General features: G+C 40.2%; 52 protein-coding genes, 1 tRNA gene and 1 pseudogene (1 of these 54 running past the window's edge). 24 read left to right on the top strand and 30 right to left on the bottom strand.

The features are described from left to right. On the top strand, positions 1 to 1,944 hold the 3' portion of the coding sequence (polA, locus tag Q1A31_RS00265; protein ID WP_299870771.1) for a DNA polymerase I. The gene continues 870 nt to the left of window position 1, outside the view; only the last 1,944 of its 2,814 coding nucleotides appear in the window; its start codon lies beyond the left edge, outside the window; the stop codon is at positions 1,942 to 1,944. Between the two features lie 178 nt (positions 1,945 to 2,122). After that, complete coding sequence (locus tag Q1A31_RS00260) at positions 2,123 to 2,572, top strand: DUF302 domain-containing protein (RefSeq protein ID WP_299870769.1); 450 nt, start codon at positions 2,123 to 2,125, stop codon at positions 2,570 to 2,572. Positions 2,573 to 2,762: 190 nt separating this feature from the next. On the opposite strand, the gene Q1A31_RS00255 is transcribed toward Q1A31_RS00260, so the two are convergent. The 4 genes from Q1A31_RS00255 to Q1A31_RS00240 form a co-directional block, all read right to left on the bottom strand. Then, complete coding sequence (locus Q1A31_RS00255; RefSeq protein ID WP_299870768.1) at positions 2,763 to 4,073, bottom strand: citrate synthase; 1,311 nt, start codon at positions 4,071 to 4,073, stop codon at positions 2,763 to 2,765. 72 nt (positions 4,074 to 4,145) lie between these two features. After that, a complete protein-coding gene (locus tag Q1A31_RS00250; protein ID WP_299870767.1) occupies positions 4,146 to 7,589 on the bottom strand; it encodes a pyruvate carboxylase in 3,444 nt (1,147 codons plus the stop codon). 137 nt (positions 7,590 to 7,726) lie between these two features. After that, positions 7,727 to 9,454 (bottom strand): sodium:solute symporter family protein, encoded by a 1,728-nt coding sequence (locus Q1A31_RS00245; RefSeq protein ID WP_299870765.1) that lies wholly within the window; start codon positions 9,452 to 9,454, stop codon positions 7,727 to 7,729. A 3-nt stretch (positions 9,455 to 9,457) separates the two neighbouring features. Beyond that, positions 9,458 to 9,724: a DUF4212 domain-containing protein gene (locus Q1A31_RS00240; protein ID WP_299870763.1), complete on the bottom strand. Its 267-nt coding sequence runs from the start codon at positions 9,722 to 9,724 to the stop codon at positions 9,458 to 9,460. Between the two features lie 365 nt (positions 9,725 to 10,089). Here Q1A31_RS00240 and Q1A31_RS00235 point away from each other — a divergent pair, with 365 nt between their 5' ends. Genes Q1A31_RS00235 through Q1A31_RS00220 form a run of 4 tightly spaced genes read left to right on the top strand, consistent with a single transcriptional unit; the run spans position 10,090 to position 13,612 of the window. Next, on the top strand, positions 10,090 to 11,934 hold the full coding sequence (locus Q1A31_RS00235; protein ID WP_299870761.1) for a carbamoyltransferase: 1,845 nt from the start codon (positions 10,090 to 10,092) through the stop codon (positions 11,932 to 11,934). A 47-nt stretch (positions 11,935 to 11,981) separates the two neighbouring features. Then, positions 11,982 to 12,404, top strand: coding sequence for an SxtJ family membrane protein (locus tag Q1A31_RS00230; RefSeq protein WP_299870759.1), 423 nt, complete (start codon positions 11,982 to 11,984; stop codon positions 12,402 to 12,404). Between the two features lie 42 nt (positions 12,405 to 12,446). Beyond that, positions 12,447 to 12,599, top strand: coding sequence for a DUF5989 family protein (locus tag Q1A31_RS00225; RefSeq protein WP_165874622.1), 153 nt, complete (start codon positions 12,447 to 12,449; stop codon positions 12,597 to 12,599). Positions 12,600 to 12,646: 47 nt separating this feature from the next. Continuing rightward, on the top strand, positions 12,647 to 13,612 hold the full coding sequence (locus Q1A31_RS00220) for an SGNH/GDSL hydrolase family protein (protein ID WP_299870753.1): 966 nt from the start codon (positions 12,647 to 12,649) through the stop codon (positions 13,610 to 13,612). Between the two features lie 129 nt (positions 13,613 to 13,741). On the opposite strand, the gene queA is transcribed toward Q1A31_RS00220, so the two are convergent. From queA to Q1A31_RS00205, 3 genes are all read right to left on the bottom strand, one after another. After that, entirely contained in the window at positions 13,742 to 14,785 is a 1,044-nt protein-coding gene (gene queA, locus Q1A31_RS00215) for a tRNA preQ1(34) S-adenosylmethionine ribosyltransferase-isomerase QueA (protein ID WP_299870751.1), read from the bottom strand. Positions 14,786 to 14,803: 18 nt separating this feature from the next. After that, positions 14,804 to 15,244, bottom strand: coding sequence for a MaoC family dehydratase (locus tag Q1A31_RS00210; protein ID WP_299870750.1), 441 nt, complete (start codon positions 15,242 to 15,244; stop codon positions 14,804 to 14,806). Between the two features lie 22 nt (positions 15,245 to 15,266). Beyond that, a tRNA-Leu gene (locus Q1A31_RS00205) sits at positions 15,267 to 15,352 on the bottom strand. A 129-nt stretch (positions 15,353 to 15,481) separates the two neighbouring features. Between Q1A31_RS00205 and Q1A31_RS00200 the strand changes: the two genes are divergently transcribed. Then, positions 15,482 to 15,718, top strand: a complete 237-nt coding sequence (locus tag Q1A31_RS00200) for a YdcH family protein (RefSeq protein ID WP_299870749.1) — start codon at positions 15,482 to 15,484, stop codon at positions 15,716 to 15,718. Positions 15,719 to 15,815: 97 nt separating this feature from the next. Here Q1A31_RS00200 and sucD read toward each other — a convergent pair whose 3' ends face one another. Both sucD and sucC read right to left on the bottom strand, forming a co-directional pair. Further along, on the bottom strand, positions 15,816 to 16,700 hold the full coding sequence (gene sucD / locus Q1A31_RS00195; protein ID WP_299870748.1) for a succinate--CoA ligase subunit alpha: 885 nt from the start codon (positions 16,698 to 16,700) through the stop codon (positions 15,816 to 15,818). Positions 16,701 to 16,711: 11 nt separating this feature from the next. Further along, a pseudogene (gene sucC / locus Q1A31_RS00190) lies at positions 16,712 to 17,878 on the bottom strand (ADP-forming succinate--CoA ligase subunit beta); the annotation flags it as partial. Between the two features lie 283 nt (positions 17,879 to 18,161). On the opposite strand from sucC, the gene Q1A31_RS20960 reads away from it, so the two are divergent. From Q1A31_RS20960 to Q1A31_RS00170, 5 genes are all read left to right on the top strand, one after another. Continuing rightward, the gene (locus Q1A31_RS20960; protein ID WP_366942939.1) at positions 18,162 to 18,398 is read left to right on the top strand and encodes a PP0621 family protein; all 237 of its coding nucleotides are present in this window, start codon (positions 18,162 to 18,164) and stop codon (positions 18,396 to 18,398) included. Next, complete coding sequence (locus tag Q1A31_RS00185; RefSeq protein ID WP_299870747.1) at positions 18,365 to 20,023, top strand: nitrogen regulation protein NR(II); 1,659 nt, start codon at positions 18,365 to 18,367, stop codon at positions 20,021 to 20,023. The genes Q1A31_RS20960 and Q1A31_RS00185 overlap by 34 nt, the downstream gene beginning before the upstream one ends. Before the next feature lie 70 nt (positions 20,024 to 20,093). Continuing rightward, entirely contained in the window at positions 20,094 to 21,470 is a 1,377-nt protein-coding gene (locus tag Q1A31_RS00180; protein WP_299870746.1) for a sigma-54 dependent transcriptional regulator, read from the top strand. Positions 21,471 to 21,564: 94 nt separating this feature from the next. Next, positions 21,565 to 22,962 carry an OmpP1/FadL family transporter gene (locus Q1A31_RS00175; protein WP_299870745.1) on the top strand — a complete coding sequence of 466 codons (1,398 nt, stop codon included), beginning with the start codon at positions 21,565 to 21,567 and terminating at the stop codon, positions 22,960 to 22,962. 12 nt (positions 22,963 to 22,974) lie between these two features. After that, complete coding sequence (locus tag Q1A31_RS00170) at positions 22,975 to 24,987, top strand: lipase (protein ID WP_299870744.1); 2,013 nt, start codon at positions 22,975 to 22,977, stop codon at positions 24,985 to 24,987. Between the two features lie 91 nt (positions 24,988 to 25,078). Here the strand turns inward: Q1A31_RS00170 and Q1A31_RS00165 are convergent, their stop codons facing one another. Genes Q1A31_RS00165 through Q1A31_RS00155 form a run of 3 tightly spaced genes read right to left on the bottom strand, consistent with a single transcriptional unit; the run spans position 25,079 to position 28,089 of the window. Beyond that, positions 25,079 to 25,768: an exonuclease domain-containing protein gene (locus Q1A31_RS00165; RefSeq protein ID WP_299870743.1), complete on the bottom strand. Its 690-nt coding sequence runs from the start codon at positions 25,766 to 25,768 to the stop codon at positions 25,079 to 25,081. Continuing rightward, entirely contained in the window at positions 25,768 to 27,618 is a 1,851-nt protein-coding gene (locus Q1A31_RS00160) for a DUF294 nucleotidyltransferase-like domain-containing protein (protein ID WP_299870742.1), read from the bottom strand. Before Q1A31_RS00160 ends, Q1A31_RS00165 begins: the two co-directional genes overlap by 1 nt. 21 nt (positions 27,619 to 27,639) lie before the next feature. Next, complete coding sequence (locus tag Q1A31_RS00155; RefSeq protein WP_299870741.1) at positions 27,640 to 28,089, bottom strand: hypothetical protein; 450 nt, start codon at positions 28,087 to 28,089, stop codon at positions 27,640 to 27,642. 588 nt (positions 28,090 to 28,677) lie between these two features. On the opposite strand from Q1A31_RS00155, the gene rnd reads away from it, so the two are divergent. From rnd to Q1A31_RS00135, 4 genes are all read left to right on the top strand, one after another. After that, entirely contained in the window at positions 28,678 to 29,817 is a 1,140-nt protein-coding gene (gene rnd, locus Q1A31_RS00150) for a ribonuclease D (RefSeq protein WP_299870740.1), read from the top strand. Positions 29,818 to 29,923: 106 nt separating this feature from the next. After that, positions 29,924 to 31,960 carry an oligopeptidase A gene (gene prlC, locus Q1A31_RS00145; protein WP_299870739.1) on the top strand — a complete coding sequence of 679 codons (2,037 nt, stop codon included), beginning with the start codon at positions 29,924 to 29,926 and terminating at the stop codon, positions 31,958 to 31,960. Next, positions 31,957 to 32,790 (top strand): exodeoxyribonuclease III, encoded by an 834-nt coding sequence (xth, locus tag Q1A31_RS00140; RefSeq protein ID WP_299870738.1) that lies wholly within the window; start codon positions 31,957 to 31,959, stop codon positions 32,788 to 32,790. Before prlC ends, xth begins: the two co-directional genes overlap by 4 nt. Positions 32,791 to 32,885: 95 nt before the next feature. After that, positions 32,886 to 33,773, top strand: coding sequence for a DMT family transporter (locus Q1A31_RS00135; RefSeq protein ID WP_299870737.1), 888 nt, complete (start codon positions 32,886 to 32,888; stop codon positions 33,771 to 33,773). 78 nt (positions 33,774 to 33,851) lie between these two features. Here Q1A31_RS00135 and Q1A31_RS00130 read toward each other — a convergent pair whose 3' ends face one another. The 3 genes from Q1A31_RS00130 to Q1A31_RS00120 all read right to left on the bottom strand — a co-directional run bounded on the left by Q1A31_RS00130 (position 33,852) and on the right by Q1A31_RS00120 (position 37,261). Continuing rightward, complete coding sequence (locus tag Q1A31_RS00130) at positions 33,852 to 35,066, bottom strand: N-acetylmuramoyl-L-alanine amidase (RefSeq protein ID WP_299870736.1); 1,215 nt, start codon at positions 35,064 to 35,066, stop codon at positions 33,852 to 33,854. Positions 35,067 to 35,248: 182 nt separating this feature from the next. Further along, entirely contained in the window at positions 35,249 to 35,677 is a 429-nt protein-coding gene (gene tsaE, locus Q1A31_RS00125; protein ID WP_299870735.1) for a tRNA (adenosine(37)-N6)-threonylcarbamoyltransferase complex ATPase subunit type 1 TsaE, read from the bottom strand. 63 nt (positions 35,678 to 35,740) lie between these two features. Beyond that, on the bottom strand, positions 35,741 to 37,261 hold the full coding sequence (locus Q1A31_RS00120; RefSeq protein WP_299870734.1) for an NAD(P)H-hydrate dehydratase: 1,521 nt from the start codon (positions 37,259 to 37,261) through the stop codon (positions 35,741 to 35,743). 33 nt (positions 37,262 to 37,294) lie between these two features. On the opposite strand from Q1A31_RS00120, the gene queG reads away from it, so the two are divergent. The 3 genes from queG to Q1A31_RS00105 all read left to right on the top strand — a co-directional run bounded on the left by queG (position 37,295) and on the right by Q1A31_RS00105 (position 40,802). Further along, positions 37,295 to 38,350: a tRNA epoxyqueuosine(34) reductase QueG gene (queG, locus tag Q1A31_RS00115; protein ID WP_299870733.1), complete on the top strand. Its 1,056-nt coding sequence runs from the start codon at positions 37,295 to 37,297 to the stop codon at positions 38,348 to 38,350. Between the two features lie 254 nt (positions 38,351 to 38,604). After that, complete coding sequence (locus Q1A31_RS00110; protein ID WP_299870732.1) at positions 38,605 to 39,828, top strand: serine protease; 1,224 nt, start codon at positions 38,605 to 38,607, stop codon at positions 39,826 to 39,828. Continuing rightward, positions 39,816 to 40,802: an FHA domain-containing protein gene (locus Q1A31_RS00105; RefSeq protein ID WP_299870731.1), complete on the top strand. Its 987-nt coding sequence runs from the start codon at positions 39,816 to 39,818 to the stop codon at positions 40,800 to 40,802. The genes Q1A31_RS00110 and Q1A31_RS00105 overlap by 13 nt, the downstream gene beginning before the upstream one ends. A gap of 54 nt (positions 40,803 to 40,856) precedes the next feature. Here Q1A31_RS00105 and rarD read toward each other — a convergent pair whose 3' ends face one another. Both rarD and Q1A31_RS00095 read right to left on the bottom strand, forming a co-directional pair. Beyond that, positions 40,857 to 41,750 carry an EamA family transporter RarD gene (gene rarD / locus Q1A31_RS00100; RefSeq protein ID WP_299870730.1) on the bottom strand — a complete coding sequence of 298 codons (894 nt, stop codon included), beginning with the start codon at positions 41,748 to 41,750 and terminating at the stop codon, positions 40,857 to 40,859. A 425-nt stretch (positions 41,751 to 42,175) separates the two neighbouring features. Then, positions 42,176 to 43,384 (bottom strand): ankyrin repeat domain-containing protein, encoded by a 1,209-nt coding sequence (locus Q1A31_RS00095; protein ID WP_299870729.1) that lies wholly within the window; start codon positions 43,382 to 43,384, stop codon positions 42,176 to 42,178. 251 nt (positions 43,385 to 43,635) lie between these two features. Between Q1A31_RS00095 and Q1A31_RS00090 the strand changes: the two genes are divergently transcribed. Further along, complete coding sequence (locus Q1A31_RS00090) at positions 43,636 to 44,142, top strand: rhodanese-like domain-containing protein (protein ID WP_299870728.1); 507 nt, start codon at positions 43,636 to 43,638, stop codon at positions 44,140 to 44,142. Positions 44,143 to 44,225: 83 nt separating this feature from the next. Here Q1A31_RS00090 and Q1A31_RS00085 read toward each other — a convergent pair whose 3' ends face one another. The 11 genes from Q1A31_RS00085 to pip all read right to left on the bottom strand — a co-directional run bounded on the left by Q1A31_RS00085 (position 44,226) and on the right by pip (position 52,093). Further along, positions 44,226 to 45,410 carry a hypothetical protein gene (locus tag Q1A31_RS00085; protein WP_299870727.1) on the bottom strand — a complete coding sequence of 395 codons (1,185 nt, stop codon included), beginning with the start codon at positions 45,408 to 45,410 and terminating at the stop codon, positions 44,226 to 44,228. 103 nt (positions 45,411 to 45,513) lie between these two features. Beyond that, complete coding sequence (locus Q1A31_RS00080) at positions 45,514 to 46,653, bottom strand: cation diffusion facilitator family transporter (RefSeq protein WP_299870726.1); 1,140 nt, start codon at positions 46,651 to 46,653, stop codon at positions 45,514 to 45,516. A gap of 9 nt (positions 46,654 to 46,662) precedes the next feature. Then, complete coding sequence (locus Q1A31_RS00075) at positions 46,663 to 46,935, bottom strand: sulfurtransferase TusA family protein (protein ID WP_299870725.1); 273 nt, start codon at positions 46,933 to 46,935, stop codon at positions 46,663 to 46,665. Positions 46,936 to 46,943: 8 nt separating this feature from the next. After that, complete coding sequence (locus Q1A31_RS00070) at positions 46,944 to 47,177, bottom strand: BolA family protein (RefSeq protein WP_299870724.1); 234 nt, start codon at positions 47,175 to 47,177, stop codon at positions 46,944 to 46,946. Between the two features lie 182 nt (positions 47,178 to 47,359). After that, positions 47,360 to 47,851 carry a hypothetical protein gene (locus tag Q1A31_RS00065; RefSeq protein WP_299870723.1) on the bottom strand — a complete coding sequence of 164 codons (492 nt, stop codon included), beginning with the start codon at positions 47,849 to 47,851 and terminating at the stop codon, positions 47,360 to 47,362. After that, positions 47,848 to 48,507: a hypothetical protein gene (locus Q1A31_RS00060; protein WP_299870722.1), complete on the bottom strand. Its 660-nt coding sequence runs from the start codon at positions 48,505 to 48,507 to the stop codon at positions 47,848 to 47,850. The genes Q1A31_RS00065 and Q1A31_RS00060 overlap by 4 nt, the downstream gene beginning before the upstream one ends. A gap of 3 nt (positions 48,508 to 48,510) precedes the next feature. After that, entirely contained in the window at positions 48,511 to 49,158 is a 648-nt protein-coding gene (locus Q1A31_RS00055) for a MotA/TolQ/ExbB proton channel family protein (RefSeq protein ID WP_299870721.1), read from the bottom strand. Between the two features lie 207 nt (positions 49,159 to 49,365). Continuing rightward, the gene (locus Q1A31_RS00050) at positions 49,366 to 50,079 is read right to left on the bottom strand and encodes a rhodanese-like domain-containing protein (RefSeq protein ID WP_299870720.1); all 714 of its coding nucleotides are present in this window, start codon (positions 50,077 to 50,079) and stop codon (positions 49,366 to 49,368) included. Positions 50,080 to 50,191: 112 nt separating this feature from the next. Then, the gene (locus tag Q1A31_RS00045) at positions 50,192 to 50,389 is read right to left on the bottom strand and encodes a hypothetical protein (RefSeq protein WP_299870719.1); all 198 of its coding nucleotides are present in this window, start codon (positions 50,387 to 50,389) and stop codon (positions 50,192 to 50,194) included. Positions 50,390 to 50,705: 316 nt separating this feature from the next. Beyond that, positions 50,706 to 51,143 (bottom strand): D-aminoacyl-tRNA deacylase, encoded by a 438-nt coding sequence (dtd, locus tag Q1A31_RS00040; RefSeq protein ID WP_299870718.1) that lies wholly within the window; start codon positions 51,141 to 51,143, stop codon positions 50,706 to 50,708. Beyond that, a complete protein-coding gene (gene pip, locus Q1A31_RS00035) occupies positions 51,140 to 52,093 on the bottom strand; it encodes a prolyl aminopeptidase (protein ID WP_299870717.1) in 954 nt (317 codons plus the stop codon). The genes dtd and pip overlap by 4 nt, the downstream gene beginning before the upstream one ends. A gap of 36 nt (positions 52,094 to 52,129) precedes the next feature. On the opposite strand from pip, the gene Q1A31_RS00030 reads away from it, so the two are divergent. Beyond that, positions 52,130 to 52,903, top strand: coding sequence for an ATP-binding protein (locus tag Q1A31_RS00030; protein ID WP_299870716.1), 774 nt, complete (start codon positions 52,130 to 52,132; stop codon positions 52,901 to 52,903). Positions 52,904 to 52,949: 46 nt separating this feature from the next. Here the strand turns inward: Q1A31_RS00030 and Q1A31_RS00025 are convergent, their stop codons facing one another. Next, positions 52,950 to 53,558, bottom strand: a complete 609-nt coding sequence (locus Q1A31_RS00025) for a hypothetical protein (RefSeq protein WP_299870715.1) — start codon at positions 53,556 to 53,558, stop codon at positions 52,950 to 52,952. Between the two features lie 180 nt (positions 53,559 to 53,738). Here Q1A31_RS00025 and Q1A31_RS00020 point away from each other — a divergent pair, with 180 nt between their 5' ends. From Q1A31_RS00020 to Q1A31_RS00010, 3 genes are all read left to right on the top strand, one after another. Further along, positions 53,739 to 54,644: a 5'-3' exonuclease H3TH domain-containing protein gene (locus Q1A31_RS00020; protein WP_299870714.1), complete on the top strand. Its 906-nt coding sequence runs from the start codon at positions 53,739 to 53,741 to the stop codon at positions 54,642 to 54,644. 156 nt (positions 54,645 to 54,800) lie between these two features. After that, on the top strand, positions 54,801 to 55,124 hold the full coding sequence (locus tag Q1A31_RS00015; protein WP_299870713.1) for a BON domain-containing protein: 324 nt from the start codon (positions 54,801 to 54,803) through the stop codon (positions 55,122 to 55,124). 301 nt (positions 55,125 to 55,425) lie between these two features. Beyond that, a complete protein-coding gene (locus Q1A31_RS00010) occupies positions 55,426 to 55,746 on the top strand; it encodes a hypothetical protein (RefSeq protein WP_299870712.1) in 321 nt (106 codons plus the stop codon). Positions 55,747 to 55,833: 87 nt separating this feature from the next. Here the strand turns inward: Q1A31_RS00010 and Q1A31_RS00005 are convergent, their stop codons facing one another. After that, the gene (locus tag Q1A31_RS00005; protein ID WP_299870711.1) at positions 55,834 to 57,096 is read right to left on the bottom strand and encodes a 6-phosphofructokinase; all 1,263 of its coding nucleotides are present in this window, start codon (positions 57,094 to 57,096) and stop codon (positions 55,834 to 55,836) included. Positions 57,097 to 57,671 lie beyond the last annotated feature (575 nt).

The raw sequence follows: 57,671 nt of genomic DNA, 5'->3' as shown, positions 1-57,671 counted from the left end.
ATTCAGTTGAAGCCAGAAGCTGTAGGTTCCAATAGTGATAGCGAAGAAATTGGAATCCCGGAAATAGAAGAGATTAAAGAAGTTGATTACCAAACAATTCTTACCGAAGAGCAATTAGATAGTTGGATTGCTGATTTAAAAGATTCAAAACTATTCGCGTTCGATACTGAAACAACTAGTCTTGCGTATATGGATGCCAGAGTGGTTGGGATGTCATTTTGTATCAAAGCAGGCACAGCAGCTTATTTGCCGCTAGCACATGATTATGTAGGTGTTCCTCAGCAACTGAATTTTGATGCTACTTTGGCCAAGTTGAAATCACTGCTTGAAGATCCTACTGTGCTTAAAGTCGGTCAAAATCTTAAATATGATCGCTCTGTGTTGCTAAATCACGGTATAGAGTTAAAAGGTATCGCGCACGATACGATGCTGGAATCTTATGTTCTGGATTCGGTATCGAATCGCCATGATATGGATACGCTGTGTGAAAAACACCTTGGGCATATCAATATAAAATTTGAGGATGTTGCTGGTAAAGGCAAGAAGCAACTCACCTTTAATCAGGTCCAAATCGATGATGTAACTCAGGATAGTGATGATCCTGATGTTGAGGCAACAGTGACTCGTGGCGCCGCTTATTACGCAGCGGAAGATGCAGATATGACTTTACGTTTACATAATTTCTTCTGGCCGCAACTAAGACCGCGTCAGGCACAAGAAAAACTGTATCGTGAAATCGAAGTGCCGTTACTCAAAGTATTATCAGATATTGAGCGCAATGGTGTATTGGTCGATGCTGAAATGCTAGGAAAGCAGAGTGAAGAATTATCGATCAGAATGAAAGAACTGGAACGGGATATTTATGAATCAGCGGGTGGTGAGTTTAATCTAGGCTCACCTAAGCAGATTCAGGAAATTTTCTTCAACGAAGATAAGCTAAATCTTCCCGTTATCCGTAAAACACCCAAAGGTCAGCCGTCAACCGCTGAAGATGTGTTGCAGGAATTAGCGGAAGAGCATGAAGTACCGCGCTGGTTATTGGAGCATCGAGGATTGAGTAAGTTGAAGTCGACTTACACAGACAAATTGCCATTAGAAATAAACCCTCAAACAGGCAGGGTGCATACGTCTTATCACCAAGCGATTGCAGCTACTGGTCGTTTGTCATCGAGTAATCCTAATCTACAGAATATTCCAGTACGAAATGCTGAAGGCAGACGTATTCGTCAGTCGTTTGTTGCACCCGAAGGGTTTAAAATTTTAGCGGCTGATTATTCTCAAATAGAATTACGCATAATGGCGCACTTGTCAGGTGATGAAGGTCTGGTAGAAGCGTTTTCTCAAGGTAAAGATATTCATCGAGCGACTGCCGCCGAGATATTCGAAGTACCGCTTGATGATGTGCAAACAGAGCAACGTCGTGCAGCGAAAGCCGTTAACTTCGGTCTTATTTATGGCATGTCCGCGTTTGGTTTGGCGAAACAACTCAAGGTTTCACGCACTGAGGCAGCAGAATACGTAACAAAGTATTTTCAGCGCTATCCGGGTGTTAAGCATTATATGGAAGACACGCGTGAAAAAGCGAAAGAGGATGGCTATGTGGAGACGCTTTTTGGTCGTCGCCTATACCTGCCAGAAATAAATGCTAAAAACGCCATGAGACGTCAATACGCGGAACGTACGGCGATAAATGCGCCGATGCAGGGCACGGCTGCAGATATAATCAAAGTAGCAATGATTAGTGTCAACGATTGGCTCCGTGAAGGAACCAGTAAAACCACGATGATCATGCAAGTACACGATGAATTGGTATTTGAAGTTGCTGAAGATGAAATTGAAACCGTTGAGTCGATCATAGTCGATCGTATGGTTAAAGCGGCTAATCTGGATGTTCCATTAATTGTTGATACAGGCCTTGGTATTAACTGGGATGAAGCGCACTAATTAACAGCTCATAAAAACCTGCTGTAAGTAGGGGGGGTATCAATTAATACTCTTTTGCCAGTTTTCTAAACTTTTTAAAAAAAGAATGATCTAAATTAACTATTCGTTCGTACAGCTTATAGCTGTTACCAGAAATCAATCAATTTACTTCATAGCAAAAAAAGGATGGACAATTAAAATGAGAATTAATCATTACAAAAAAATGCTCGTAATCATGGGTCTTGCTTTTTCTGTATCTGCTTCTGCAGATATCATTAAGAAAGCAAGCTCGCATAGTGTCAAAGAAACCATGGATAAATTTGAGACGTTGGTGAAATCTAAAGGTATGGGTGTATTTGCGCGCGTTGATCACACTAAAAATGCGGCTGGTGTGGATATGAAAATGAATGATGCCGAAGTATTGATTTTTGGTAATCCGAAAGGCGGCACGGTTATTATGAAGAAAGACCCAGCTGTAGCTCTGGATTTACCATTGAAAGTAGCTGTTTATAAGGATGATGCTGGAAAAGTATGGTTGAGCTACCGTAATCCACAAGATCTTGCGAAAGACTATGATGTTGCTGAAGTTCCCGTATTGGGTAAAGTTGAAACTGCTTTGGATAAGTTAACGACTGCTGTCACTAAGTAATTAACAGAAAAACCTGCTTAGCCGAGGCATGGCCGAGACAATGCTGGAGCATAGCGACGGCAGCCCGAAGGGCGAGGTTTTCCTTAGAAAAATAAAAACCTCGTAAAAGTAGGGGGGTGACTTTTAAAGCTCATTATGAGCCCAAATGTCACCCCCTACTTTTAACGTGTTTTTATGAGTTGAAGATTCTCTAACGTTTATCTATCTTCACGTAATCTCTTTTGTCTTCACCCGTATAGAGTTGACGTGGTCTGCCAATTTTTGAACCTTCATCTCCCATCATTTCATTCCACTGAGAAACCCAACCAACCGTACGTCCAAGAGCGAACAATACGGTGAACATATTTAATGGAATACCCATTCCCAGGAAGATAATACCTGAGTAGAAATCAACATTTGGGTATAGGTTACGGGAAACAAAGTACTCGTCTTCTAACGCTACTTTTTCTAGTTCCATAGCAGTCTCGAGTAGTTTCTTATGCTCTGGATTGCTGAATGTGTTTTCTGCAATCATCTCATGACAGGTTTTTCTAATAATCTTAGCGCGAGGGTCGTAATTTTTGTAAACACGATGTCCGAAGCCCATTAATCTGAAGCGGTCCTCAGGATCTTTAGCTCTATTAATAAACTCTGAAATTGGTTTGCCAGATTTATTGATCTCGGTGAGCATTTGAATTACTGCTTCGTTAGCGCCACCATGCGATGGTCCCCAAAGAGAAGCAATACCGGCTGCAATAACGGCAAACGGATTAGCTTCCGAACTACCTGCCAGACGCACGGTAGAGGTGGATGCATTTTGTTCGTGATCGGCGTGTAATACCAAGATCATGTCTAGCGCTTTTTCCATCAATGGATCAACGATATATGGCTCAGATGGCATCGAGAACATCATGTGCAAAAAGTTGCCGCTATAGCTTAATGAGTTTTTAGGGTATACGAATGGCATTCCCTTAGAGTAACGATAACTCCAGGCAGCGATAGTTGGCATTTTTGCAATGAGTCGATGTGCAGCATCCATACGGTCTTCTTCGTCATGCACATCTTCATCTTCATGATAAAAAGAAGATAATGCGCCGACAACACCAACCATGGTAGCCATTGGATGTGCGTCACGTCTAAAGCCCAGGAAGAATGTTTTTAGTTGTTCCTGAAGCATCGAGCGCGTACGGATAGATTCTTCGAATTCTTCTAGTTGTTTTGTATCGGGCAGTTCACCGTTTAATAACAGGTAACAAGTTTCTAAAAAGGAGCTCTCTTCAGCTAATTGCTCGATAGGATAACCGCGATATTCGAGGATACCTTTGTCTCCATCCAGATATGTGATTTTACTCTCACAACTTGCTGTAGACATAAAGCCGGGATCATAAGTGAAGTAGCCTAGTTCTTTATAAAGGCTGCGTACATCCACCGTCATAGGGCCACTTGTAGGCTTGTATAAATCGAGCTCAATTTGCTTGCCAGTGCGGTTGTCAATTAGCGTAACGCTATCTCTTTTGGACATACTCTTGCTTCTCCACTCTCTTATTGGTAGGAAATTATTTTATTTACGGGGTATTAATTTTTATATGACATGTTATTCAAATTCGATGACTAAATCGCTCTGCTCGAGGATTTCTCCGACATCAAGATGAATCTTTTTGATCGTTCCTGCAAAAGGGGCTGTAATAGTTGATTCCATTTTCATTGCTTCAATCACAAACAATGGAACATCTTTTTCAACAGTTTGACCTTCTTTAACGTTTATTGCAGCTAAACGACCTAAAATGGGTGTGCCTACTTCGTTTTCTTCAACGGCTTTTCTATTGACCTTTTTGGTTGATACAACAGATTCATCTCGAATAGTAATACTTCGTGTCTGACCGTTTAGATCAAAAGTAACTGTTCTGATTCCACCAGCATCTGGTGGCGAGCAGTACAGCATTTTAATAATAATGACTTTGCCTTTACCAAGTTCAACTGTGACTTCTTCTCTTTGCTTCAGGCCATAGAAAAAGGCGGTTGTTGGTAGCACAGAAATGTTTCCAAATTCTTGCTCGTGCTGATAAAAGTCTTCATAAACTTTGGGATACATCATATAAGAGAGGAAATCCGTCATCTCTCTTTTTTCATCAAATTTTTCTTTGAATGCTGCGAACTCTTTATCAAAATCGATGGGTTCTAAATGAGCATTGGGACGATCTGTAAAAGGAGTATCGTTCTTTAGTACTAGCTTACTCAGATCTTCAGGGAAACCTCCGGGAGGTTGTCCTAAGTTACCTTTGAATAGGTCGTGTACGGATTCTGGAAAAGCTAAGGTACCGCCTTTTTCCATCACATCTTTTTCTGTTAGGTCGTTAGATGTCATGAATATCGCCATATCACCCACTACTTTGGATGATGGGGTAACTTTAACGATGTCGCCGAACATTTTATTTACGATGGCATAGTTTTCTTTTACTTCTTCAAACTTATGCTCAAGACCTAGTGCAATCGCTTGTGGGCGCAAATTAGAATATTGGCCACCTGGAATTTCATGGTTATAAACTTCTGCGGTTCCCGCTTTCAAGCCGGATTCGAAAGGGTAATAAACTTCGCGAACATCTTCCCAGTAGTTTGCATACTGGTTGAGTGATTCAAGATTAAATTCCTGTTCGCGAGGTTGGCCCTGCATAGCCGCGATCATTGAATTCAAATTTGGTTGAGAAGTTAAACCAGACACTGAACTTAGACAGGCATCAACAATATCCACATCTTTTTCTATGGCCTTAAGCAACGTTGCAGACTGTATGGAAGAGGTGTCATGTGTATGCAGATGAATTGGTAAGTCTGTAGCGTCTTTAAGTGCAGGTATAAGCTCTTCCGCCGCGTATGGCTTAAGAAGACCGGCCATGTCTTTTAGAGCTAGCGTGTGTGCGCCAGCATCTTCGAGTCTTCGTGCTAAATCAAGGTAGTACTGTAGATTAAATTTATTGCTCTTATCGGTGTTTAGCACGTCGCCTGTGTAACAAATGGTAGCTTCGGCAATACCGCCTGTTTTTTCACGTACTACCTGTATAGATTTCTCCATTCCTTCGATCCAGTTAAGTGAATCAAAGATACGGAATACATCGATACCATTTTCCCAGGACTCGATGATGAACTTTTCAATCAAGTTATCTGGATATGCTTTATAACCAACCGCATTTGAACCACGGAAAAGCATTTGGAATAAAATATTAGGAACAGCTTCGCGAAGTTGTCTCAGGCGTTGCCAAGGACATTCATGCAAGAAACGCATAGCAACATCAAAGGTAGCTCCACCCCACATTTCCAAAGAAAAAAGCTGCGAGTGGTTTTTAGCTAAACCTTCTGCAACTTTGAGCATGTCTTTGGTTCTAACACGTGTAGCTAGTAAAGATTGGTGTGCGTCACGCAGTGTTGTATCCGTATAAAGAATATTATCTTGATCTTTTATCCATTGCACAAAACCATCGGCACCCAGTGAATCAAGTATGTTCTTGGTTCCTTCAGGATACTCGGCTAATTTATTAAAAGCGGGGATGACCGGTTTTCTAAAAGTGCGATCCGGATCGAACGATTTAATATCTGGATTGCCGTTAACTATAACTTTAGACAGATAACTAAGTGTCTTTGTTCCACGGTCTAAATGCGATGAAACATCAAAAAGTTCGGGATGATTTTCGAGGAAAGTTACCTTAACTTCGCCGGCTTTGAACGTTGGGTGTTCTAAAACATTTAATAAAAAATGAATATTGGTTTTAACACCGCGAATTCTGAATTCTCTTAGGGCCCTATGTGCTCGTTGGATTGCACCTTCTAATGTTCTACCTGAGGCTGATACTTTAACCAACATAGAATCGTAGAATGGAGATACTTTAGCACCAACATAGGCCGCGCCTACATCAAGACGAATACCAAAACCAGCAGCACTACGATAGGCAATGATGGTTCCGAAGTCTGGTTTGAATCCCTGAGACGGGTCTTCCGTTGTGATTCGACACTGAACAGCAAATCCACGTATGAAAATATCATCTTGAGACTGGATGTTTATCTGCGGATCTGAAAGTTTTGCGCCGTCAGCTATATGGATCTGGCTGCGAACAATATCTATACCGGTGATTTCTTCGGTAATGGTATGTTCAACCTGTACCCTAGGGTTAACTTCTATAAAGTAGATTTGTTCGTCACTATCAACCAGAAATTCTACTGTTCCTGCGTTGCTATAGTTTACATGGCGAGTAATCTTTAGCGCGTAGTCGAAGAGTTTTTGACGTGTTTCTTCTTTAAGTGTTGAACTTGGTGCAACCTCAATAACTTTCTGGAAACGTCGTTGTACTGAACAGTCGCGTTCGTACAAGTGAACTAGGTTACCAAAGGTATCGCCTAGAATTTGAACTTCAATGTGTTTAGGTGAATCGATGTATTTCTCTAAAAATACAGTGTCGTCGCCAAATGCTTTTGCAGCTTCGTTACGAGCTTCATTAAAGGCGTTGGGTAGCTCATCAGCAGAGCGCAAGATACGCATTCCGCGTCCACCACCACCAGATGCTGCTTTGAGCATCATAGGATAACCTATTCTTGTTGCTTCTTTTTCTGCAATTTCTAATGAAGTAAGTGCTTCCTTGCTATCTTGGATAACAGGAATACCTGCATCAATGGCATTTTGCTTAGCTTGGACTTTATCGCCAAGTTGTTCCATGACTTCAGGCGCCGGACCAATAAAGATGATCCCTTCTTCTCTGCAGCGCTTTGCGAACTGTACATTTTCAGAAAGGAATCCATAACCCGGGTGAATAGCATCAACATGATTTACTTTCGCCGTTTCAATTAAGCCTTCGATATCAAGGTAAGGCATTAAAGGATCTTCATCTGCTCCAATTTGGTAAGCCTCATCGGCTTTGTATCGGTGCGGAGAGAAACGATCTTCGTGGGTGTAAACTGATACCGTCGTTACATTAAGCTCAGCAGCAGCTCGTAAAATACGGATGGCAATTTCACCACGGTTGGCGACAAGTAACTTTTTGATGTTATTAGTCATCCATTAAGGGTAGGAAATAAATTACTATTAGGGAAATGAATAGCTTCAATCGTAAGCATTAAATACAGCTGAAGTAGGGCATAAAAAAAGGCTCCAAAAGGAGCCTTTTTATTAAGTTATGTAATTATCTACATATCTTAGTCGTCATGAGCAGCGCCAGCACCTTGAGGTACACGGATGTGTTCAATCAGTTCTTGTACATCTTTTGGAACTTCAGCAGTCATTCTAGAAACAATGTGTGCAACTGCGAAGTTAGCTAATGCGCCAACAGCACCAAATGCATTTGGAGATATTCCAAAGAACCAGTTTTGACTCATGCCACCCATGAAAGATGTGCCAGGGATAAACATGATTCCTTTGTGTTGGAATACATATAGCATTGTTACAATGATACCTGTAAGCATACCCAGGATCGCGCCTGTTCTATTTACTCGCTTAGAGAAAATACCCATCATAAGAGCTGGGAATAGAGACGAAGCTGCAAGTCCAAAGGCTATCGCAACCGTACCAGCCGCAAAATCGGGCGGATGTAATCCGAGATAACCGGCTCCTAGGACGGCGAAGGCCATCGCTATTCGACTGGCGAGTAGCTCGCTTTTCTCAGAGATATTGGGGGTCAAAATACCTTTCAATAAATCATGAGAGATGGAGGAAGCAATCGCAAGTAACAATCCGGCAGCAGTTGATAGTGCGGCAGCTAGACCACCAGCAGCAACTAATGCTATTACCCAGTTTGGTAACTTAGCGATTTCTGGATTAGCAAGTACCATGATGTCACGGTCAACTTTAACCATTTCATTGGTAGCTTTGTCAGCAGTATATTGAATCTTGCCATCACCATTCTTATCTTCAAATGCTAGTAGACCAGTCTTTTCCCAGTTCTTGAACCACTGAGGACGTTCTGCATAAACTAGGTAATCACCTTTAGTAGGTTCAATAGTTTGCATCAAGTTAAGACGAGCCATTGCGCCAACTGCAGGAGCTACTGTGTATAGTAATGAGATAAATACTAATGCCCAAGCCGCAGATCTTCTTGCGCCTGCAACGTTAGGTACAGTGAAGAAACGTGTAATAACGTGGGGAAGACCAGCAGTACCGAACATCAATGTTAGCGTGTAAACAAACATATTCAGTCTATTGTCCATGCCAGCAGTTGTGTATTCTTTAAAGCCTGTCTCCGTCAAAACCATATCCAGTTTATCTAGTAGATAGGTTCCATCTGCCATCGTGCCGCCCAAACCAAGCTGCGGTAGTGGGTTGCCCGTTAACTGCATAGAGATAAATACTGCAGGAACTGTATAAGCAAAGATAAGAACTACGTACTGAGCTATCTGTGTGTAAGTGATACCTTTCATTCCACCTAGCGTAGCGTAGAAGAATACGATCGCCATACCTACGTATAGACCCGTGTCATAATCAAGCTCTAAGAAGCGAGAGAAAGCTACTCCGATACCTTTCATCTGTCCGATTACATAAGTAACAGAAGCAAGAATCAAACAAATGATAGCTACAAGACGTGCTGTTCTTGAATAGAAACGATCACCGATGAACTCAGGTACTGTAAATTTACCATACTTACGTAGGTAAGGTGCTAGAAGCATTGCTAATAGTACATAACCACCTGTCCAACCCATTAAGAATACAGAAGCGCCGTACCCGTTAAAGGCGATAAGACCTGCCATACCAATGAAAGATGCCGCTGACATCCAATCGGCAGCAGTAGCCATACCATTCAGGATTGGGTGAATACCTTTACCTGCTACGTAAAACTCACCAGTTGATGCAGCGCGTGCCCAAACCGCAATACCGAGGTATAACGCAAACGTTAAGCCTACTACGATATATGTTAGTGTTTGTAATTCCATTTATTAATCCTCTTCCACGCCAAATTTGCGATCTAAAGCATTCATACGCCAAGCGTAGAAAAAGACTAAAGCTACAAATGTGTATATTGAACCTTGTTGTGCGAACCAGAAACCTAACTTATATCCACCAACGCGGATTTCATTAAGGGGTTCAACAAGCATGATGCCAAATAAATATGAAACAACGAACCAGATAACTAGACAGATCATCACTAGTCTTAAATTGGCCTTCCAATAGGCCTTCGCATTATTTTCACTTTCTTGCGACATAAACTTCTCCTTATAGTCTACTTAAAATCTTATTAAAGCAGCAACCAACGCTTTAAAGATTCCGGCGAAGATAGCATAACGGTCTGTAAAGATCTTTTTTTGCAGATAGAATTATTTTAATGATTAAGATTAGTACTACTTGGTTTATTAATACTATCCCTTAGTCTTTTCATTTCAGCCATTGATCATTAGTTGGTTATTTTCTATACAATTTCCACTATTATCATGCCTTCTATCTATACCAAAAATATTAAAAATATATAGGTATAAAAATAACCAAAACTAAAAATAGTTTTAAAAATGATTAAATCAATTCGTGTTTTTCTAAAATTGAATAACTAAAAAAGAAATATAGAACGGTAAATATGAAAACATATATTTTAGGATTATCTGCATATTATCACGACAGTGCTGCTGCGCTTGTATGCGATGGTGAAGTTGTAGCTGCGGCCCAGGAAGAACGCTTCACACGAAAAAAACACGATCCCGCCTTTCCCGCTCATGCGATTAAATATTGTTTAAAAGAGGCTGGTATAAGTCATAAGGATATCAGTTCAGTAGTTTTCTACGATAAACCATTGTTGAAGTTTGAAAGACTTTTAGAGACCTATTTATCTTATGCACCAAGTGGTTTTCGTTCGTTTTTAACGGCGATGCCAATCTGGCTTAAAGACAAATTATTTTTAAAGAAAACCCTTAAGAGAGAGCTGTCAGCTGTATTTTCAATTGGTGAAAAAGAAATACCTGAGTTGCTATTTAATGAGCATCACCAATCTCATGCCGCATCTGCTTTTTTTCCTTCACCTTATGAAAAAGCCGCAGTTATGTGTCTTGATGGTGTTGGTGAGTGGGCGACAACATCAATGTGGATTGGTGATGGAAATCAGTTAACACCACAATGGGAAATCGATTTCCCTCATTCTTTAGGATTATTATATTCTGCTTTTACGTATTATACAGGGTTCCGAGTAAACTCTGGTGAGTATAAATTAATGGGTTTAGCGCCCTATGGCGAGCCAAAATATGTCGATTTGATTTTAGATAATCTGATAGATCTAAAAGATGACGGTACGTTTCGATTGAATATGAAGTATTTCAATTACGCAACTGGTCTGACAATGACTAATAAGAAGTTTGCCGAACTGTTTGGTGCTCCAGCACGAGAGCCTGAAGGTGAGCTTACTCAAAAAGAAATGGATATCGCACGTTCTATTCAATGGGTAACAGAAGAAGTTGTGCTGCGACTGGGTAGGAGTGTGCATAAAGAGACAGGATTGGATTATTTATGTCTTGCCGGTGGTGTAGCACTCAACTGTGTATCTAACGGACGACTGCTTCGTGAGGGTCCGTTCAAAGGCATCTGGATACAACCAGCCGCGGGTGATGCGGGTGGTGCAGTGGGTGCAGCTCTATCGGCTTATCATGAATATATGGATAAACCACGTACTGTACAGCTTCCAGATGCCACTAAAGGTTCCTACCTAGGGCCAAAGTTCAGTAATGAGCAGATCACAAAGTATTTAGACAAGATTGGAGCAGATTACATTCAGGTGGAAGATGACCAATTGATGCCTAAGCTTGCCGAAGTCATGGAAGGTGAAAAGGTCATTGGTTGGTTTCAGGGGCGAATGGAATTCGGTCCGCGTTCTTTAGGTGCGCGCTCCATCATTGGTGATGCAAGAAGTACCAAGATGCAAACGGTGATGAATTTAAAAATCAAATACCGTGAATCTTTTAGACCTTTTGCTCCGGTTGTAAAATTCGATAAAGTCTCAGAATGGTTTGAGCATGAAGGGCCAAGTCCATACATGTTAATCGTCGCTCCTGTGAAAGAAGATAAGCGGAATTTAATGAGCGCAGAACAAGATAAGCTGTTTGGTATCGATAAACTCAATATTCCACGATCTCAAATACCTGCGGTTACCCATGTTGATTACTCGGCACGTGTGCAAACAGTGCACCCCGAAACCAATCCAAGGTTTTATCATTTGCTTGATGCATTTGAAGAAAAAACGGGTTGTCCGGTATTGGTAAATACATCATTTAATGTGCGCGGTGAGCCTATCGTGAATACGCCCGAAGATGCCTATAGATGTTTTATGCGAACAGAAATGGATTATTTGGTAATGGAAAATATTTTGATCGATAAAACCAGACAACCAGAATGGCAAGAAGAGGGTGACTGGCGTAATGAATTTGCTCTGGATTAGAGTTAGATCTGCATTAAATAGTAGAAACTAAGAAATAGACTAGAAATATGAATACAGATACACAAACAGTGGAAGTGACGAAATCAGATTTAAGAAAATTTGGTTTCATTATGGGTGGAATGATTGCCTTGATGTTCGGCTTAATCTTCCCCTGGATTTTTGACAAAACCAGTGAAAATTGGCCAATATGGCCATTCATAGTGATGGCTATTTTCTTTGTATTGGCTATAGCGATTCCAGAAATACTAAGACCCGTTAATCATTATTGGTTAAAGATTGGTAACGTTTTAGGTTTTATAAATAGTCGTATCATTCTTGGTGCAATGTTTTATTTGATGATTTTTCCGATTGGTATGATCCTGAAAGTTCTAGGTAAGGATAGTATGCATCGTAAGCTAGAAGATAATGCAAAGACATATAGAATTATCACTAAGGTGCGTGAAAAGGATCATTTAAAAAAGCCATTTTAGTTAATTTGAAATTAATAAATGAGATAGAGATAGGAAATAGACATGTTAGATTTACTGGGTGACTTGTGGTCATTTATGCGTGAGCGAAAAAAGTTTTGGTTAGCGCCAATTATTTTAGTAATGGTTTTATTGGGAGCGCTTTTAGTTCTTGCTCAAGGCTCAGCAATAGCTCCATTTATCTATACACTTTTTTAATAAAAAGTTTAATTGACGTTTTTTTGGAGTAATAACGAAATACGAGAATGAAGAATTTATTCGGAAATTTGATACTGCTGTTTGTTAGCCTCGCTATTATGTTTGTAATAAGCGAGGTCGCAAGTCGTTATGTAAGCCCAATATCACCCGGGCCAAGCATTCTGGACATGGAGGGAAACAAACAGCGCATCAGTTATGTGTCGCCGAATAAACAGTTTCGAATAATTACGCCAGACTATGATGCAGTAACAACAATTACGCCCGATGGATACCGGGCTCCCCAAAGTAATGGCAATCCGGACGTTATTTTTATAGGGGATTCTTTTACTTATGCGCAAGGCGTTACTGATGAGGAAGCATTTCCTGCTATTTATTGTAAAGCACAAAAACTAAATTGCGCTAATTTAGCTGTACCTGGCTCCAGTACCTTGTATGAAGTTGATCGACTTGAGTCTTATATAAAGAATAAGAACTGGAGTCCTCAAAAAGTAAACTTCTTCTTTTTTACTGGCAATGATTTCGGTGATAACTTAAGTGCTGATGAACTTCGCTCTCAAGGACAGGGTTATGAGCCGGGAGAGTTGAACTTAAACCCTAATGCTGAAGACGATAAAGGATCAGTTGAGAAGATTATCGATTTTGGCTTGAAGCACTCAAATTTATTACGAGTGGCTTATTTCAAGGTATTGCCCATTATTCGAAGTGATTCTGAAGAGGCAGAAGCTCAATTAAACAAAGCCTTGAAAATTACTGGGGCTGAATTTCAGCGACTGGATAAGATCAGTAAGACTTACGGGTTTGAATACGAGATTTTCATTATCTATCCAGAGCCAGAAATCATTCATAATAAATATCAGGAACTAGGTAAGAAACTACAGAGCATTTCACCGAAACCTCTGGTTATGTTAGGTGATGTATTTAAAGAAAACACTAAGGCTTTCTTCTTTCCAAGTGATGGTCATTTTAGTGTTGAAGGTAATAAGAAGCTTGCGGATTATCTAATAGCTAGATAGTTGGTTTTCAAAAAAGCGCCTCCGCGAAGCATAAATTCTATTTACGTTTTAACAAAACTAAAACGTAATATCATTCAAAGTAGGGGGGGGACTAATGGATAATCCCAAATAAGCTGAGATCGAAAGTATTCAGGTTTGACGTGCTTTCTCTAAAAACATCGCATCACCGTAACTAAAGAAACGATATTTCTCGGCTACTGCATGTTTATAGGCAGACATGATATTTTCATAACCGCTGAATGCAGAAACTAGCATGAGTAAAGTAGATTCAGGGACATGGAAGTTTGTCACCATGGCATCTACCACATTAAAGTTAAAGCCCGGTGTGATAAATAAACGAGTGTCACTTGAAAAAGGCTCAAGTTTTCCTGTTTCTTTGGCGGCAGATTCCAAACTGCGGACACTGGTAGTCCCAACGGCAACTACCTTGCCACCTCTAGCTTTACATGCCGCAACTGCATCGCAGGCCTCTTGGGTCACTTCTACCCACTCGGCATGCATGACATGATCTTCCAGATTATCGACTCGTACTGGTAAGAATGTGCCAGCGCCGACATGAAGTGTGATCTGCGCTGTTTCTACACCTTTGTCCTTTAAGGTTTGTAAAAGGCTATCAGTAAAGTGTAATCCTGCAGTGGGTGCTGCAACTGCTCCGGCTTTTTCAGCAAAAACTGTTTGATAGCGTTCTCTGTCGGCTTCTGTATCTTCTCTTTCTATATAAGGAGGAAGTGGAATATGTCCATGCTGATCAAGTAGTTTGAAGATGGGCTCTTCATTAGTGAATTTGATTTCATAAAGCGCGTCTTGTCTTGCAAGCACTTCTGCATTAATAACTTCTTCTAATAAAAGACACCCCCCTACTTTAGGGGACTTATTTGCGCGGATATGTACAAGGGCTCGATGATCATCGAGTGCCCGTTCAATCAATACTTCTACTTTACCGCCGCTTTTTTTGAAACCATTAAGGCGCGCAGGAATGACTCGAGTGTCATTGAAGATGAGTAAATCGTTGGGCTGAATAAGGTCAACGATATCTGAAAAGTGTTTGTCATTTATTTCAGCTGGCGAGATGCCCGCATTTAAATGAAGTAAACGGCTAGCCGTTCTGTCTTTTAAAGCTTCTTGAGCGATGAGCTCTGGTGGAAGCGAATAACTAAAGTCACTCAGCTGCATAAGAACGAGCCGGGCTGCTTATTCTTGAGGGCGTTTTTTTACTACAACACCGGCATCGCCGCGGATGATTGCTTTGCCATCGACTAGGCAAGAGACTTTCATTTTAACACGGCCAGTTTTTTCATTGATTTCAGCAATTTCAGCACGAGCTGTCACTTCTTCGTCAATAAATGCAGGTTTGCGGAAGCGCATATTCAATTCAACAAAAATAGCACCAGGTCCTGGTAGGTCATTACCTAGAACTGCAGAAATCAAAGAAGCTGATAATGCTCCATGCGCAATTCTTTTTCCAAACATGGTAGTTGCTGCATATTCAGCATCCATATGTACCGGGTTGAAATCGCCAGAAAGTTCTGCAAAGGCATTAATTTTCTCAGCAGAAACGACCATAGTCTTTTCCGCTGCCATCCCGATAGTTAAATCTTCGAGAAAGTAGCCTTGATGATTAGTTGTTGTCATAAAAATTCACTTCTATATAAAGTGGTGCCAGTGGTCGGAATCGAACCGACACTCCCAGAGGGAACAGGATTTTGAATCCAGCGCGTCTACCAATTCCGCCACACTGGCACAGATTCAAGCGCGGAAGTATATCACTTGTTTTCAAAAACAAAAGGGGGAAGTTGAGTTAAATCAACCTGTTTTCTCTTTTTGAGGGATATGATTGAGTTATAATATTTAAAAAATAGGAGTTAGAATATGTTTGGAGAAAATCACGACCTGCACCACGAATTTCCTGAGTTCAAAGACAAGATTCATGATTTAAAGATGAATAATGGACATTTCCAGCGGTTATTTAAGGAGTACGATGAAATTGTTCATCAAATAACACGGGTAGAACAGGAAATTGAAACACCGTCTGATGACGTTGTAGAAGAAATGAAGAAACAGCGTTTATATCTAAAAGATCAACTATTTGAAATGCTTAAAGCGTAATAATAGTAGCGTATTTGTAAAAATACAACGCACAAAAAAGCCGAGATATTGTTAAGTGCCTCGGCTTTTTATATTACTTTAATTTCTTAGTATAAAATTAAGAAATAGCTTTAAGTAATGTAGAACCCATTTCAGAAGGGTTAAGTGTCACATGAACACCTGCTTCTTCAAGAGCATCTATTTTTGACTGAGCTGTTCCTTGGCCACCAGAAATGATAGCGCCAGCATGGCCCATACGTTTTCCTGGAGGAGCAGTAACACCTGCGATGAAACCTACAACAGGCTTGGTCATATTTTCTTTGATCCATGCTGCACATTCTTCTTCGTCTGTGCCGCCGATCTCACCACACATTACAACCGCGTGTGTTTCTGGATCATCATTGAACATTTTCATGACATCAAGGTGTTTCATTCCATTAACTGGATCTCCACCAATGCCAACACATGAAGATTGACCAAGGCCAAGTTGAGTTACTTGATGTACCGCTTCATAAGTCAATGTACCAGAACGAGAAACGATTCCGATATTACCTTTCTTATGAATGTAACCAGGCATGATTCCGATCTTAACTTCTTCAGGAGTGATAACACCCGGGCAGTTAGGACCAACAAGAATGGTCTTGCTGTTCATTTTGCGCATACGATCACGAGTTTTGATCATATCCGCCACTGGAATACCTTCAGTGATACAGATTACCAAATCAAGTTCAGCATCTACAGCTTCGTCGATTGCAGCAGCTGCAAATCTAGGTGGTACATAAATTACAGAAGCATTAACACCGTGTTCTGCTTTTGCGTCAGCTACATTGTTGTATACAGGTACGCCTTGAACTTCCTGGCCTTCTTTGCCTGGTGTAACACCAGCAACGAAGCAGTCTCTACCAAATGCATAGTCTAAGCATTGTTTAGTATGGAACTCACCTGTTTTACCTGTGATACCTTGAGTAACAATACGTGTATCTTTATTAATTAAAATAGACATGTGTGAACTCCTTAAGCTTTAACTGCAGCAACGATCTTTTCTGCTGCATCAGCCATAGTGGTAGCTGTTTGTAATTTAACATCAGACTCATCAAGAATCTGGCGACCTTTTTCTACGTTGGTGCCTTCGAGACGAACTACCAATGGAACAGTCATGTCTACCTGCTTTGCTGCAGCAACAATGCCTTCTGCAATTACGTCACACTGCATGATGCCACCGAAGATATTAACCAGAATACCTTCAACATTTTTGTTGCCAAGCATGATTTTAAATGCTTCTGTAACTTGCTCAGCATTCGCTCCGCCACCTACATCCAGGAAGTTTGCTGGATCACCACCGTATAATTTGATGATATCCATCGTAGCCATCGCAAGACCTGCACCATTTACCAAACAGCCGATATTGCCGTCTAGAGAAATGTAAGATAAATCCCATTTAGATGCTTCGATTTCGTTAGCGTCTTCTTCATCAAGGTCGCGGTAAGCAACGATTTCTGGTTGACGGTAAAGTGCATTTGAATCGATGTTGAATTTTGCGTCTAGAGCGATAACTCGTTTGTCACCAGTGATAACAAGCGGGTTAATCTCTGCAAGTGATGCGTCAGATTTTACAAATGCTTCATAAAGACCTGCCAAGAAATCAGCACCTTCAGAAATAGCTTCAGCAGGCATGCCAATTTTTGCACAAACGTCTTCAGCTTCTGCTCTGTTTAAACCTTCTGTAGGATCAACGTAAATCTTGATGATCTTCTCAGGAGTCTTTTCTGCAACTTCTTCAATGCTCATGCCGCCTTCAGAGCTGCACATAAGAACAACTTTTTGAGTTTCGCGGTCAACTAAAGCACCAACATAGAGCTCATCCGCAATGTCTGCGCCTTCTTCTATATACAGTCTTTTAACTTCTTTACCTTCTGGACCCGTTTGGTGAGTAACTAACTGCATGCCTAAAATAGCATCAGCGTATTCACGAACTTGCTCCATAGAAGTAGCAACTTTTACACCACCGCCCAAGCCGCGTCCACCTGCGTGAATTTGTGCTTTTACGACCCAAACTTTGCCGCCCAATTCTTCCGCCGCTGCAACGGCTTCATCAACTGAGAAGCAAGCTATACCACGTGGAGTAGTGACTCCATATTTTCTCAGGATTTCTTTGCCCTGATATTCATGTACGTTCATCTTTTTCTCTGATAAGTGAAATGATTAAATCGTGCTATAGCTAGTTTTTGTAGCTAAACACATGGCTTCTTTATAACGGCGGTAATCATACAGATAAATAGCCTCATTCGGTAGCAAGCAAACTAATGGAGGTCATAAGGCTATAGTATGTAAGGGTTTTCTAATGGATTAATGCTAATAATATGTAGATATACCATTATTATAGCTTTGTTTGGGGGGGCTTATTATTATTTTGAATAATTGTAGGTATAATGACTTTTACTTAAAATTTTAGAGATATTTCCGTATGGGACGCATTTTTCTTGTTCTCGTTCTGCTGGCAGTCAGCTTGTATGTTGTAAAATACTTGCGAACTAAGCTGGATGAATCACAAAAAAAGATAAAAAAAGACAACAATTCGACCTCAGATAAAAACAAAATGGTCAAATGTCTTAGTTGTGGTTTACATATTCCAGAAAAAGAAGCGATAAAAAAAGGGGATAAGGTATTTTGCAGTCTGGAGCACGCACAGGAGGAATTGTAGGAAGCATTGGGGGCACCAGTTCTCCAGAATTAGTTGTATCTTCAGATCCTTGGGCACCAATACAACTATACAGTGTTTACAGGCTGATTCTAGCGGGCATTCTGTTACTTTTAAGTCTGACTGAGGTTACAGCTGTTCGAATCGGTGGCTATGATGAGGGTATCTTCTCTCAAGCAGTCAATGTCTATCTGGGATTTGCAGTATTAGGTATCTTTCTCGCGCATTTTAGAAAACCCGGTGCTAGTTACCAAATCTATCTAAACGCAGTATCAGATATTATTTTCCTATTGATCGTTGCGTACAGCAGCGGTGGTATGACATCTGGTCTTGGCATTTTGTTGTTATTGCCGGTTATTCTGCCAAGTATTTTAAGTCCTGGTCAAATATCTCTATTACTTTCTGCTACTACTGTCATTTCCTTGTTGGGTTTAGAGACTTATTTGCACTCTGAGAACGTTGACTCAAATAATGAAATTTTTCACACTGGTGTACTTTCTCTATTTATCATGGTTATTTCTCTGGCAGCGGGTAGCTGGTTTGAGAAAGCCTCAAAGACAGCAGAATTAGCAAAACGTCGCGGTATAGATTTAGCGAATCTTTCTCAGTTGAATCAATCGATACTTGATCAGTTACAAACAGGAATCATCGTATTAGATCATCAAGCTTGTATTAGACATCTAAATCCAACAGCCTGGGATATGTTAGGGCAGCCTGAAGATTGGAGAGAGAAAACGCTAAAGGATTTTGCTCCTGAGTTACATTCTCATCTTGATTATTGGCGGCATAATGTATCTCCTAAGGTGGCGAGCTACGATATAAAGCATTGGAAATCCACAGAATTTACAATGCGGCTTTCCCAGCTTGGAATCAAGAATCAAGGTGTGGTTCTGATGTACCTGGAAGATACGCGTATGCAGCGCGAAAAACAGCAAGATGTAAAAATGGCTTCTTTAGGGCAACTAACCGCAAATATAGCGCATGAAATTCGTAATCCATTAGGTGCAATCAGTCATGCTGCACAGTTGTTATCTGAGTCACCTGTTTTAGATAAAGCAGACGAAAGAATGATTCAGATTATTCAAGCTAATTCAAAACGTATGAATGGGACGATAGAAAGTGTATTGAATCTATCTCGTAAAAGTAATCCAAAGCGTGAAAATATCAGATTAAAGCTTTGGCTAAATGACTTTATCAATGACTTTGTGATGCAGTCCTCTTTGAAAAAGAATCAAGTCAGTTTATTCCTTGATGTACCTGATGCTGCGATTCAATTTGATCCTACTCATTTACATCAAGTCATGTGGAATCTATGCCGTAATGCAGAAAAATATGCGCGTGAAGAGGTATCTGAATTACATATTGATATTCAAGGGACGCACCCAACGCATACCAGAGACATCATGTTAAGCATTATTGATAATGGAAAAGGCGTTCCAGATAGTAATATTGATCGATTATTTGAGCCTTTTTTCACTACCAGTTCAAAAGGAGAAGGAACCGGTCTTGGTTTATTCATGGCTAGAGAGCTATGTCTAAGTAATGGAGCCTCGCTTGAATATATAAAGCTTCCCGCTGGAGGCAGCTGTTTTAGATTGATTTTTTCACAATCTAATTTAGAGAGTTAATATTTACAAAATTAATTAAAAAATAAAAATAGATAAAAAGTAAAAATAATAAATAAAAAGAGAAGGTAAGATGACGCAACGTGTACTAGTAATCGATGATGAGCCTGATATTCGCGAACTTTTAGAGCTAACGCTTCTAAGAATGGGTTTAGAAACAGCTACTGCCGGAACAGTTAAAGAAGGCTTACTGGAAATTCAGAATTTCCATCCGGACTTGTGTTTAACGGATATGAAACTTCCTGATGGGACTGGTTTTGATATTGTCAGATATATTCAGCGTGAGCATTCTCATGTCCCCGTTGCTGTAATTACGGCTTTTGGCAGTATGGATGCGGCGGTAGAAGCACTTAAAGCAGGTGCCTATGATTTTGTTTCAAAACCTGTTGATTTGGCTAAATTAAGAGACCTGGTACAAACAGCGTTAAAACTTTCTCAGGGAACGAGTTCAGGTGCATCTTCTGGAAGTTCAGAATATGATGATGGTTCTAATCCAATAATTGGCGAGTCGCCGGCTATTGAGCTCTTAAAAAAGACAATTACTAAATTGGCAAGAAGTCAGGCGCCTGTGTTTATTCATGGGGCATCTGGTACTGGTAAAGAGTTAGTTGCAAAACAAATACATCTTCAAGGTCCTAGATCATCAGGGGCGTTTGTGCCCGTTAACTGTGGTGCAATTCCTGAAAGTCTTATGGAAAGTGAGTTCTTTGGTCACAAAAAAGGCAGTTTTACAGGGGCAATAGAGGATAAGGCAGGATTATTTCAAGCCGCGCATCACGGTACGTTGTTTCTTGATGAAGTCGCTGATTTGCCTTTGAGTATGCAAGTTAAGCTTTTGCGTGCGATACAAGAAAAGGCAGTTAAGTCAGTGGGTGGTGTGGAAGAAGTTTCTATTGATACCCGTATCTTAAGTGCAACGCATAAAAATCTAGAAGAAGAGGTTGAAAAAGGCCACTTCAGACAAGATCTGTATTATAGATTAAATGTAATTAAGCTAGATGTCCCTTCTTTAGAAGAGCGTGGAAACGATATTCTATTATTAGCTGAACACTTTCTAAATCTAATTGCTGAAAGATGGCAATTGCCAAAAGCGGCGCTATCTAATGAAGCGATTAAGGTATTAGCTAATTATCCCTTCCCTGGAAACGTGCGTGAATTAGAGAATATTCTAGAGCGTGCATGCACTTTATCTGATGGTGAATTTATAGAGCCAGATGATTTGCAGCTGTCTTCAATAACGACAGATGTAAGATCTGTCGTCAAAAAAGAACCCATTTTAGAGCAATCGCTCGAAAAACCTGACTTTTCATCAGGGAATGAGAAAGAGCAGATTTTACACGCATTAAATCAAACGCGATGGAACAGAACCGCCGCTGCAAAGACGTTGGGGATGACATTTAGACAATTGAGATACAGAATCAAAAAATACGATTTAGATCAATTACCTTGATTTATTGACATAAATCAATAAAGAATAGACGTAAAGTGATTTGTTTACTATCCTTATTTAGCAAGAAACTTCCCGCTAAATAAGGACTTATTATATGCCAATAAAAATAACACTTAATAAAGCAGTACTCATATCCACACTCCCACTACTATTTGCATCACAAACAGCATATTCTGCTGGCTTTGCATTAATCGAAAATTCCGCAGCTGGAATGGGTAAAGCCTTTGCCGGAGCCGCTGCCGCAGCAGAAGATGCTTCTACAGTTTGGTTTAATCCAGCTGGTATGGATTACTTAGGCAAAAGCCTTGATGGAAAATCACAAATAACTCAAGCCGGACACATTGTTTCAGCGAAAACAAAATATACCGACAAGGGTTCCACAGCACCCGCTGCTCTGAATGCCCAACTTGGCGGAAGAGATGAGAACAAGAGAATCACCAGTTTTATACCTAATTTGTATTATGTGAAGCCAGTAAATGAAAAATTACACTTTGGGCTAGGTATAAATGGTCCTTTTGGTTCTAAAACCGATTACGATAAAGACTGGTATGGTCGATATCAATCTACCTTGACCGATCTTTTGTCTATCAATATTAATCCGGCATTATCATGGAAAGCTAGCGACAAATTAAGTCTGGGGGCTGGAGTTAGTGCGCAATATGTAAAACTTACTTCATTGTCAGCAGCTATTGATTCAGCTGGTTTTTGTCGAAGCGCAGCTATCCAAACAGGAAATTCAGACTTATTTAGTGGTTGTAATGCCGTATATCCGAATGCAGCACAACCTGAAACAGATTCTTACAATGAACTCACTGGGGATAGTATTGCATTTGGTTATAATCTCGGTCTCCTCTATCAACCTACAGATAAAACTCGATTAGGATTAAGTTACCGTTCTAAAGTCAAACACGATGTTGATGGCGAAGTTAAATTTGATCTAGATCCCGGCTTAACCGCAGTCTCTCTGAATGGGGTTCCGCAACTTCAAGATAGAGATGTAAAAGCATCTGTTGAGTTACCAGATTCCTTGTCTTTTTCTGTTGCACATAAAGTAAATGATAAACTGGAATTACTTGGAGATATCACCTGGACTGGGTGGAGCTCTTTTCAAGAGTTGAAAGTTACTGAAGTTGATGGTGTTACTGAAGTTTCAACGACTCCTGAAGAATGGGAAGATGTTTATCGTATTTCTGTAGGTGCAAATTATAAATACAATGAGAAATTAACGCTTCGTACTGGTATTGCTTATGATGAAGAGCCAATTCCTTCAGCAGAATTGCGCACACCAAGAATTCCAGGTAATGATCGTACATGGGTATCGTTTGGCGCAGGTTATAAGTGGAGTAAAAACCTAGATCTTGATTTTGGTTACTCGCATTTATTCTTAAAAGAAACCGCAATTGATAATCCGGGTGAAAACGGATATGCAGTTCGTGGTACTTATAAAAGCAGTGTGGACATTCTTAGTGCACAACTTAACTATAAATTTTAAGGGGAGCGAATAATGAGAATATCTACAAAATTAACAGCAACTTTTGCGTCTGTATTATTTTTAACAGCTTGTGGTGGCGGTTCAAATCACGATTTTGATACGCCTATCGAAACGGTTGAAGCTGCTCCACCTAATGGGCCAATTTTTGACCCGGCAGCTGGCAAGTTACCAACGACAAATGATTTATTTTTCCAAGGTTCAACAGATGGTACTCTAAATATACCGAATACAACTGATAGCCCAGTAATTCCACAAATCAATACATTGGATGGTTTCTCAACAAGTAATCCAATAATTGCTGACTTTGGAATGGCTCTTGATCAATCTAGTTTGACCGTGGGTGATTCAATTAGAATCTTCCAGGTTTCAAAAGATTTATCGACCGGCGCAGTAACTGGAATAGAGCGTGAAGCAACAGCGGCTGAATTTACGGCTGCTGCGATTGGTGATGGATCTACCTTGGCTTTGATTCCAAATGCCCCAATGGCTGAAAGTACCAGTTTTATGGTTGTACTAACCAACAAAATTAAAGGTGCTGACGGTTCAAATGCAGTGAGTGCGAGTGCGTATATCATTGCAAGAAGTACTGTTCCTTTAACAGGTGGTGATTACAACGATTTAGAACCACTTCGACAGTCTGTAAATAACCATGAAACGGTTGCAAGTGCTTTGGGTGGTGTTGATAAAGATAGCATTGTATTGACTTGGTCTTTCACTACTCAATCAATCACTCCTGTACTTTCTGCTGTTGAAGCGAGTGCAAAAGCTGAATCATTAATTGTTGTACCTACGGGTCAATCTACCAATGATGTAAACAGCAGTTTAATGGGGTCAGCAAATGTCTATGTGGGAACCTTGGATGTTCCTTATTACTTAGAAACACCAACGGCAGAAAATCCTACAGCACCCCTTACGGGTTACTGGATGGGAGCTGGTGGAAGTTCTCTAACGCGTTTTAATCCGGCACCTGTCGCTAATACAACATTGACTATTCCTGTGATGATGACGATGCCTCAAGACGAAGCTCCGGCTGAAGGTTTCCCTGTTGTTATTTACCAGCACGGTATAACGAGAAATAGAACGGATGTTTTGGTCTATGCCGATGCAATGGCAAATGCTGGATTTGCGGTAATCGCTATTGATCTACCTATGCATGGGGCATCTAAAACGGTCACAGTTGGCGATGTGGAAGTACCTAACCCATTCCACGCAAGCAATACAGACTTTGATGAAACAGAGCTTTCTTTCGATCTGGATTTTGTTAACAACACAACGGGTGAAGCTGGGCCAGATGGTATTATCGATGATTCAGGTACTCACTTTATTAATCTACAGAGTCTTCTGACTTCACGAGATAATATAAGGCAAGGTGTTGCAAACCTTCTTACCTTGCGTAAAAGTTTAGGTAACATTGTGAATGGTATGGATGGTTCTACTATCAAAATAGATACCAGTAAAACAGGCTTTGTGGCTCATTCTCTAGGTGGAGTGGTTGGAACGACTTATCTAGGTGTTGAGACCCAGTCATTACCGAGCTCAGTGGTAACAGCAGGTGCGCCAATCAGCAAGATTTTGATAGATTCTGATTCATTTGGGCCTCGTATCGTTGCTGGCCTTGAAGCTCAGGGTGTGACAGGTGATGATCTGACTGCGTTCTATCAGGCAGCGCAGTGGATAGTGGACTCTTCAGATCCAGTTAATTTTGCGAGCAAGGCTGTAGCTAACAATGCTATTCACATGATCAAAGTCGTCGATGATGGTACCGTACCTAATTCAAGTACGGATGTTTTATCGAGCTTAATCGGAGCAAGCGCAGTTAGCTCAACAGTTACTGATATTGCCCCGGGTAATGCAGGTATTGTTACTTTCAATAAAGGAGCACATAGTTCGCCACTTACACCAGCAGGCCCGAATGATGCATTAGAGTATCTTGATGTATTCACTGAAATGCATACTCAGATGGCTACTTTCCAGGGTTCAGGTGGTACAACAATACTCATTAGTAATCCTGAGATTATTCAGTAATACTATTTAGAGTCGTTTTAAACCAAAAGACACCCCCCTACTTTAAGGCCATTATTCTAAAAAAGGTCTTAAAGTAGGGGGGTGTCTTTTTTTATTTAGACAGAAGGTCTTTTAAGCGGACTCTTTCAAGTCCATCACCATTAGCCATTTGTGCCAGAAATAATTCGGCTGTAGCAATCGCATCTTCCAAAGCGCTATGGGCGTTATAGCGTGGTAGTCCGTATGCAGCTCTTAAGTTGAACAAACGTAAAGAGTTAGGTGTGAAACCCTGAGGGAGCTTATCCTGGCGTTTTTGTGCTATTGCCAGTGTATCTACAATGAGCAGTGGTGGAGCATCGCCATAGATTTCTTTACAGGCGGCGTTAAAGAAGTTTCTCTCGATTTTGTCGTAGTGCACTAACAGAACGCGCCCTTTCATTTTCTCTAGCAGCATTTCTAATACATTATGTAAATGCTCGCCAGTCTGCGCTCGATCATCGGTAATTTTATGGATGACAACACTTTCAGGAGGGATTTCTCGATTGACCTGTATGAAGTGGTGACTATTCTCGCTAAGTTTGACTCTACCATCCTTGATTAACGTGCATCCTATTGAAAGGATAGCTTCTTTATTGGCATCTAATCCGGTGGTTTCAAAATCCAATGCGAGAAATTCAACTTCAGAAGCAGGCAACTTTAAATCAGGCATTGGCGTAGAAAGATAATCTTTGAGGATTTCATTTTCTACTTTTTCTAAGAGCTTTTGTCTTTTTTTGTCTGGATTAGTAAATAATGAGAACATTAGCTGAGCCTTTCCATGGCTGTTTGCAAGGTACTCACAATTTCAAAAGAATCTTTTAAATGTCGTCGCTCTAATGAAGACAGTTCTTCTGGGGGCACATGGTTGTCAGCAATTTTTCCATTTTCTATCTGCATCGCTTGATGTTGAAGACGAACCGTAGAGATAAACTCGAAAGCATCTTTTAAGTCGGCTTTTCCTTCCTGGCTAAGTACTCCAGCAACAGCTGCCGCTTCTAAACGCTCCTGCGTATTTATAACATGTGAACCGGCTTTTAACGCGTATACGCGTGCGAGATCAATAATTGGCACAACGCCTCTTTTTTTCATATTAAGCGCTTTTTGTTCGGCACCTGTTTTTTCTAGTACAAAATGTCTGAACAGGCCTAAGGGTGGTCGATAATGCAAAGCATTTTCAACCATTAGATTGATGAAAAGATCACTCTTTTTGGTTCTTTTGTAAACTTTAGTTTGTAACTCTTCAAGCAGCTGGGCTTCGCCAAAGATACAACGTAAATCAAAAAATATACTCGCATACATAAGTGGTTTTGGTTCTGGCTCATCTATCCATTTTTTGAAGTATGATCTCCATACTGAAAGGGGTTGGCGCCATTTTTTATTGGTTGCCATGACATCGCCTGGGCAATAAATGTAACCACAAGCGTCCAAACCATCAGAGACAAATTGAGCCAATGCCAGGAAGTACTCATCATGTTTTTCTTCAACATAATCATCGGATAGGATTAGCGCGTTATCTTGATCAGAGTGAGCCGTTTGCTCATTACGTGCCTGAGATCCAGCAATGATGAATGCATAGGGTATCGGTGGTGGACCTAGCTTTTCTTCTGCCATTCGTAATAAACGTTTAGCAATCGATTCGCCAATCGAGCTTATTGAATGAGCTGTGTCGTCGGCATTGAGTCCACTTTTAACGAGATTTACCAGTGTTGGCGCGAGTTGTTTGCTCAAACTGGTTAGTTCTTCAACTGACTTTGCTCGATGAATTTCATTGATTAAATAAACTGCATTATCACTTTGCTGACGGATAATGTCGGCGGCGGTCACCATTGATTTAATGATATTATTTTCTAAGACAGGAATATGGCGAATATTGTTTCTGGCCATTGTTAATAGCGCTTGGGATGCGGTTGCCGTGGAAGGCATGGTTATTAGATTTCGCGTCATAATGGTATCAACGGTATCTTCTAAATTTAGTCCATTTGCCACTACTTTGGTGCAAAATTCACGGTCTGTAATAATTCCCTGGATATTGCTTTCACCTTGATTCATGACCAATAGGGCACTCACGTGCTCGCTAGTCATTCTATTGGCGGCTTCTTTAATGGTGGTGGTAGATTCTACAATTAATGGTAGTGCGTGCGATAACTCGCCCACGCGAGTTGAGATTAACGTGCTGCGTTCGTTATTGCTGATATCTTTGATGGCGCTTCGAATACGCTCATTTTTACGTTCAGAAAAATACTCTCTTATTGGTACTTGTTCTTTTAATAATTTTTTGAATACAGGTGCTGCAATGACATATAAAAGCGTATCTTCAATAGCCATTACTTTGCGGGTAACGATGCCGCTTAGCATGGTAGAGCGATGACCTGCCCAATCTCCTTCAGAAAGTTGAGCCGAAATATTACCGTCGGTATCGTAAAGCTCTAAAGCTCCAGTTCGTATTAAGTATAAAGATTGATTTTCATCGCCAGGATTAAGTAATAACTTGCCTCTGCGTAAATAAGCAACTTCGAGTGTTTTGACAATTTCATCAAGGCACTCTGCTGAAAGTTTATCTAATGGAGAACAAGTCTCCAGATATTCGCGAATTTCTAGTTGTTCTATTTCCATGATAAATTTTTCTGGTAAAAGTTAGTATTTAATAGGGAACTCAGCTAAATGAAGCGCTGCCTTATAAGATACGGCAAGTCGTATCTTCATATTATCGGGAGTCACTGTCCCGGTCGGCATTAAATTTATAGTCCAGCGCTTTTTATCCCCAGAGTCTATCATTTTTACAGGCTGGGCTTCTTCCCCATCAATGATTATTGACATGGCGACATCATCGAGTGAAGTTTTTGAGAATAATTCAATGGGCAATAAGCGTTGATAACTTGGTGGAGCTTGAAACTTGAGGTGCATTTCCATTCCTACACCAAGAATTTCACAGCGGTCTTCAACGGGCAAACAACTATCCGTAACAACCAGCATTTTATCCAGCTCTTCTGCTTTTTCTTCATCTGAATAGATGCCTGCAAGAAAATAACCTCCTAGCGCTAGAAATGGTGACATTAGGATGGCGATTAACAAGTGTTTATTCATAAAGTATTCTTTTCTCAGAAGTTTAACAGCGGGCCATTCATCAGAAAGTGGTGAAGCTTATCGTTTTCATAATGAAGATAATATTCAACTATGAGATATTACCGTTACGCTTCAGCAGTTACTATATTTTTAATTTAATGTTTTGCTTAGCTAATAACAATAACTAAAGCCCCCGATTTTATCTATGTTGTTAGCCCTGAGTCCATTGGACTCTCCACTCTTACATAAGCCCCCCTTGCTTATTTAAGAGTTTTTGCCAGACTTCGGTCTGGCTTTTATTCTTTTGGGAAGTCTACATTACGAGTAAGTGTTAGATTTTTTGATAAAAAAAAGCCTATTCATTGAATAGGCTTTTTAGTGTGTCGGTAAGGGGGAGCATCCTCCGTATCCGACTATACCCCTCCTAGCGGTTGGAGGAATTCTTTTACACCTCAAGAATGCTCTTTGTTTGTAAAACTGTCAATAAACAGAAAAATATTCCAATATTATTAAATACTTATAAAGATTCTACAATCTTGGATAAATAAGTATCAAAATTAAAAACAGTGCTTTATGCTGAAGTATTGATTTTAATACTTTGGTGCAGCAGTGTTTGACCTGATCGAAACAACAGAACAACTAGAAAACTTTGTAAATAAAATTAGTAACTCAAGCTGGGTTGCAATTGATACCGAATTCCTCCGCGAAAAAACTTACTATGCAAAACTCTGTCTGGTCCAAGTGGAAGCAGAGGGTTTAAGGGCGTGTATTGATCCATTATCTATTGACGATATTTCGTCGTTTTCCTCAATCTTGCACAATCCTAATATCGTCAAAGTGTTACATGCTGCTCATCAGGATCTAGAGATACTATTGCAATTAACGGGGAAAGTACCCGCGCCAATTTTTGATACGCAGGTTGCGGCATCTGTTTTAGGCATAGGCGATCAAATGGGTTATGCCAGATTGGTGGAGGATATGCTGGGTGTTAGTCTGGCGAAAACGCAATCGAGAACCGATTGGTCTAAACGCCCACTCAAGCCAGCGCAATTAGAATATGCGATTGATGATGTGCGTTATCTTGCGCAAATTTATCCAAAGATGATCGATAAATTAAAAGAACAGAATCGTCTCAGCTGGCTGGATAAAGACTTTGCACGAGCGACGGATCCAGAAGTCTATGCCAGTAATTCACGTGAGCGCTGGAAAAAAGTCAGGGGCAATCAAGTATTAAAACGACCTCAGCTGGCTATTTTAAGAGAGTTGGCAGCATGGCGTGAAGACAAAGCAGAAAAGTCTGATAGACCCAGAAAGTGGATAGTGAGCGATGATATTTTATTAGATTTATCGCGACAACAGCCGTCAAACCTTACTGAGATTGGAGAAATTAGAGGTATTAACGCTGATAGAAGCAGTAATACTCATCAAATCTGGTTAGACCTGATTAAAAAAGGTCAAGATACGCCCGAAGCAGAATGGCCCGAATTACCAAGAAGTAAAAAACCAACGCCCAATCAAAATGCACTTATTGATTTGTTGATGATCGTGGTACAAATTCAGGCAAAAAAACACAATATAACGGCAGCAGTGATTGCGACAAGAAAGCAGTTGGCGACGTTGGTTCAATCTGGTGAATCAAGACTCTCTGATGATTGGCGTGGTGAATTAGTGAATGAACAAATTCACAAAGTAATGTCTGGTGAAATGACGATAGGCGTTGAAAATTCTATCGTGAGTTTAATAGAATAATTTAACAGGCTAAGTTGGCTCTTGATATACGTTTCAAAATCGCCATCTTAAAACAATACCCATATTTAAAAGTCATTATAAAAACTAAGTGAGCATAGAAAAACAAATGAATTCTCCATTATTAGATATTAAAGATCTTCCAGAATTTTCAAAAATACAAGCTGAGCAAATTGAGCCAGCGCTTGATGAGTTAATAAAAGAAGCGCGAGAGCTTACCCAAACGTTGCTAGATGAAAACACAGAATACACCTGGGCGAACTTAATTGAGCCACTAGAAACAGTTGATAACAAATTAAGTCGCATGTGGTCACCAATTAGCCATATGAACGGGGTTGTGAATTCTCCTGAACTTCGTGATGCATACAACGCCTGTTTGCCAAAACTAAGCGAATACAGCACCGAAATGGGACAGAACAAATCGCTATTTAAAGCAATCGAACAGATTCAAACGAATGCCGATGCATTAGGTCTTGATGATGCACAACGCAAGTCACTGGAAGATTCAATTAAAGGTTTCCGCTTGTCTGGCGTTGATCTGGAAAGCGATAAGAAAAAGCGCTATGGAGAAATCAGCAAAGAGCTTTCAACACTGACTTCTAAGTACTCAGATAATGTTTTAGACGCGAGCAATGCCTGGACGAAATTACTGACTGATAAATCAGCTTTAAAAGGTTTACCAGATACTGCAATAGAGCAAGCAGCAGAAGCCGCTAAGCAAAGAGATGCCGAAGGCTGGATGTTAACGCTGGAATTCCCATCTTACTATGCAGTAATGACCTATGCGGATGATCGCGAATTACGAGCAGAAATGTATCGTGCCTATAGCACACGCGCTTCTGATCAAGGTGATAATGAAGCTTTGGATAATAGCCAGAACATGGAAAAGATCTTGCAGCTTCGTCAGGAAAAAGCGCAGTTATTAGGTTTTGATAGCTATGCAAATTTATCCCTAGATACAAAAATGGCAGAATCACCAGAACAAGTTTTGCAGTTTCTCTCTGAACTAGCTGAAAAATCTTTGCCGTTTGCAAAAAAAGAATACGAAGAGCTAAAGCAATTTGCCAAAGAAGAAGTGGGTATATCGGATCTTCAGGCTTGGGATGTAGGCTATGTCAGTGAAAAACTGAAACAACAACGCTATAGCATTAGCGATGAAGATTTAAAGCCATACTTCCCCGTTGATAATGTTTTGGATGGTTTATTCGAGTTGGTTGAGAAGCTCTATAACGTTAAGATTACACAAAATAAAGAGCAGGAAAGCTGGCACTCTGATGTGCGTTTTTTCCATATCAATGATGCACAAGGTAACTTGAAAGCTCGTTTCTATTTGGATTTATATGCACGCCAGAACAAACGTGGCGGCGCATGGATGGCTGATTTTTGTAGTCGTTTTAAAATGGTGGATGAGCTGCAAACACCCGTCGCATTCATGACGTGTAACTCAGCACCACCTGCTGGCGGTAAGCCAGCGTTATTTACGCATGATGAAGTGATCACTTTATTCCACGAGTTTGGCCATGGCTTGCACCACATGATGACCCAGGTAGATTATCTGGATATTTCTGGTATTAGCGGTGTTGAGTGGGATGCAGTAGAACTACCTAGTCAGTTTATGGAAAACTGGTGTTGGCAGCGTGAAGCGCTGGATATGTTTGCGGCACATTACGAAACGGGTGAAAAAATTCCTGATGAGTTATTCGATAAAATGCAGGCGGCAAGACATTTCCAGAGTGCCATGGGTATGGTGCGTCAATTAGAATTTTCGATGTTCGATATGCGTCTCCACATGGATACTTCAATCAAAACATCGCAGCAAGTTCAGGATGTGTTGAATAAAACACGTGATGAAGTTGCGGTTATACACCCCCCCACTTTTAACCGTTTTCAGCATGGTTTCTCACACATCTTTGCGGGTGGTTATGCAGCGGGGTACTACAGCTATAAATGGGCTGAAGTACTTTCTGCTGATGCTTTTGCGAGGTTCGAAGAAGAAGGTTTATTCAATGAAAATGTGGGTAAAGCCTTTCTTACAGAAATTCTTGAAGTGGGTGGTTCGCGTCCGGCAATTGATTCTTTCAAAGCATTTAGAGGCAGAGAGCCAAAAGTCGATGCCTTACTCAAACATTCTGGATTGGCAGCATGAGTGAGAGTAGTCCCAGTATCTCTAAAGAAACCAGTATCTATGGCGATAAGTTCAAAATAGCGAGTTGGAATGTCAACTCGCTGAAGGTTCGTTTGCCTCATGTGGAGCAGTGGTTGAAAAAAGCAGAGCCAGATATTTTGGTACTGCAAGAAACCAAAACGATCGATGAAAATTTCCCTGCTGAAGAAATTCAGAATATGGGCTATCAGGTCGTATTCTCTGGGCAAAAAACCTATAACGGCGTGGCGATACTTTGTAAAGATGAGTACTTGATTGAAGATGTGGTGATGGATCTTCCTGATCTTGATGATCCGCAGCGTCGTATTTTAGCGGCAACCATCAATGGCATTCGCATTCTTGATTTGTATGTGGTGAATGGTTCGGAAGTGGGTTCGGAGAAATTTGAATACAAACTCCATTGGCTTGAAAAAGTAACCAACTGGATTGAAGAACAATCTAAGCAATACAAGAAATTTGTTATTTTGGGTGATTTTAATATCGCCCCTAAAGATCGAGATGTACATAACCCTAAGTCCTGGCATGAGAAGATTCTCTGCTCTACGCCTGAACGTAATGCCTTACAGAAAATTATTGATCTCGGTTTTGCAGATTCTTTCCGTTTGTTTGAGCAAGAAGACGAAACCTATAGTTGGTGGGATTATCGCAGCGGTGGCTTTGATAAAAACATGGGCTTGCGTATTGATCTGGTTTTATCCAGCAAGCTTCTGGCTGAGCAATGCACCGCGAGTTATGTGGATCCTGAACCACGTGGTTGGGAAAGACCATCAGATCACGCACCAGTAGTGAGTGAGTATAGAAACCTCCAATGATTCAAGGCATTAAAAAAATGCCTCAAAGTAGGGGGGTGACCTTAATAGTTATTAAACACCTTCTAGTTGTTTATTGAGCCTTCGTTTTTTAATCAATGAGCAATAAATTCAAAGGAACCCTGTTTGTCTTAATTTGCGTGGCTCTTTGGGCGTTAATTCCGGTGGTTGCTAAGCTGGGTCAGGCGAGCTTGGATAATCACCAGTTTTTATTTTGGTCGAGTCTGGTTTCCTTGATTGTTCTAAGCATTACCGCTGTTATAAAAGGCGATATGTCTGAGCTGGGCAGTTATTCTCTGAAAGAATGGCTCTACTATGCTTTTTTAGGTTTACTCGGCACGTATATTTACTATCTATTTCTTTATTTGGGTTATGCTAAAGCGGTAGGTATGGAAGTGTTGGTGATTCAATACACCTGGCCAATTTTCATCCTTGTACTCTCATTATTTATTCTAAAAGAACAGCTTACTATCAGAAAAACAATCGCTATCGCCTTGGGCTTTGTCGGCGTTATGCTGGTATTAACCAAGGGTGAGTTCGAAAACGTTCAGTTGAATAATCTCACGGTAATTTCATTAGTTGCTGCTGGTTCGTTTTGTTTTGCGCTGTTTTCTGTTCTCAGTAAGAATATCAAACGACGAGCGCCGTTAGTGGTGATTAGTATTTACTTTCTGTCGGCGACATTGGCATCACTAATTTCAATGCTGTATTTCTCAGAGTTTGCTATTCCATCTTCGGCTGAAATCATGCCAATTCTGTTAAACGGGATATTCGTAAATGGATTTTCTTATCTATTCTGGTTGATGGCATTGAGGTCAGCTGAAGCATCGTATCTTGCGCCTTTCACTTTCATTACTCCGGTGTTATCTGCAATTTACCTGATAGTATTCTTTGACGAGCCGATGCTGGGAATCTATCTGGTTGGCTTGGCTTGTGTGATTGTTGGAGGCTTGGTGAATAGCCTTGGTGCTTCAAAGAAAGCTTAAAAGCATTTTTTGCAGGCAAAAAAAAAGCCGCTTAAAGCGGCTAAATTCACATCGAAGGAAATCATTATTATTAGAAGTTTAGCTATATTGAGAATCAATATCCTGTAAAGCCACCTGGTAGCGACGTATTCCTTTAAAGATCGCTTTGGCTAATTTTTCTTGGTGTCGTGCAGTTTTCAGGCGTTTTTCTTCCTGAGGGTTGCTGATAAATGCTGTTTCAATTAAAACGGAAGGAATGTCAGGAGACTTCAAAACGACAAACCCTGCGCTTTCAACACGGCTTCTGAGTAAATTATTAACACTACCTAACTCTTTAAGCACTCCGTTAGCAATTTCAAGACTTTTATTAATGGTCTCTTCTTGAGCTAAGTCCAGCACGATTGAATTCAGTGTTTTATTTTTGTGTAAACGCGCTCCCGCAATCTTTGTTTCGTACGAATTTTCGCTGTGTGCAAGCCATCTAGCCGCTTCGCTTGATGCACCTTTTGCAGACAGAATGTAAACGGAAGATCCTGTTAATTTTCGACTAGGGTTAGCATCTGCATGTATTGAGACAAAAAGATCTGCCTTGTGTATTTTGGCTTTTTTGATTCGATTACGTAACTCTATGTAGTAATCACCATCACGAATTAACACGCCCCGCATGCCTGGTTGACGGTCAATTTGTTTTTTTAGACGTCTGGCAATTTGTAACGCTACATTTTTTTCTTTTGTGCCGCGTTTGCCAACAGCGCCAGGGTCTCTACCACCATGACCAGCATCAATCGCTATTACGACTGGCTTTCTAATCACCCCCCCACTTACAGCGCTTATCGCTTGACGGGTCTTTTGTTGGGCTGATTTAGGTGCTTGCTTAGGACTTAGTGCTACTTCAAGGTAAAAGCTTTTGTTATTAGCGCTCATTCTGGATGATGGGTGCGCCTGTTGAGCCATGTCTAAAACAACACGAAAATCATTCTTGTTGCGTCTGGCTTGTCTCAGTTTATTGATGAGTTGCTTAGAAGCCGCAGTGTTGCGATTTAATTTGAGTTTAGCGATTGATGTTGTGTCGATAAAATCTATAACAACACGCTCAGGGTTGCTCAACGTCGAAACTTTGTGGCGCACAGATTTGTCCAGCTCGAATATGAGCTTCTGGCTTCCTTTGGCACCTTGCTTAAGAGAGACGGATTTTATATTCGCGCTGCGACCTTTAGCGAAAGTATGAGGTGCCACGCTAGTTGCTCCAGCGACACCTAATATTTTGCCTAATCTCAGTACGAAGTCTCTACGCTTCTGACTGGTAGTATTCATATTCCCCAATGATTTGTGAGTATCAAAGCCCTATCCGATATTCACATTCAAATGTTATAAGTATGTAGTTTCTAAAACACGAGCTGAAAATTATTTTTATTACACGTGATTTGTTTATATAGTAAAACTCAGTAGAGACTTAAATTCAAGTGATTTTTACTATAATTTCATAAGCTGTTGTTTTAAATCGATATAGAGGGGTTTGTAATTATCTCTCTTTGCGTATCTCGATAGAGAATGTCGATAATTAAATCAGGTTCGGGAAGGAATCCAAGTGCTTTTTCTGGCCACTCTACAAGGCATAAAGCGTCACTGTTCCAGTATTCTCTGCCACCGATGTATTCCAGTTCTTCCGGGTCTGCTAACCGATATAGATCAAAATGATAAATCATTCGACCTTTGATTTGATAGGGTTCGACGAGCGTGTAAGTGGGACTTTTTACAGTGCCTTGAAAATCAAGGCTTCTGAGTAAGCCTCGTACTAAGGTTGTTTTGCCCGCACCGAGATCTCCATTGAGGAAAACCATGCCACCTTTGGGGAATCTTTCTGCAATTCTTCCGCCGAAACTCATCATTTCGTTTTCATCATGGATGATTAGTTTATCTGTCATTTTGATTTATCATCTTATCTGTCACTAATATTTTATCTTTCATTGTTTTATCTTAATTTATCATCAGTGTGGTGCCGATAATTTGTTGTTCAAGAGTGTTCTCAAGTGAGGGAATAAATCACTGGCTAACATGCCAATTTCACCATTTTCAGCAGCTAAATCAGCGGCTTGTGCATGTAGCTCTACGCCAATCGTTGCTGCATCAAAAATATCTATTCCTTGTGCAACTAATGCTCCGATAATACCGCTTAAAACATCTCCCATGCCACCACTAGACATGCCAGGATTTCCGTTAGTGCATACGAATGTTTCGCTACCATTATTAATCAAACTGCCCGCACCTTTAAGAATACTGACACCCCCGTACTTTTGCTGCATTTTTTCAATATTTGAATATCTATCAGATTCTATTTCTTTAGCGGTTATATTTAAAAGACGTGAAGCTTCTTTTGGATGCGGCGTTAGTATCCAATTATCTTTTTTGATCGGTGTTTCTGAGAGTAAATTTAACGCATCGGCATCGATGATCATGGGGTGGTTTGAATTAACAACGTAGGTAAACAGATCGCGAGCCCATTGTGATTTACCTAAGCCTGGGCCTAGAACGATGGTATTTACTTTGGCTAAAAGCTCATCAAGCTCGTGTGGTTCTTCTACGCCTTTTACCATCATTTCAGGTCTTGTCGCGTTAATATAATGCGCATGAGAAGGGTGTGTAGCGACATGCACTAAACCAGCACCAGAGCGCAAGCAGGCTTCTGCAGCAAGTCGAATCGCTCCTGACATGCCTTCGCCGCCACCAATTAACAAGACACTGCCGAAATTGCCTTTATGGCTACAGCGAGGACGGGGTTTAATGGTATTGGTAATAATGTTTTGAGGAATGAGGTATGTATTGGATTTTTTGCTTAGTTGTTCATATACAGAAGTGGGCACTCCCAGATCATTAAAGATGAGTTGACCTACTTGACCCCTTGCTTGTCCGGTAAATAATCCACGTTTCAGGCCGATATACGTTACCGTTAAATCTGCTTTAATACATGCGCCAAGAATCTGACCCGTATCAGAACTCAAACCAGACGGAATATCGACAGCGACTTTTTTCGCTGAGCTTTGATTAACGACATCAAAAATATGTAACCAGTCGTCTTTTACATTGCGGGTAAGTCCAGTACCTAAAATGGCATCAACAATCACATCGGCGTTCAAAAGTGTTTCATCAAACTTAGTAGAAATCCCCCCGGCTTTGGTGAATGCATCTTTGGCAAGCAGTGCGTCGCCTTGTATGGCGTTGATATCTCCCTGTTGAATAAGGGTAGTTTTTAATCCTGCCTTGATGGCAAGCGTAGCAATTACATAGCCATCACCCCCATTATTGCCAGCGCCACTTAAAACACATACTGATTTACAATCCGGATATGAATTTAGCATTGCATCGAACGTTGCTTGCGCTGCTCTTTGCATTAAAGTAAACCCTGATATGCCGAAGTCCTGTATCGCTATTCGATCAAGTTCTCTGGTTTGATCGGCACGATACAAGGTCGACAAGGTCGATAAAGTAGATAAATTACGTGGTTTAGACATCACAATGCTATTATTACTGCTGGGTTAAAAGGAATGACATTGAATAATATCACGCAAATAAAACTTAAGCAGTGGGCGCAACAACTGGGATTTCAAGGGTTGGGCGTGAGTGGTATTGATTTATCGACTCAAGAGAAGTATCTGAAGCGTTGGTTAGCAAATGGTTCTCACGGTGATATGGAGTGGATGGAGCGTCATGGTAATAAGCGAACGCGCCCTGAAGAACTCGAAGAAGGGACCATGAGCGTCATCAGCGTGCGTATGGATTATTTGCCGCCACAAACCGTTGACCCAATTATGGTGCTGAATCACCCAGAGCGCGCTTACGTTTCCCGTTATGCTTTAGGCAGGGATTATCACAAGATCATGCGCAAGAAGCTGGAAAAGCTGGCGAAGAAAATCAATGAAGAACTCAGTGACTCCGAGCAAATGCAGTACCGTGTGTTTGTTGATAGCGCGCCTGTCATGGAAAAACCAATTGCAGTAAAAGCGGGTCTTGGCTGGATGGGGAAACACACCAATATTTTGAGTCAGAACGTAGGTTCCTGGTTTTTTCTTGGTGAGATATACACCAACTTACCATTAGAAGAGTCCCGACCAGTTGATAATCATTGCGGAGATTGTACGGCGTGTATTGATGTTTGTCCGACTAAAGCGATTATCAAACCCTATGAATTAGATGCCAGACGTTGTATTTCTTATTTAACCATCGAGCATAAAGGCGCTATTCCAGTGGAATTTCGAGAGCCCATGGGGAATAGGATTTATGGTTGCGATGACTGTCAATTGATCTGTCCGTGGAATCGTTTTGCCGTAGATACCAAAGAATCAGACTTTTCAACGCGGAATAACCTTGATTCTGCAAGCTTATTAAGCCTCTTTGCGTGGAGTGAAGAAGTCTTTTTAAAGAATCTGGAAGGGTCTGCAATTAGACGAATTGGCTATGAGAGATGGCAAAGGAATATCGCCATTGCACTAGGAAACGCGCCCTCATCAAAGAAAATTATCACTGCCTTAAATGCCAAATATGAGGTTTCATCCGAGATGGTTCGTGAGCATATCTCATGGTCACTTCAGCGCTTAAAATGACCCATCTGGCGAAATATTGATCAGTAAAGCTGGTATGTATTAGAATGTTCGCATATCTTACGCTGAACTTCTATCTACTGTGATGTTCTTAATAGCTGTGACTTATTATCAACTTTGTTATTAAATTTAACGATTTTGATTGTTGCGACTTTATAAACAGCCGCGATGTTATTAGTCCTTCAAAAACTATCGATAAAAACGAGAATCAGGGAATGCTAAAAAAATCTTTGTTGATACTGCTCTTGAGCTTTTTAATGAGCGCTCAAGCACAAGTAAATGCTGAATTGAATACTGCAAATATATACACCAATGTTGAAAAATCAGTGTATCAAATACGTGTTATCAATAAACAGACTGGAAAAAAATCAAGCATAGGTTCTGGTTTCGTTGTAACCAAAGAAAATATCCTTGCGACTAACTATCATGTGGTTAGTGAGTATATAAACGATCCGGATGTTTTTTCTTTAGAGTTTCTATCGACAACTGGCGCAACAGGTCCTTTAGAATTGGTTGATTTCGATATTGTTCATGATCTCGCTGTAGTTAAAGCCAAACAGCCAATGGGTGTTCCGCTAAGAATTTCTTACTTGCCTGAAAAAGGTGCCAGCTTATATTCATTGGGTAATCCTATGGATCTGGGTTTCACCATCGTGAAAGGCACGAACAACGGTATTTTAACCAAAGACGAAGACGGCAATATTCTGTTTTCTGGAAGCTTGAACCCAGGAATGAGTGGTGGGCCGACACTAGATGAAACAGGCAATATCATCGGCATAAATGTTGCTACTTCAGGTAATGATATTAGTTTCCTGGTTCCTGCTGAATATTTAACGGTTGTGTTGGATCGTTTGAAAGAATCTAGTTTTGAAGCAGTAAGTGATCGTTTTGCACATAGTTCAGGTCAATTGCTGGCTAATTCACAGAAAATCGTGAACAAGATGCTCAATAATAAATGGAGCGGTACCAAAATTGGTTCATTTGTAGTGCCGGCAGAAGTAGATAAATCGATCCGTTGTTGGGATGCGAGTAGAACACCAAAGAAGGATGACTTGTTTCGCACTTATTTCACGCGTTGTTCGAACGAAGACAATATCTTTATTTCTAGCCGATTAAATGTTGGTAGCATCAACTATGAGTATATGTGGTTAGAAACTGAAAAACTCTCGCCGACACGTTTCTACCGTCGTTATGAAAAAGTGAATAGCAGTGTCATTGGGGGTCATGCAGGTAAGCGAGATGTGACTAACTTCTCTTGTCATACTGATTTCACCAAGATTGGTGAGCATGATTTTAAAACGTCAGTTTGTCGTAGAGATTACCTTAAATATACAGGGTTGAGCGACATGCTCTTTACCACTGCAATGGTAGGTCAAAAAGATAAAGGTTTTCTTTTTAATCTAGATTTAACAGGTACAGATCCTAAAGCCGCATTAGCATTATTTCAAAGCATGCTGGAGAAATTCAAATGGCAAAACTAATTCTTGAAACGATCCAGCGTGGCGTTCATCACTATCATAAGGTTGATTCGTTTCCGGTAACTATTGGTCGTGCATTTGATAACGATGTTATCTTGCAAGACGTAACGATTTCACCACATCATGTGGTCATAGATCAGGAAGGTGATGATCTCTATATACAGAACCTATCTACGGAGAATGGCACTAAGCTTCGTAAAAAACCGATGGGTGATGAGCGTGTGAATATTGAAGCGCCATGTAGCTTTCAAATGAGTGGTATCAAAGCCAGACTGTTGCCTGTAGATATGCAGGTTGAAAGCACACATGTAAAAGATTGCAGTGGCTTTTTCTGTATCTTTAGTAATCCACTCTGGGCAATCGGACTGTTACTGACCACTATTGCGATGTTCTTCTACGAACGCTATGTAACAACACCCGTTCCCAAAGAAATATTCTTTTACCTAAATACCGTATTGCCATCGATCTGGATAATTTTAGGCATTACCGTGGTTATTTCAGGTATTAGTCGTATATCAACACACCGTTGGGAAATTATTCCTGCGATCAGTATTGCCGCTTTGATCTTCTTATTGCCTCAGTTGTTCGAATATATAGGTCATTATGCTGCTTATCTACTCACGGAAGATAGTGTTGGTTTATGGTTGAAGTATGCCGCTAAATTTATCGTGATTCCGGCACTTATTGCAGTGTTTATCGTTAAAACGATTCATGCAAAATGGTTACCTGCAGCAGGAATCGCAGCGCTTGTTTACTCGCCTTTCCTTGCTTATCAGGTTTTGATTCTGGTAGACGAGCTATCGCTTAAATCTGGATTCTCTGAAGTACCTTCATACAGCCAGACATTGCTTCCTAGTGATACGCGTTTAAATGCAACGATCTCATTAGATCAGTTCATTAAAGAAGCGGACAAAGAAGTTACAAAGGAAGTTGAGCAAATGTTATCTGCGGCTAAGAAGAAAGAACAAGAGTCTTAATTATTGCTAAAAAACTACTCAAAAATAGGGCTAAAAGTAGGGGGGTGACTTTATCTAAGCACTTTCCCTGCTTGGTTCTATTTTAGCTTGTCTCTTTAATAACGAGAATGAATAAAGCGCCAAGCCAATCCAGATTCCACTAAAACCTATGAGTTGATCTGTATTCACGACTTCTTTGAAGATAAAGGCACCGATTAGAAATTGCATCGTCGGTGTTATATAAAAAAGAATTCCAGCGGTAGTCATTGGCATTAAACGCGCCCCAGCGGTGAATAAAACCAAAGGTACCACTGTCACTAAACCTGCCAAACCTAAGAAAATATCGGTATTCAGATTCAGGTTGAGAAATACAGCTTCACCGTTCATTTCAATAAATACCAAATAACCTAGAGAAAGCGGCACCAATAATAAGGTCTCGACCAATAGTCCCGGGACTGCGGAGGTTTTGATGAATTTTCTTAGGATGCCATAGGCAGCAAAACTAAAACCAACCACTAGCCCTATCCAGGGGAACACTTCTACGCTTAAGATATAATAAAGTACACCTAGAGTAGCGAAAGTAACGGCAAGTTTTCTCAGAGGGCCAAGATGTTCTTTGAAAATGATTAAGCCGCCGAGTACGTGTAGCAAGGGGCTTAGAAAATACCCCATGCTCGCCTCCACCACTCTATCAGTATTAACGGCGTATACGTAGACTCCCCAATTTATCGTAATCAATATGGAGGTCAGCAACAGCCAGCCGAGTTCTCGTTTATTTTTTAATGTGGAGAAAAAGTCCGAGCGCCAGCTCGTGATAAAGGCAACAAAAATGATAAGTACGGGAACAGACCACAGCATGCGGTGTGATAAAACTTCAAAGGCTGGCACATGTTTGACGAGCGCCCAGTAAAGAGGAAATAAGCCCCAGCCGATGTATCCCATTAATATTAGTATTATGCCTTTATTCATAGGCAAGGAGTATAGGATACTAATGGGTAGTCTAACTGTTTTAAGCAAACTTAATTAAGACTCTTTTATAAGCAAAGCCAGTCAAAAAAGTAATGCAATTTTTTAGATGCCAATACCAGACATAAAGGTAAGTTTTAAAACCTACCTTTTTCTTCTTCGCCAAGAAACTAAGTTAATTTCCTGGCTAAGCGATTGTTGTGTCACTGGCTAAATAAAGGTGTAGCTGAATTAAATAAAAGTAGTAAAAAACATCACCCAGCTAAAAATGATTAAACCAACGACAAGAATTGAAGGAAAAGTGAAATCCCACATAATAAACTCCGATAACTAAATGTTTAACGAAGTTGAAATTTACACCTAAGATGAAATTGTAATAGTGATCTGTGTCAATAATTTAGTATTAATCAGGTTTAGGCTAGCTTATTTTATTGTTTTAAAACTTGAATAACTTCACCATGCTTAAGGTGTTTTGCCAGACCTCGAGGGGTTTTTCCATCACTATTTGACGAGTTTTTACTGAGTCCTCGGCCAATTAAATAGGCGGCAGTTTCGGGATGACCAAAGCGAGCAGCGCTATGAAGCGCAGTCCAGTTTTTTTCGGTTCTGGCGTTTAACTTTGCACCTTTAGATAATAGAAGCTTAACGACGTCTAGTCTGCCTTTCGCAGCTGCTTCATGTAAAGGAGTTTCATTATATTTATCTTTAGCGTTTACATTGGCGCCATTTTCGATGATTACGCGAGCGAAGCCAAGTTGACCTTTGGCTGCAGCCTTGTGTAATAGAGACTCGCCGATGCTGTCTGAGATGTTTACATCTGCACCGTTAGCAGCAAGTAAATTAGCAATACTGACATTGCCATTTCTAAGAACGACTTGTAAAGGCGTGCCTTTCTGGCTACCAGTATTTGCATTAGCGCCAAACTTTAATAATTTTTCAACCACTCCAACCTGTGCTTTAGCAATAGCGAGATGTAGTGGGTTACCGCCTCTTCCACTTTTGTTTGCATCAGCTCGATAGTAAAGCAGTTTGTTGATAATGCCTGTCTGGTTTCTTTCAATAGCGTTGAGAAGAGGAGTTTCCCCTCCATTGCTTGATTTATCAGGATCTGCACCATTTTCTAGTAGTAGCTGAACCATGCTGTCACTGCCTTGATCTATCGCAACTAGTAAAGGCGTGCGTCCTCCGCGATTGGTCGCATTTACATCTGCACCATATAGTACTAGTTTGTCTGCGATATCGTACATTCTTTGACGGAGCGCAGTGTAAAGCACAGGCTCGCCGTTGGCTGCTACGGTATCGGCATCAGCACCTTGTTTAAGGAAACGCTCGGCTTCCTTTTGTCTAGCGGCCATTAGATTGTCTGCGAATGCTTTATTGGATACTGGATTAGAATTTGGACGACCCGGTTTTTTACGTTTCTTTAAACTACCGTATTTAGATTCGACTTTCTTGGCTGGTTTCGCTTCATCGCCATCTTTAGAATCTTTGCTGTCTGAAGTTGAATCTGAGTCTGCAGAAGATTCCGCCGTGGCGTCCTTTGTACTTGTAGATTTAATACCAGCTCCCCCACAGCCCGCGAGAAAAGTGATTGTAAAAAATACACTGAAAATAATTCGAAATGAATTAGCCGACATTATTCCACCCTTATTAGATGACCACTAGTTTAGCGGTCTATTTTTGCCCCTTAATGGTCGCCATCATAGCCAAAATAGTGATTTCTGTCATTTAGAATTCATCTCAATCTGCATTTTCAGTGCCGCAAAAAGATATTTTGATGGGTAGATAGAAAAAAACTGCGAAGTTTTGTATCCAAATCTTCATTAGATTCGTATATGGGGTGCATAAAACGATATACTTTCGCGAAATTTAAAATTTGGAGTCTACAGTGACAAAACTTAATCATATTATTATCTTTGGTTTTTTACTAAGTGCAATGACAGCGTGTAATGCTAATACCAAAACTGATAGCAGTGCTGCAGTGAATACATCTAATAAAAAAGAGACAGTGAGTACCAAAGGGGCAGAACCAATTCCTCAACCTGGCGGGTATAGCAATATAGATAATGCAAAATTGAAAGAGCTAACAGAGCAAGGTGTTCTATTAGTAGATATTCGTCTTAAAGAAGAATGGCAGCAAACAGGCATTGTTGAAGGTAGCAAAACCATTACGTTTTTTGATAGAACAGGGAATATTAACCCTAATTTTGTTCCAGAATTTACAGCGCTAGCGAAACCAGATCAGCCAGTTATGCTGATTTGTCGCACAGGTAATCGTACGCAAGCAGCAAGTCGTGCTATTGCAGAACAACTGGGTTATAAAAATGTGATGAATGTCACTAATGGAATTACTGGTTGGATGGCTGAAAAACGTCCAGTTTCGTCTTATAACTAGTACAAATATATAATCTAAGTCACCCCCCTACTTTTGGGCAGTTTTTCTAAAAAAGTGCCTGAAAGTAGGGGGGTGACGTTTTTTTATCTACAAGCTACAAATTCACCATTCGGCCAGCAAGGCGCTGAGATCGCTTCACCGAGATTAGCGGCAATCAGTCTTTCTCTAGCTTCTAATAATCTTTCTACCAGAGCCGGTTCCTTTTTCGAATAGCCTTCGTTGTCTTCAACTCTATTTATGACCAAGCCTAGTAATTCTGTAATCGCATTACCGACTGAATTTTGCGAAATGGTTACAATTAAACGACCCTTGTCGTCTCGATAAAGGATCTGTTTATAGGCAGGTCGCCAACGGATGTCATTGGCAAATTGTGGGTCTTGAATAACTTGCTCACGAAGGTCTCTGGCAACGCGTAAAAAACGATTGCTGCCCAAAAGCACATCCGCTATTTGCGTTGGGAAATTCGCATTGGGTGGTATCCGTTCTTCACCTGTTGCAACGAGTGTGAAAAAAGTCTGATAGAAGTCGAGGAAGCCTCGCAATACCTGTTCGAATTCATACCAGAAGTATTGATCATTGAGCTTCTCTGCACCACCGATCAATTCCCAGCTGGGTAGTCCTTGTGGGTAACCTGTGAGTGACAAAGTACAATCTTCCGAAGGTAGAAACGAGAGTAATTGCAAATCGAGAACATCGAGAAATTCGTGATAAACATCGCTTAAATGTCTTAAAAAGAGCGTATTGTGTCCACTATCCGTTAAATTAGGATTATTTGAATCTGCTAGCTTTGCTGCTTTGATATCAGCAACAGGAAACACCATAAAATGATTATGAATCATTCTAATACTAGGAACGCCGGGTTTATTCAATGGCCAGGTAGAATCCAGACTAGCTTCACCACAAAGAATTAAGTGCTTTTCTGGATCGGGGTATTTTTCCAGCATATATTCGATCAATATGGTGGTCATTTTTGCCCAGACTTTCTTTTGTTGGCGGTTCATTTGATCGCGGCGTACAGGGCGACCGAGTGGGTCAAGAATGCGTCGCGATGTATCTAAGATGATTGAGGTATCGAACTCGGTGCTGTGACCGATTAATTTACGATACATCAGTAAATCTTCGGGGGTTCTGAATAAACCGTTTTCTTCGGCGAGGTTTTTCAAATTGGCGGCGCTATTGAAGAACTCCACACGTGACATGCCATCGGGTATCGAGAGTGACATCGATGGTCTAGGGGTGACTATTTCTCTAGGCTGTAGCGCAATCATGGCTGTTCCTTTTGTTTTTTATATATTCACTTATTTATTCATTTCTACTCGATCTTAACTTCATTTTTTCTTCATTATAAATCTTATCAGTAATACTGATTATTTAAACCATTCGATAGAGCACGGTTAATGATCTTACTTCCTCAAGATTCTCACACGCTTCTTTAAGCGCTGTAATGGTCTCAATGGGGAGATGTGCGTTGATAATTATTTCTAGCTCGATCTTCCCTCTCACATAGTGCAAATTAATATTATGCACGGCTTGATCGATATTAAGCGCTTGTAATTCGGGATAAATTTTCACCATTAAATCATGACGATTAGGTAGCGTTTTAGATAATGATGCAACTTCATCGTCTTCCGGATCTATATGAACAGTTATGTCATTCATTTCAGGGAAATTACGACGCAGTTTAGTGATCACGCTTTCAGCAATATGATGTCCTTCAGAAACGCTTAAATAAGGATTAACCTGTACATGGATATCTCCCAGTACCGCATTACCCATTTTTCTAGTGCGGAGTAAATGCATCTCCTCTACGCCTTCGATATCACCGATAAATTCTTTAATTTCATCTGTTTTTTCTGGTTCCCATGCGGTATCAACCAGTTCCATGGTGCTATCCATAATGAGCTTTAAGCCCATGTAGAAAATCATTACAGCGACAACAATTGCGGCTGCGGCATCTAACCATGGAATCTTAAAGAATACGCTACCCGCAACGCCAATCGCGACTAATACAGAAGAGATTGCATCTGATCGATGATGCCAGGCATTTGCTTTTAATAATTTAGAGTCAACGCGGTTGGCGACACTCATGGTGTAATGATAAAGGCCTTCTTTACTGATAATTGCTAGCGCTACAAAGAGTAGGGCTATTGGTTGAGGCTGTAATAATTTTTCGGGATTCATTAAGCGGCCGACAGCATTCATCGCAATGCCAATCGCAACAGCACCTAAAGCAACACCAAGAATAACCGTTGCTACTGTTTCAAAACGCCCATGACCGTATGGATGATCTTCATCGGCATCTTTAGAAGCTGCTTTTGCAGCAAACAACACAACAAAGTCACTCGCCAGATCAGATAGCGTGTGAACACCATCTGCGATTAACGCTTGAGATTGTGCGAAGTAGCCACCCAGCAATTGAGCAATAGATAATAGTGCATTAACTATAGCTCCCGTAAGCGTTACGTTGCGGGTGGCTTTATAGCGTTCTTGTTTTTTTTGTGTTTCCGTCATTTGCCGTTATTAATCATTTAGGCAGATTTGTACAAGGATGTGATATTCATCGTCTTGCTCACGTTTATCTATGACTTTGTGACCATGGACTTTTGACCAGGCAGGTATGTCGTACAAGGTTCCGGGATCAGTGCAAATAACAGCTAAGTAATCACCATCAGCTTCTGGCCCAAGCTCTTCGATCTTTTTTTGTACTTTAATCACCGGCATTGGGCAAAGTAAATGTCGGGCATCCAGATTATGTGTTGTTATATTATCAACACTATCTTTATTTGAAGTCATTACTTGTATTACGCTTCTGCGGGTGTTTTTGCAGTAATCGTAAGTGCATGCAACTCACCAGAAGTGATTGCTGAATTGACTGCAGCGTATACCGCTTGATGACGTTTCAAGGTATTCAACCCTTCAAATGTGTCGCTGATAACCGTTGTTTCGTATTTGTAGCCGTCACCATCCACAGTTACAGTTGCACCGGGAATACCGGCTTCTATGAGCTTGGTTACTTCTTCATTGCTAATACTCATTCTTATCCTTAATGCTAAAGAGTTCTAATTAAAATCTAAAAAATTATGCGCTAGATTATAGGTTACCTAAGTTTAGATTTATAGCTGTACCTAAGTTATCGATAGTTACAGACCACTTAATACAGATAAAGTTAGATAAAAATGACACCCCCTACCTTTTAGGCACTTTTTTAATTACCTAACTAATTTTTAGGGGGAAGTCGTTTACGGGGTGCATTACGGAAACCTAACTTCATATTACCCCCGATACTAACTCCACTTTGTCCTGAATTTTCATCATACAAAAGACCAATTTGCCTTCTGCCTTGAGCAATTCTGCGTTTGGTATCAAATAGTTTTTTGTGTAACTCTCGTGAATACGCTAATGCATAAGCTCGCGGAGGGCCATTGTCTTCGGGGCGAATCCACAGATGTATATTGCCTTTGATATCTTTCAGTGGATTAGGTTCTTGTATGTCTGCACCAATGAGTTCGAATTGTGATGGCAAAGTTTGATCTGACGGCCAGCCTTTGGTTTCCTGAAGACCCGTCCAATGTAAAAAGTAAACAAGCGGTAATAAGAGAGCCAGGGTGATTTTGCTTAACACCGAGAGCCGTTTGCCAAAGCCCAGCCATACAACTAATACGATAACGGCGATATAGCTGAGACTAATAAGAATCAGATAGCTATTCATTCTGGCTTACCTAACATCGCATCAGGTATGAGTGATGGCATGCTATCTAGAGAATAGGGGGTTAATTCTATTGGTAGTTTACTGATGTTATGCACGCTACCGTCTTCTTTAATAGTAAATCTTACTGCAGTTTCTTCTTGATTCACTTTATCTAGGTTTATGGTTTGTCGATAAACAGTTTCGTACTTGGGGTTGATTCGATCTACACGAATATCTACCGGAATTGGTTTACGGGATTTTTTCGTGTAGTAAAAAAGATTAACGATGTATTCGCCTGCATTACGTTTGCGGATGGTGATGATTTCCTGGTTGATAGGATGTATTTCTTCTTTGCCATCTATCATTAAAGTGTCATTGAGTTCGCCTCTATCATCCCGTTCCAGATGTAGCCAGCCCGTTTCTTTTTCCAGATATGAAACGGTATGGCCAGTAGGTGCCCGCATCCACAAGTCGATATCATCTTCGAGATCTTGCGGCCAGGTGGCAGAAATAATGTACTCGGCTTGCTTCTCGACTTTAGCCTGATCAGCTTTCGGATTGATGAACAATAGACTCACTAAGAATAAAAAGCTGAAACCCATTAAGGTATTGAAAAGCAGATCGATAAAAGGATCTACTTTAGGTGTATTTCGACTTTGCTTATAGAGGCTTGCCATGATTTATTGTTTAGGGGCTCGCATCCCCAGTTCTATAATTTTGCTCACTAGCGTATCTGCACATCGATCCAGCCATTGGCACTGAAGGCTTACCAATAAGCCACAGCCCAAACCGGAGAGTGTGGTATAGAGTGCGACCTGCATGCCACTTCCCATGGTACCGAGGAGTTGTTGTAAGGCCTGAATATCATTGTCTTTGAGTTGGTAAACGGTGCTTAGCATTAAGACGAAACCGATGACAGTACCGATTAATCCTAAGCGCATTAATACGTCAGAGAAAAACCAGCCATTTACATGCCCTCTGTGGATTTTTTCGATGAGTCTTGCAAGTAAAGGTTCTGATTCATTATGCGCTTGCTGTCGTTGGAAATGTAATAGAGAGAGATGTTCCGACGCCCAGCTTTTGTCTGGATTGCTATCGTTCGAATAATTCTGGGTGAGATGTAGTTGGCGAGATAGTTGCCAGGAGGCAAATCCTAAATATACGGTGATGATGATAAATAAAAGCAGAATGATAGAAGAGAGATAGGTGATATCATTTTCTACCAGTTGTTGAAATAAGCCAAAGTCCCAGAGTAAATAACTACTGAATAGAATTACGCCGGCCATTAATAACCAGCCATAGAAAGGGTAGTAGCTATCACGCGTCATAACAGAGCCTTTTGTTTATGGTGTAAAAATCAAGCTTGTGTTGTTATTAAGACTAGCAAATGGTCGTTAGCTTCTCCTATTTATTATTATGAATATAACGATAGATTTTTTAGAAGATAGGTTATTTGAAGTGATTACTAAGCCATTAATAAGCAACCATAAAAAAAGGCTGACAAATGCCAGCCTTTTTAGTGAATTTAACGTCTATTACTTAGCCGTTGATAATCCAAGGATTTCCCAGTCTTGCATACCACCACGGTAGTATTTGATTTTATCAGCTGGGTAACCAAACTTTCTTAATGCAGCGATACTAGCAGGAGACTGCCCACACCACATTCCATTACAGAACATAACCAGTGTTTTTGCACCAGAGTAATCGAAGACTGCTGAAGTTGTTCCGTTAGCAATAGCTTCATCGACATCTACGTCGTCTACATTATTAGCTAATTTAACTCCAAACTGGCCTGTCATAACCTTTGTTATGCCTTCCGTGGTTGCACCTTTACTAGGTGTTAATTCTACCCAGGAAACGTTAACAGCACCTGGGATAGTTCCTCTTGAAACCCAATCTGGAGTTCGTGAGTCCACAAGCATGATGCCTTTATCACCATCACTCATTTTTTCTGCGTAGTTGATTACCTCAACTTCGCCGATTGTCTCGATACCTTCACCAAGATTCATTGGCTGAATACAGAAAGGAGGACATGGACGTGAAGTTTTAGCAAAAGCAGGATTTACTACATTGTCATTATCCTGGTTACGCATGATTTTAGTTTCTTTGCCATTATGCATAACTGTAACATGCTCAAGTTTTGGCGTAATGTTTACAGGTTTACCATGAGATGCAGCCTGTGCTGATGTTGCGGTTATGGTGAAAGCTGCTGTAACAAATAATGCAGTTAGGATTTTTGATAGTTTCATTAATGTTCTCCTCCTAGAGATATCTTATAGGCACAATATAGCTTTATTGTGTTTTTATTTTAATACGTAGTTATACTAAGAACAGTAAGGGATACTGTTCAGGGTATTGGGGTTAGTCGCAGTCTGGCTCTTCCTCTTCTTCGCTTTCAGCGGCTTCTTTTTTGGTGTCTTCAGCAGCAGCTTCTGTAACTGTTTCCGAAGTGGTATCGGCTTTATCTTCTTTATCAGAATGGCTAGCAGCATAAGCGGGGGATAGTGCTAACAGCATTGATAAAATGAAAAGAGATATAATTTTAATAGTTTTAGTCATAAAAATTCTCTATTGTGTATATTTACCTAGCCAATAAAAAGTAACACGCATCTCGAATAAATTCAAGCAACCCATTGATTACTGTAAAAGTTACAAACATTAATTATGAGTAAACATCATGTTAATGAAGGTGGAGATGAAAAAATGTCTGAGCTCTGCATAAGTTCCTTAGCTCATTTTAAACAACAAAATGATCTGAAGCGCTAGCGAGACAACAGCATTGTTTTTTAATGCTGACCCGAAGGGAAGGCGAAGCGGTAAAAAGTCGCTTAAAGTAGGGGGGTGACCTAAATCTATTTAAAGCTAAATAGCGTTATCACTTTTGCAGCCAAAACGTCACTGGTCCGTCATTACACAAGCTAACTTTCATGTCAGCACCAAATTTACCTGTCTGAAGATTAGATACTTTGTTTGACGCTAGTGAAACAAAACTATCGAATAAAGCCTTTCCGAGCTGAGGTGGGGCGGCAGAAGCAAAACTGGGTCTTGTGCCTTTTTGAGTATTGGCAGGAAGGGTGAATTGTGGAACCACCAAAAGGCTTCCACTTGTATCAAGCAGGGAAAGATTCATTTTCCCGTTTTTATCTTCGAAAATTCTGAAATTTATAATTTTATCTAAAAGGTTTTTAGCGTTGTTCTCAGTGTCTTCTTTCTCTACTCCCAAAAGAAGCAGAATGCCCTGGTCGATATTCGCTATTTCATTATTATCGACCACGACATTTGCGTGAGTAACACGCTGGATTAAACCAATCAATTTTGAAGCAACTTTATCATATCGTTGCCGGCTTTAATTAAGGCCGCAGTGATTCCTTGTTCGCCTGCAGAATGACCAGCACTTTGAACCACAAAAAACTCTGATTTAGGCCAGGCTTTGTGTAAATCGTAACCTTGTTTGATGGGACATATCATGTCGTATCTACCGTGAACAATGAAGCCCGGTATATCCTGAAGTTTATCCATATTGTTCAGGATCTGGTTTTCTTCTAAAAACCCATTATTCATAAAGTAATGCGTTTCAATGCGGGAGATACCCATCGCATTTTTAGGATCGTGATATTTTTTAATTCCAGATGGGCTTGGTTGTAAGGTTGCTGTTCTCGCTTCCCAAAGCGACCATGCTTTGGCTGCTCCCATTTTTGCAATCTCATTATCGCTATTCAAGCGCTTGTGATAGGCAAGTAAGAAGTTGTCTCTTTCTTCTTCTGGAATAGGCTCAACAAAATCTTCCCAATAATCAGGAAAAATCTGGCTGGCACCTTCCTGATAAAACCAATTAATTTCTTTTGGTGTACTAAAGAAAATGCCGCGAAGAATCAGCCCTAGAACGTTTTCTGTGTGTGTTTGAGCATAAACTAAAGATAAGGTGCTGCCCCACGATCCACCAGAAACGACCCATTTATCAATATTTAATTCATTACGAATTTTTTCGATATCTGAGACCAGGTCTTGAGTGGTGTTGTTTTCAATGGATGCGTGTGGAGTTGATCTACCACAACCTCGCTGGTCAAAAAGAATGATCCAGTATTTTTCAGGATCAAAGAATTGGCGGTGTATCTCACCACAACCTGCACCAGGACCACCGTGTAAGAATATGACTGGAATTCCATCGGGATTTCCGCACTCCTCTACATAGATTTTATGTTGATCTCCAACATCTAGAAAAAAATGGCGGTTTTCATGGATTGGCGGGAATAGTTCACTCATTACGTAGCGATGTCCTTAACATTTATGTGAAGTTTTATGCATAATACCGTTATGACAAAGAATCGTAAATCTATACCGAGTATTGACTTGCCTAAAAAGCTTCGAAAGAACGCAGGCAAGGCAATAATTGACTTTGGGATGATCAGAGAAGGTGACAAAGTATTACTAGGCCTGTCTGGCGGCAAAGACTCATTGAGCCTATTGCACTTATTATTGCATTTTCAACGACATGCGCCCATTAAGTTTGATGTAGGAGCGATGACTGTTGACCCTCAATCTGGCGAGTATGATCCTTCTCCTTTGATTCCTTATTTGAAAGAAGTAGGGGTTGAATATTTCTTCAAGCAAGAGCCTATTCTAGAAATGGCAGATGATCACATGACGGGTGATTCATATTGTTCATTTTGTTCTCGAATCAAGCGTGGAATTATATATAGCACCGCCAGAGAATACGGTTATAACGTAATTGCTCTAGGACAGCATCTGGATGATTTGGCAGAAAGTTTTTTAATGTCTGCATTTCATGGCGGTAAATTAAAAACAATGAAAGCGCATTATGTGAATGATGATGGTGACCTTAGAATCATTCGTCCATTGGTATATGTGCGTGAAAAAGAACTAGCTAGCTTTGCGAAAGAGCAAGAGTTACCAGTGATTATGGAAAATTGCCCAGCGTGTTTTTCTATGCCGACTCAACGTGAGAGTATGAAACAGCTATTGGCTCAACAAGAGCAGCAAGTGGATAATTTATTTGGGACTTTGTTAACGACAATGAAACCGTTAATGAGTGTTGGTTTACCAAAGGAATAATTACCTTTGGTAAACCCGTATCTTTAAGATTTATAAAACGTTTTTCTTAGTTTGATGCCATTTTAAGAGATTGAATAATTCTCTCTTTAGTCTCTCTTTTTGCTTCTGAGAACTTTTCAGCAAAAAGCGTCATATAATATTTATCTTTCTTTTCTAGAGGAAAATCCAGGGTAGTAATTTCACCTTTAGGAGAAATATATTTCTTCTCAATGATGGTAAGTTCAGACTGATCTGTACCCAGATCTTTGCGTGATACAGGTTCGCCTGTTTCAACATAACCAACTGATAACAACGCTTTGTTTATATCTTCGAAAGAAAATAATTCCTTTTTATCACTGGTTTGAACCATAACATCAGTGGTACAACCATCTTCTTCAGGAGATACAGCAAAACTAATACCATTTACATGGACTTCGTAAACACCATTGAAATCTTTTGCGGGTGCTAGTTCGGGTGCTTTATCAAGTGAGCTTTGAAGAGATTCTGGGGTATCATATTTCTTTTCACAGTATTGGTTATGAAGAGATAAAAACGTCGACAGATGTGGCTGGGGAGCTTTCGCATTCGCTGACGCTGGTTTATCACAACCATTCAATAGAATTGTTGTTAAAATTGCAGCACTACAAAGTGCAACTACAGGTAACATTTTATTCATCGGGTTTGCCTTTTATTTTTATTATTTTATTTTTATTGGGTTTTAAACAAATATATCCAATCTCAATTGTTATCACAAGATTTCCCAGACTAGCGGATTATACCGTTTATAATTTAATGTAACTCTTTTCTAATCACGCTTCAGGTATTCTATGCTCGTCCTACCTTCTCTACATTTACCATGAAAAAACCTGCCTGGTTAATCGATTCCAGTATTTATGTGTTTAAAGCATGGTTTACTCATGAGGATATCTACGATGTTGATGGGAATTCTATTAACGCGGTAGTCGGTTTTATGGATTTTGTTTACAAGCTTTTGTCTGAACAGAAGCCACAATTAATTGGTTTTGCTTTTGATGAAAGTCTACTAACATCACATCGCAGAGAAATTTACCCTGAATACAAAGCCAATAGAGCAACTGCGCCTGATTCCTTAAGACTGCAATTTCGTTTATGCAGAGAATTTTTGCGTCATTTGGGTATTTTAGAAGGAGCGAGCTCATTTTATGAGGCTGATGATTTATTGGGTACATGGGCAAAACAGCTTAATACAAATTTGATTCCCGTGAATTTAATCACCGCTGATAAGGATTTAGCGCAATTAGTAAAAGAGGGTGATCATTGGTGGGAATACCTACGTGGTGAAAAACTAGATGAGAAAAAAATCACTAAACGTTTTGGAGCAAAGCCTAGTCAAATTGCTGATCAGCTAGCGATAGCTGGCGATAAATCCGATAATATTCCTGGTGTGCCTGGTGTTGGAATGTCAACAGCAGGAAAATTACTGAGAAAATTTGAAACACTTGAAAATCTATTGGAAAACACTTCTGAAATTTCATCAATGCAAATTCGCGGAGCTGCTCGAATACAGCAGTTAATCTTGGAGCATCAAGAAACAATATTACTTGCTCGACAATTAACAGGAATAGTCTGCGATATCGAAGAAGTTATGCCCAGTGATTTTGAAGTATCAATATTGGATACGGATGCTTTTAATTCGTTTTGTGATCAGTTAAATCTATCCGAAAAAGATCAAGAAATATGGCTGAAACTTCATAATGATCTCTTACAGAATATAGCTGAATAGCCAGGCTGTATAAGGTTGCTTAAAATTTAGTCGGCATTTATTTGGCTATTTCCCACTAGTCTCTTTTCTTCCCCCTGTTGTCCTATACCTTCGAACTTTCTCCAAAGTTGTTGTTAAATTTCCAGCTTCTACTTAGAAACAAATGGTTATTTCAAAATGCAGGCAGAGGTTACGACATCAAAGAGTCCACTAACTCTGCTTTTATTGATAGGACTTTTGGTAGTTGCTACTTTAGTTGTGCTATCTAATTATCTTTTGCGACCGAGTATAGAGTTAAGCATCAAAGATCAGGTTCACGGTGATCTTAGAGAAAGTGGAATAAAGACGGTTAAAGTAAGTGTTGAGGGTAGGGATGTTTTGTTGGAAGGATTTACCCTGAATCATGCAGACTGGATGAAGGCTGAAAGTATTGTTAATAATATTCGTGGTATTAATCAGGTGAAGAATCAACTAGTGGTCAAAAACCAAACAAACGAATAAAAACTATACAGATTCTCTGATAGACCCACCGTTAGTACTGATGAACAGAGACACATTTTTTACCTTTCATTGCTAAACTATTAGTTATGGACGTATTAATGCGAGAAGTAGAATATGTATTAATACAAGAAGGATAAGAAATACAAGAGTGACTTAGCTTTAGTTGAGTTAGTCAAAGAGAAAACAGCCAAGCAAGGATTGCTGGCAGTTAATAGCTTAAAGACAAACGCAAATAATGCGTACAGTAAATTAGCAATGAGTCATGGCTTAGACACAGAGCTAATAATCAAGGATGATATTTATGACATACTTTTTATTTCAAATAGCGCTTATTAGCACCGTTGCTATTATTACCGGTTCATTAATCGGTTGGTGGTTGCATCACTATTACGGTCAAAATAGACAACAGGAATCGGATAAAGACTTAACATTGGTCAAAGATTATTTAGGTGAATCGATCAAAGAAAATGCCCGCTTAAAACTTCAGCTGAAACAGATGGAAGAGAAATTAGAAAAGTTATCTTATGAAGATGTTCCAAAAATTAGTGGTGTAGATTTTGAAGCGTACAAAGCATTTGAAAATACAGTTAAAGAAGCAAATTTACAAAAATACTTAAACTAAGCATCATCTAAATATTCTAAACGAAATTACTTTAGCAATAAAAAAGCCCTGTATTACAGGGCTTTTTTATTGCATTGAATAATCAAATCATTTCATCGTAAATTCTGGTAACTTCTTTGATACCAATTCTTTCTTTAACGTCACATAGTCTGGCATGCCGTTTTTGTAAGGAGGGTAAGATTCACCTTCAATCAACGGCAGTAAATACTCACGACAAGCGTCGGTTATACCAAAACCATCTTCGCTGATGTATTCCATTGGCATCATTTTTTCTACATTAGCGATATCAGCTAAATTTCCTGATCCAATTTCCCATTTATAGGGATTGTTAGAAGTACGGATAATCGCAGGCATTACAGAATTCTTTCCTGCGACTGCCATTTCAACAGCAGCTTCACCAAGAGCATAAGCTTGTTCAACATCAGATTTTGATGCCAAGTGGCGTGCTGCACGTTGTAAATAATCAGCTACAGCCCAATGGAATTTATAACCAAGCGCTTCTTTGATCATATTAGCCACTACTGGCGCAGCACCACCCAGTTGAGCGTGACCAAAATCATCACGCGTTCCTTGTTCTGCTAAAAATCTACCGTCAGGCCAAGCGGTTCCTTCTGAAACCACAATGCTGCAATAACCGTGACTTTTTACTTTTGAGTCGACGAGCGCCAAGAATTTTTCTTTATCAAACTTAATTTCAGGGAACAGCACAACAACTGGAATATCGTTGTCTTCGTCAGCAGCAAGTGCGCCGGCTGCGGCAATCCAGCCTGCATGACGTCCCATCACTTCAAGAACGAAAATTTTCGTGGATGTTTCCGCCATAGAAGCAACATCAAAACTGGCTTCTCTTGTTGAAACGGCAATGTATTTTGCAACCGAACCAAAACCCGGGCAGTTATCTGTCACTGGTAAGTCGTTATCAACTGTTTTAGGCACATGAATGGCTTGAATAGGGTATCCCATTTTTTCTGATAGCTGCGACACTTTCAAACAGGTATCTGCAGAATCACCGCCACCGTTATAGAAGAAGTAACCGATATTATGTGCTTTAAAAACTTCTATTAATCGATCGTATTCAACTTTGTTTTCTTCCAGACTTTTCATTTTATATCGGCAAGAGCCAAATGCACCGGAAGGCGTATGAAGTAAACCCGCGATATCCTCGTCAGACTCTTTACTTGTATCTATGAGATTTTCGGTGAGTGCGCCTATGATTCCATTTTTACCTGCGTAGACGGTGCCAATTTTATCACCGTGTTTTTTAGCAGTTTGAATAACGCCACAAGCAGAAGCGTTGATTACCGAAGTGACTCCACCCGACTGGGCATAAAATGCATTTTTTACAGACATATTTTCTCCTAGCGATTATCTATCTTTAGGTTATTAATTCGTTATTCCTGTTCCTTGATTTATGCCGACGTATGCATAAGAGGTCAGGATTTATTATTATTGTTTATCACAAGTTACGTTTAAGCGATGTTTCTGGGTTAATTTTATCCCAATCAATCTAGTCTTTTGCTATTAATTAGTGACTATTTAGAGGTACTTATGATTTTAAAAGCAAAGGATAATACGTGACTCTCGCGAATAAATCATTATTTTGCAGGATAATTATTATTATTAATAAATGACAAGAATTGAAAATGCTAGAGAATATTGAATTACTTTACTTAATATCCTCAGATAGAAAAACTATTTAAACCGAACCAAAAATAGAGATAAAGCAGACAAAAACTGTAAATAAAAAAATGGGCTGAAGAGTAAAATCATTCAGCCCATTTATATGTTTGATGCTTGCCGGTAAGAAGGTGTAGCTACATAAAACTCACTTAAAGTAGGGGGGTGACCCAGGGCAAACGCATTATAATCATAAGTTAAACAGCGTTTTGAACCGAAAGTTATCATTCCAAGCGGCTTTAAGCCTC

Origin of the sequence: uncultured Cocleimonas sp. (genome assembly GCF_947495625.1) — a bacterium.
GTDB lineage: Bacteria > Pseudomonadota > Gammaproteobacteria > Thiotrichales > Thiotrichaceae > Cocleimonas.
Note: the sequence above shows the minus strand (reverse complement) of the source record. Positions and strands in the feature narration are given on the sequence as shown.

Coding starts and splice junctions, on each gene's coding strand:
- Q1A31_RS00210 (WP_299870750.1), bottom strand. CDS start 15,244: ATGACAACAACTAATCATCAAGGCTACTTTCTCGAAGATTTAACTATC.
- Q1A31_RS00060 (WP_299870722.1), bottom strand. CDS start 48,507: ATGGCAAGCCTCTATAAGCAAAGTCGAAATACACCTAAAGTAGATCCT.
- Q1A31_RS00250 (WP_299870767.1), bottom strand. CDS start 7,589: ATGACTAATAACATCAAAAAGTTACTTGTCGCCAACCGTGGTGAAATT.
- Q1A31_RS00240 (WP_299870763.1), bottom strand. CDS start 9,724: ATGTCGCAAGAAAGTGAAAATAATGCGAAGGCCTATTGGAAGGCCAAT.
- Q1A31_RS00045 (WP_299870719.1), bottom strand. CDS start 50,389: ATGACTAAAACTATTAAAATTATATCTCTTTTCATTTTATCAATGCTG.
- Q1A31_RS00025 (WP_299870715.1), bottom strand. CDS start 53,558: ATGAATAAAATGTTACCTGTAGTTGCACTTTGTAGTGCTGCAATTTTA.
- prlC (WP_299870739.1), top strand. CDS start 29,924: ATGAATTCTCCATTATTAGATATTAAAGATCTTCCAGAATTTTCAAAA.
- sucD (WP_299870748.1), bottom strand. CDS start 16,700: ATGTCTATTTTAATTAATAAAGATACACGTATTGTTACTCAAGGTATC.
- Q1A31_RS00015 (WP_299870713.1), top strand. CDS start 54,801: ATGCAGGCAGAGGTTACGACATCAAAGAGTCCACTAACTCTGCTTTTA.
- Q1A31_RS00235 (WP_299870761.1), top strand. CDS start 10,090: ATGAAAACATATATTTTAGGATTATCTGCATATTATCACGACAGTGCT.
- Q1A31_RS00050 (WP_299870720.1), bottom strand. CDS start 50,079: ATGAAACTATCAAAAATCCTAACTGCATTATTTGTTACAGCAGCTTTC.
- Q1A31_RS00160 (WP_299870742.1), bottom strand. CDS start 27,618: ATGGAAATAGAACAACTAGAAATTCGCGAATATCTGGAGACTTGTTCT.
- Q1A31_RS00075 (WP_299870725.1), bottom strand. CDS start 46,935: ATGACTTCAAATAAAGATAGTGTTGATAATATAACAACACATAATCTG.
- Q1A31_RS00105 (WP_299870731.1), top strand. CDS start 39,816: ATGGCAAAACTAATTCTTGAAACGATCCAGCGTGGCGTTCATCACTAT.
- Q1A31_RS00120 (WP_299870734.1), bottom strand. CDS start 37,261: ATGTCTAAACCACGTAATTTATCTACTTTATCGACCTTGTCGACCTTG.
- Q1A31_RS00260 (WP_299870769.1), top strand. CDS start 2,123: ATGAGAATTAATCATTACAAAAAAATGCTCGTAATCATGGGTCTTGCT.
- Q1A31_RS00110 (WP_299870732.1), top strand. CDS start 38,605: ATGAGCGCTCAAGCACAAGTAAATGCTGAATTGAATACTGCAAATATA.
- Q1A31_RS00245 (WP_299870765.1), bottom strand. CDS start 9,454: ATGGAATTACAAACACTAACATATATCGTAGTAGGCTTAACGTTTGCG.
- Q1A31_RS00165 (WP_299870743.1), bottom strand. CDS start 25,768: ATGTTCTCATTATTTACTAATCCAGACAAAAAAAGACAAAAGCTCTTA.
- Q1A31_RS00180 (WP_299870746.1), top strand. CDS start 20,094: ATGACGCAACGTGTACTAGTAATCGATGATGAGCCTGATATTCGCGAA.
- Q1A31_RS00030 (WP_299870716.1), top strand. CDS start 52,130: ATGCATAATACCGTTATGACAAAGAATCGTAAATCTATACCGAGTATT.
- Q1A31_RS00230 (WP_299870759.1), top strand. CDS start 11,982: ATGAATACAGATACACAAACAGTGGAAGTGACGAAATCAGATTTAAGA.
- Q1A31_RS00095 (WP_299870729.1), bottom strand. CDS start 43,384: ATGTCGGCTAATTCATTTCGAATTATTTTCAGTGTATTTTTTACAATC.
- Q1A31_RS00170 (WP_299870744.1), top strand. CDS start 22,975: ATGAGAATATCTACAAAATTAACAGCAACTTTTGCGTCTGTATTATTT.
- Q1A31_RS00065 (WP_299870723.1), bottom strand. CDS start 47,851: ATGAATAGCTATCTGATTCTTATTAGTCTCAGCTATATCGCCGTTATC.
- Q1A31_RS00010 (WP_299870712.1), top strand. CDS start 55,426: ATGACATACTTTTTATTTCAAATAGCGCTTATTAGCACCGTTGCTATT.
- rarD (WP_299870730.1), bottom strand. CDS start 41,750: ATGAATAAAGGCATAATACTAATATTAATGGGATACATCGGCTGGGGC.
- Q1A31_RS00005 (WP_299870711.1), bottom strand. CDS start 57,096: ATGTCTGTAAAAAATGCATTTTATGCCCAGTCGGGTGGAGTCACTTCG.
- Q1A31_RS00225 (WP_165874622.1), top strand. CDS start 12,447: ATGTTAGATTTACTGGGTGACTTGTGGTCATTTATGCGTGAGCGAAAA.
- Q1A31_RS20960 (WP_366942939.1), top strand. CDS start 18,162: ATGGGACGCATTTTTCTTGTTCTCGTTCTGCTGGCAGTCAGCTTGTAT.
- Q1A31_RS00175 (WP_299870745.1), top strand. CDS start 21,565: ATGCCAATAAAAATAACACTTAATAAAGCAGTACTCATATCCACACTC.
- Q1A31_RS00135 (WP_299870737.1), top strand. CDS start 32,886: ATGAGCAATAAATTCAAAGGAACCCTGTTTGTCTTAATTTGCGTGGCT.
- tsaE (WP_299870735.1), bottom strand. CDS start 35,677: ATGACAGATAAACTAATCATCCATGATGAAAACGAAATGATGAGTTTC.
- Q1A31_RS00080 (WP_299870726.1), bottom strand. CDS start 46,653: ATGACGGAAACACAAAAAAAACAAGAACGCTATAAAGCCACCCGCAAC.
- Q1A31_RS00130 (WP_299870736.1), bottom strand. CDS start 35,066: ATGAATACTACCAGTCAGAAGCGTAGAGACTTCGTACTGAGATTAGGC.
- queA (WP_299870751.1), bottom strand. CDS start 14,785: ATGCAGCTGAGTGACTTTAGTTATTCGCTTCCACCAGAGCTCATCGCT.
- Q1A31_RS00020 (WP_299870714.1), top strand. CDS start 53,739: ATGAAAAAACCTGCCTGGTTAATCGATTCCAGTATTTATGTGTTTAAA.
- Q1A31_RS00070 (WP_299870724.1), bottom strand. CDS start 47,177: ATGAGTATTAGCAATGAAGAAGTAACCAAGCTCATAGAAGCCGGTATT.
- Q1A31_RS00055 (WP_299870721.1), bottom strand. CDS start 49,158: ATGACGCGTGATAGCTACTACCCTTTCTATGGCTGGTTATTAATGGCC.
- Q1A31_RS00085 (WP_299870727.1), bottom strand. CDS start 45,410: ATGATTGCGCTACAGCCTAGAGAAATAGTCACCCCTAGACCATCGATG.
- Q1A31_RS00200 (WP_299870749.1), top strand. CDS start 15,482: ATGTTTGGAGAAAATCACGACCTGCACCACGAATTTCCTGAGTTCAAA.
- pip (WP_299870717.1), bottom strand. CDS start 52,093: ATGAGTGAACTATTCCCGCCAATCCATGAAAACCGCCATTTTTTTCTA.
- Q1A31_RS00155 (WP_299870741.1), bottom strand. CDS start 28,089: ATGAATAAACACTTGTTAATCGCCATCCTAATGTCACCATTTCTAGCG.
- queG (WP_299870733.1), top strand. CDS start 37,295: ATGACATTGAATAATATCACGCAAATAAAACTTAAGCAGTGGGCGCAA.
- Q1A31_RS00255 (WP_299870768.1), bottom strand. CDS start 4,073: ATGTCCAAAAGAGATAGCGTTACGCTAATTGACAACCGCACTGGCAAG.
- xth (WP_299870738.1), top strand. CDS start 31,957: ATGAGTGAGAGTAGTCCCAGTATCTCTAAAGAAACCAGTATCTATGGC.
- Q1A31_RS00220 (WP_299870753.1), top strand. CDS start 12,647: ATGAAGAATTTATTCGGAAATTTGATACTGCTGTTTGTTAGCCTCGCT.